The organism is Carboxylicivirga linearis (genome assembly GCF_018271995.1).
In the GTDB taxonomy this organism is placed as follows: Bacteria; Bacteroidota; Bacteroidia; order Bacteroidales; family Marinilabiliaceae; genus Carboxylicivirga; species Carboxylicivirga linearis.
Map to the genome: position 1 here is coordinate 173015 of NZ_JAGUCO010000004.1, position 57671 is coordinate 230685.

At 35.6% G+C, this 57671-nt stretch carries 41 protein-coding genes (2 of these 41 running past the window's edge); 20 read left to right on the forward strand and 21 right to left on the reverse strand.

Translation table 11 applies throughout. The annotated features are described in order from the left end of the window. The 11 genes from KEM10_RS08280 to KEM10_RS08330 form a co-directional block, all read right to left on the reverse strand. Nucleotides 1-516: the 5' portion of a beta-ketoacyl-[acyl-carrier-protein] synthase family protein gene (locus tag KEM10_RS08280; RefSeq protein WP_212215518.1), read on the reverse strand. 345 nt of this gene lie to the left of the window's left edge; only the first 516 of its 861 coding nucleotides appear in the window; it begins with the start codon at nucleotides 514-516; its stop codon lies off the left edge, out of view. Continuing rightward, nucleotides 506-1243 (reverse strand): 3-oxoacyl-ACP synthase III family protein, encoded by a 738-nt coding sequence (locus KEM10_RS24730; RefSeq protein WP_317196650.1) that lies wholly within the window; start codon nucleotides 1241-1243, stop codon nucleotides 506-508. The genes KEM10_RS08280 and KEM10_RS24730 overlap by 11 nt, the downstream gene beginning before the upstream one ends. Further along, nucleotides 1244-1555, reverse strand: coding sequence for a beta-ketoacyl-[acyl-carrier-protein] synthase family protein (locus tag KEM10_RS08290; RefSeq protein WP_212215520.1), 312 nt, complete (start codon nucleotides 1553-1555; stop codon nucleotides 1244-1246). Beyond that, entirely contained in the window at nucleotides 1536-2408 is an 873-nt protein-coding gene (locus KEM10_RS08295; protein WP_212215521.1) for an alpha/beta fold hydrolase, read from the reverse strand. The genes KEM10_RS08290 and KEM10_RS08295 overlap by 20 nt, the downstream gene beginning before the upstream one ends. 170 nt (nucleotides 2409-2578) lie before the next feature. Then, nucleotides 2579-5863 carry a sensor histidine kinase gene (locus KEM10_RS08300; protein ID WP_212215522.1) on the reverse strand — a complete coding sequence of 1095 codons (3285 nt, stop codon included), beginning with the start codon at nucleotides 5861-5863 and terminating at the stop codon, nucleotides 2579-2581. 321 nt (nucleotides 5864-6184) lie between these two features. After that, nucleotides 6185-8185, reverse strand: a complete 2001-nt coding sequence (locus tag KEM10_RS08305; RefSeq protein ID WP_212215523.1) for an IPT/TIG domain-containing protein — start codon at nucleotides 8183-8185, stop codon at nucleotides 6185-6187. A gap of 34 nt (nucleotides 8186-8219) precedes the next feature. Beyond that, nucleotides 8220-8915, reverse strand: a complete 696-nt coding sequence (locus tag KEM10_RS08310; protein WP_212215524.1) for a hypothetical protein — start codon at nucleotides 8913-8915, stop codon at nucleotides 8220-8222. Between the two features lie 2 nt (nucleotides 8916-8917). Next, nucleotides 8918-11326: an IPT/TIG domain-containing protein gene (locus KEM10_RS08315; RefSeq protein WP_212215525.1), complete on the reverse strand. Its 2409-nt coding sequence runs from the start codon at nucleotides 11324-11326 to the stop codon at nucleotides 8918-8920. A 9-nt stretch (nucleotides 11327-11335) separates the two neighbouring features. Continuing rightward, nucleotides 11336-13312 (reverse strand): IPT/TIG domain-containing protein, encoded by a 1977-nt coding sequence (locus KEM10_RS08320; protein ID WP_212215526.1) that lies wholly within the window; start codon nucleotides 13310-13312, stop codon nucleotides 11336-11338. Nucleotides 13313-13314: 2 nt separating this feature from the next. Then, a complete protein-coding gene (locus KEM10_RS08325; RefSeq protein ID WP_212215527.1) occupies nucleotides 13315-14535 on the reverse strand; it encodes a hypothetical protein in 1221 nt (406 codons plus the stop codon). Nucleotides 14536-14540: 5 nt separating this feature from the next. Continuing rightward, nucleotides 14541-15512 carry a WD40 repeat domain-containing protein gene (locus KEM10_RS08330; RefSeq protein WP_212215528.1) on the reverse strand — a complete coding sequence of 324 codons (972 nt, stop codon included), beginning with the start codon at nucleotides 15510-15512 and terminating at the stop codon, nucleotides 14541-14543. Nucleotides 15513-15680: 168 nt separating this feature from the next. Between KEM10_RS08330 and KEM10_RS08335 the strand changes: the two genes are divergently transcribed. From KEM10_RS08335 to KEM10_RS08345, 3 genes are all read left to right on the forward strand, one after another. Continuing rightward, complete coding sequence (locus KEM10_RS08335) at nucleotides 15681-16787, forward strand: helix-turn-helix domain-containing protein (protein ID WP_212215529.1); 1107 nt, start codon at nucleotides 15681-15683, stop codon at nucleotides 16785-16787. Nucleotides 16788-16998: 211 nt separating this feature from the next. After that, on the forward strand, nucleotides 16999-19338 hold the full coding sequence (locus KEM10_RS08340; RefSeq protein WP_212215530.1) for a TonB-dependent receptor: 2340 nt from the start codon (nucleotides 16999-17001) through the stop codon (nucleotides 19336-19338). Nucleotides 19339-19653: 315 nt separating this feature from the next. Continuing rightward, complete coding sequence (locus KEM10_RS08345) at nucleotides 19654-23142, forward strand: discoidin domain-containing protein (RefSeq protein ID WP_212215531.1); 3489 nt, start codon at nucleotides 19654-19656, stop codon at nucleotides 23140-23142. 40 nt (nucleotides 23143-23182) lie between these two features. Here KEM10_RS08345 and KEM10_RS08350 read toward each other — a convergent pair whose 3' ends face one another. Next, nucleotides 23183-25111, reverse strand: coding sequence for a hypothetical protein (locus KEM10_RS08350; RefSeq protein ID WP_212215532.1), 1929 nt, complete (start codon nucleotides 25109-25111; stop codon nucleotides 23183-23185). Between the two features lie 537 nt (nucleotides 25112-25648). Next, complete coding sequence (locus tag KEM10_RS08355; protein ID WP_212215533.1) at nucleotides 25649-26305, reverse strand: DUF6261 family protein; 657 nt, start codon at nucleotides 26303-26305, stop codon at nucleotides 25649-25651. A 284-nt stretch (nucleotides 26306-26589) separates the two neighbouring features. Here KEM10_RS08355 and KEM10_RS08360 point away from each other — a divergent pair, with 284 nt between their 5' ends. Continuing rightward, a complete protein-coding gene (locus KEM10_RS08360) occupies nucleotides 26590-26772 on the forward strand; it encodes a hypothetical protein (RefSeq protein ID WP_212215534.1) in 183 nt (60 codons plus the stop codon). A gap of 35 nt (nucleotides 26773-26807) precedes the next feature. On the opposite strand, the gene KEM10_RS08365 is transcribed toward KEM10_RS08360, so the two are convergent. The 3 genes from KEM10_RS08365 to KEM10_RS08375 are packed head-to-tail and all read right to left on the reverse strand — an operon-like array spanning nucleotide 26808 to nucleotide 31961. Further along, nucleotides 26808-29903: a glycoside hydrolase family 2 TIM barrel-domain containing protein gene (locus tag KEM10_RS08365; RefSeq protein ID WP_212215535.1), complete on the reverse strand. Its 3096-nt coding sequence runs from the start codon at nucleotides 29901-29903 to the stop codon at nucleotides 26808-26810. Between the two features lie 30 nt (nucleotides 29904-29933). Then, nucleotides 29934-30977 (reverse strand): glycoside hydrolase family 43 protein, encoded by a 1044-nt coding sequence (locus KEM10_RS08370; RefSeq protein WP_212215536.1) that lies wholly within the window; start codon nucleotides 30975-30977, stop codon nucleotides 29934-29936. 6 nt (nucleotides 30978-30983) lie between these two features. Beyond that, entirely contained in the window at nucleotides 30984-31961 is a 978-nt protein-coding gene (locus tag KEM10_RS08375) for a glycoside hydrolase family 43 protein (RefSeq protein WP_212215537.1), read from the reverse strand. 780 nt (nucleotides 31962-32741) lie between these two features. On the opposite strand from KEM10_RS08375, the gene KEM10_RS08380 reads away from it, so the two are divergent. The 10 genes from KEM10_RS08380 (at nucleotide 32742) to KEM10_RS08425 (ending at nucleotide 47353) form a co-directional block, all read left to right on the forward strand. Further along, nucleotides 32742-35867 (forward strand): SusC/RagA family TonB-linked outer membrane protein, encoded by a 3126-nt coding sequence (locus tag KEM10_RS08380; protein ID WP_212215538.1) that lies wholly within the window; start codon nucleotides 32742-32744, stop codon nucleotides 35865-35867. Between the two features lie 12 nt (nucleotides 35868-35879). Continuing rightward, on the forward strand, nucleotides 35880-37589 hold the full coding sequence (locus tag KEM10_RS08385; RefSeq protein ID WP_212215539.1) for a RagB/SusD family nutrient uptake outer membrane protein: 1710 nt from the start codon (nucleotides 35880-35882) through the stop codon (nucleotides 37587-37589). A gap of 31 nt (nucleotides 37590-37620) precedes the next feature. After that, nucleotides 37621-38457, forward strand: a complete 837-nt coding sequence (locus KEM10_RS08390) for a hypothetical protein (protein WP_212215540.1) — start codon at nucleotides 37621-37623, stop codon at nucleotides 38455-38457. Between the two features lie 80 nt (nucleotides 38458-38537). Then, nucleotides 38538-39104, forward strand: coding sequence for a DUF4369 domain-containing protein (locus tag KEM10_RS08395; protein ID WP_212215541.1), 567 nt, complete (start codon nucleotides 38538-38540; stop codon nucleotides 39102-39104). A 55-nt stretch (nucleotides 39105-39159) separates the two neighbouring features. Further along, the gene (locus KEM10_RS08400; RefSeq protein ID WP_212215542.1) at nucleotides 39160-40905 is read left to right on the forward strand and encodes a DUF6057 family protein; all 1746 of its coding nucleotides are present in this window, start codon (nucleotides 39160-39162) and stop codon (nucleotides 40903-40905) included. Continuing rightward, the gene (locus tag KEM10_RS08405; protein ID WP_212215543.1) at nucleotides 40902-42356 is read left to right on the forward strand and encodes a TolB family protein; all 1455 of its coding nucleotides are present in this window, start codon (nucleotides 40902-40904) and stop codon (nucleotides 42354-42356) included. Before KEM10_RS08400 ends, KEM10_RS08405 begins: the two co-directional genes overlap by 4 nt. A 15-nt stretch (nucleotides 42357-42371) precedes the next feature. Continuing rightward, nucleotides 42372-44126 (forward strand): DUF6057 family protein, encoded by a 1755-nt coding sequence (locus KEM10_RS08410; RefSeq protein ID WP_212215544.1) that lies wholly within the window; start codon nucleotides 42372-42374, stop codon nucleotides 44124-44126. A 10-nt stretch (nucleotides 44127-44136) separates the two neighbouring features. Then, on the forward strand, nucleotides 44137-45591 hold the full coding sequence (locus tag KEM10_RS08415; RefSeq protein ID WP_212215545.1) for a TolB family protein: 1455 nt from the start codon (nucleotides 44137-44139) through the stop codon (nucleotides 45589-45591). A gap of 10 nt (nucleotides 45592-45601) precedes the next feature. Next, complete coding sequence (locus KEM10_RS08420; protein ID WP_212215546.1) at nucleotides 45602-46816, forward strand: RidA family protein; 1215 nt, start codon at nucleotides 45602-45604, stop codon at nucleotides 46814-46816. Between the two features lie 9 nt (nucleotides 46817-46825). Then, nucleotides 46826-47353: a nitroreductase family protein gene (locus tag KEM10_RS08425; RefSeq protein WP_212215547.1), complete on the forward strand. Its 528-nt coding sequence runs from the start codon at nucleotides 46826-46828 to the stop codon at nucleotides 47351-47353. Between the two features lie 90 nt (nucleotides 47354-47443). Here KEM10_RS08425 and KEM10_RS08430 read toward each other — a convergent pair whose 3' ends face one another. Together KEM10_RS08430 and KEM10_RS08435 are read right to left on the reverse strand one after the other, a co-directional pair. Next, nucleotides 47444-47839 (reverse strand): NifB/NifX family molybdenum-iron cluster-binding protein, encoded by a 396-nt coding sequence (locus tag KEM10_RS08430; protein WP_212215548.1) that lies wholly within the window; start codon nucleotides 47837-47839, stop codon nucleotides 47444-47446. 25 nt (nucleotides 47840-47864) lie between these two features. Next, nucleotides 47865-48299, reverse strand: a complete 435-nt coding sequence (locus tag KEM10_RS08435; RefSeq protein WP_212215549.1) for an ArsC/Spx/MgsR family protein — start codon at nucleotides 48297-48299, stop codon at nucleotides 47865-47867. Between the two features lie 226 nt (nucleotides 48300-48525). On the opposite strand from KEM10_RS08435, the gene KEM10_RS08440 reads away from it, so the two are divergent. Further along, nucleotides 48526-48996, forward strand: a complete 471-nt coding sequence (locus tag KEM10_RS08440) for a hypothetical protein (RefSeq protein ID WP_212215550.1) — start codon at nucleotides 48526-48528, stop codon at nucleotides 48994-48996. Between the two features lie 67 nt (nucleotides 48997-49063). Here the strand turns inward: KEM10_RS08440 and KEM10_RS08445 are convergent, their stop codons facing one another. Beyond that, a complete protein-coding gene (locus KEM10_RS08445; protein WP_212215551.1) occupies nucleotides 49064-49663 on the reverse strand; it encodes a hypothetical protein in 600 nt (199 codons plus the stop codon). A gap of 399 nt (nucleotides 49664-50062) precedes the next feature. Beyond that, nucleotides 50063-52015 carry a PD40 domain-containing protein gene (locus KEM10_RS08450; RefSeq protein ID WP_212215552.1) on the reverse strand — a complete coding sequence of 651 codons (1953 nt, stop codon included), beginning with the start codon at nucleotides 52013-52015 and terminating at the stop codon, nucleotides 50063-50065. A gap of 245 nt (nucleotides 52016-52260) precedes the next feature. Here KEM10_RS08450 and KEM10_RS08455 point away from each other — a divergent pair, with 245 nt between their 5' ends. The 4 genes from KEM10_RS08455 (at nucleotide 52261) to KEM10_RS08470 (ending at nucleotide 55183) form a co-directional block, all read left to right on the forward strand. Continuing rightward, entirely contained in the window at nucleotides 52261-52644 is a 384-nt protein-coding gene (locus KEM10_RS08455; protein WP_212215553.1) for a hypothetical protein, read from the forward strand. 129 nt (nucleotides 52645-52773) lie between these two features. After that, complete coding sequence (rbfA, locus tag KEM10_RS08460) at nucleotides 52774-53112, forward strand: 30S ribosome-binding factor RbfA (RefSeq protein WP_212215554.1); 339 nt, start codon at nucleotides 52774-52776, stop codon at nucleotides 53110-53112. Between the two features lie 4 nt (nucleotides 53113-53116). Next, complete coding sequence (locus KEM10_RS08465) at nucleotides 53117-53941, forward strand: class I SAM-dependent methyltransferase (RefSeq protein WP_212215555.1); 825 nt, start codon at nucleotides 53117-53119, stop codon at nucleotides 53939-53941. Nucleotides 53942-53944: 3 nt separating this feature from the next. Beyond that, entirely contained in the window at nucleotides 53945-55183 is a 1239-nt protein-coding gene (locus KEM10_RS08470) for an FtsX-like permease family protein (RefSeq protein WP_212215556.1), read from the forward strand. Here the strand turns inward: KEM10_RS08470 and dusB are convergent. After that, nucleotides 55180-56157: a tRNA dihydrouridine synthase DusB gene (gene dusB, locus KEM10_RS08475; protein ID WP_212215557.1), complete on the reverse strand. Its 978-nt coding sequence runs from the start codon at nucleotides 56155-56157 to the stop codon at nucleotides 55180-55182. The two genes, KEM10_RS08470 and dusB, sit on opposite strands and share 4 nt — an antisense overlap. A gap of 111 nt (nucleotides 56158-56268) precedes the next feature. Here dusB and KEM10_RS08480 point away from each other — a divergent pair, with 111 nt between their 5' ends. Continuing rightward, nucleotides 56269-57671, forward strand: the 5' portion of a protein-coding gene (locus KEM10_RS08480) for a tetratricopeptide repeat-containing sensor histidine kinase (RefSeq protein WP_212215558.1). The gene runs 565 nt beyond the window's last position; 1403 of the gene's 1968 nt are visible here — the first part of the coding sequence; it begins with the start codon at nucleotides 56269-56271; its stop codon lies beyond the right edge, outside the window.

A 57671-nucleotide genomic window follows, 5' to 3' on the forward strand; every position in this document is an offset into this window, starting at 1 on the left:
TTTTACTTGTCCATCATTCAAATATCCCCAGGTAGAATATTTATTCATAAACTCAGGATATGTTTTTAAGTAAAATATTGTAAATCCCGAGTCATTCAATGTTGCTGTAAGCAAAAATACAGTTGCCTCATCCGTATCTTTTTTATTATGCATTGATATATTTCCAATCACCAAGGCATATTTTACTTTATTAGCATTAATAAATCCGTCAACCAATTGAAACGCTTGAATTAATCCACACGCCCCCTTTGTTAAATCGAACGTTATAACTGACTGTTTTTCTGTAGCCGACGGAGTATTCTGCTCTAAATAATCGAGAAAGAAAGCTGATAAGGCAGGCTCAACCATATGATTTTCTCTATACACACCTGTACTAATTAGCATATCAGGCCTAATGGAGATTTTATTTAAATATTGCCCCATTTTATCCAATGCTTTTTGGGCACAGAAGATATACCCTTCTTCTTTACTACCATTGCCTGTGAAGCTAACAACCGATGTGATTTCAGTTCCCATAACGATCTACAATAGCATTTAACCTAAATACAACCAATCCCATCACTAATCCCGATGCATGACTGAGAAGCATTATTCTTTCTCCTTTTTGCACCTTCTTTGCCATCAACAGATGATATAAAGCAATAAAATGAGTGGTTGAGGCAGTATTGCCATACAGCTCAAGATTTGATACCACCTTTGGAACCTTCTTTACTTTAAAATGATTAAGTAATCGTTTTGCTCCAATATTAATTGCTTTTTGAGATGTTTGATGTGGAATAAGAATATCTATTTTATCAAACGACAATTGATGTTTCTTCAGGCATACCTCAATAAAATCTGCGGACTCATCCAAGGCTGCTTTGTGAAGTTTTTTCATAAGAGTTTGCATATATGCACCCGGAAACGATGTGCTTAAAGCACCGTAACAGAGATTTTGATACCTGGCATATGTATTTTGCTCCAACACTTCAAAACCTGCATCACTTTCGTTTCTTGAAAGTATAACAGCAGCACCTGCATCACCAACAGTTAAAGAAGCCAATTCCTTGGTATCGAAAGTTGATATTGTTTTGGAGGCATTATGAGCAATTGTAGAAATAAACTCTCCGCTAACTACCATACAGTTTCTAACAATGCCTTGTTTAATGAAATTATCTGCAATCAATACACCCGAAATCATTCCGGCACACGCATTGGTTATATCAAAATAAATGGCATGATCAGCCCCTATTTTTTGTCTGATTTATAGCGATAAAGCAGGCTCATATTGATATTCAAGTTGATGATTAAACTTTGAAATTGAGCAACAAATCACCATTTCAATTTCGTGAGCCTGAAATTCAGAATGGCTTAAGCAATCAAGCGCTGCTTCTGACGATAAGAACAATGCATCTTCCTCTCCCGAACATATGCGACGCTCTATTATCCCGCTCACATCTTCTAATTTGGAGCAAACAGGTAAAACTATTTTTTCAGTGAGCTCCGAGATTGTCTCAATACGATCCGGCAGTTTAACTCCTATACTCTCAATATGACTAGATGATAATGGTTTCATTAACTCTTTTTTTGATGATAGAAGCCATTTCATATCCGGCATCTTCCGGCAGGAAATGTCCACCGTCGATAAGAAAATGCTCATGATCAGAACTCGAGTTTAATCTTTGTTTCAACTCTTCATAAAAAGAAAATGTGATGGGGTCATTTTTACCAAATATGGTTGTTATGGGGAACGATGCCGTTATTAACTGCTTCCAGATTGAATCTGTTATTGATTTTCCTAATGGAAATAGTGCTGGAATTAGTCTCAATGCTTTCCGACTTTGTTGCTTAAACGGTTTATTGTAGTTGCTTATCTCATTAAAAGACAAACGTACTTTTGAAAACAACCACACGACTAATCCGACAGGAATCCAGGGTGAATATTGTGAAAAAACTTTCCATGCCTTTAAAAGCATGGGTAATCGACAATCACCCCAGGGAACAAATCCATTAGAGATCATCAATCCGTTTATTAATTCAGGATTACAAACAGCATAATTTGTTCCTATTATTGCTCCCCAGTCATGTCCAACAATGGTTAACTTTTTAAAATTAAGTCTTTCCAGAAAGGCACCTAACCAACTAGTAAGGTTTTGGAGAGTGTAAAATGCACTATTCAAAGGCCTAAATGTTAAACCAAAACCTGGTACATCAGGGGCAACTACTCTAAATCCTGCACTTATCAGTTCTTGAATAATTTTTCGAAATAAATAGCACCAGGTAGGCACTCCATGAAGTAATAGTATTATTGGTTGTTCACTATTTCCTTCATCAATATAATGAGTCTTGATATTTTGAACACTAACATACTTTGATTGATATGGAAAATCAATCATCCAGCAGTTCAGAATATTTCGTTCCCCATCCATTGATACTCTCTTTGCCCCGATGTATCGGATTATTCTCTCCTTCTTCCATACAATCCCCAGCAAACAAAATTGATTGCATGAATATTAATTAATTTACGAAGAAAAAAGTAAAGAGTCAAAGTATAATATCAACAACAATGATTATAACTTACTAAATGTAAATAAAGTAGTCACTCAACGGCTCTTGGTATAGTAAAAACAAACCTTGTGCCTTTGTCCTGTTCCGAATGAACATTAATTGAACCGTTATTCTTCTCAACTAAATCCTTACATAAGAATAAACCTATGCCAGTTCCGGTTTCGCCCGATGTACCGTAGGTACTTCTTAATCCTTCCTGTTCAAAAACAAAGGGTATTTTTTCCGGAGCAATACCTATTCCATTATCCTCAACCGTAACTTCTACCATTTTACCTTGACCCCTGGCAATTACTTTAATTATACCATTTGTTTTTGTAAACTTGATAGCATTACTAACTAAATTTCTGACCACAGTCTTAAACATATCGATATCGCCAAAAGCCTCCATACTTTCTTCGCACTCAATTCTAAATTGGATGTCTTTTTGTTGAAAAGCCTCATTCAAGTGTGTAATTGAAGTATGAATGGCATTTCTAACCGTAAATTTGTGACGCGATACTTTCACCTCCTTCGTTTGGCCTTTTGCCCACATCAACAAATTCTGGAGTAAATCGAAAATATGGCTGGCTGAAATATTAACGTTACGAGCTAACTTCTTTCGCTCGTGTGCTTCTCCTTCTTCTTCTGCCCCCATTAAAAGCTCTGACATACCCAAAATGGTATTAAAAGGACTGATTAAATCATGAGCTATTATTGAAAACAGCCTGTCTTTAGTTGTATTGAGTTCTTTCAGCCGCTTATTACTACTTACAAGTTCATCGGATTTTTCAGATAATATTCTGGATTGTTGCTCTAGCTGAGCTTGCCTCTCTTCTAGCAACTTGTTTAGATTATCCAGGTATTCCGCCTGAGTTAGTAATTCTTCGTTTGTCTGCCTTAGTTCTCTCGTTTTTTTATGTACTTGTATAGCCAGCAATTTACGCTGACGCCTGATTCGCAACGAATGAATATTTAGAGTAATCCAACCAATAATTACAAACAGAATCATCACCAAAACAATAAATATGGAAGTCCTGTACCATGGAGGCTTCACCTTAAATGATACCTTTGCTACATTCGCACTCCATACCCCATCATTGTTAGCAGCCTTTACTTGAAAAGCATATTTACCTGGCTGTAGATTAGTAAAACTTGCTGTAGTTTGTTTGGTTGGAGATTGCCAGCCATCATGCAAACCATCCAATTTGTACATATACATATTGTCTTCAGGATTATTATACGATAATCCTAAATACTCAAAGGTGATGATTTTATCATCATACTCAATCTCGAAATAATTGGCATAATTAATATGCTTATCAAGAATGGATGATGAATCATTAGGTTGTGTATTCTGATTTAACACGTGCAAATTGGTAAACACTACATCTGGAGGATAAATATTTGTAGTCACTTCATCAGGCATAAAATGAGTGATACCTTTTGTTCCTCCAAAGTATATTCTACCTTCCCAATCTTTATACTGAGATCTGGGAACAAAGCTATTGTTGTTCACTGCCTCCATTCCTTCATACAACTGAATATCACCTAACTCTGGATCAAGTCTGATAATTCCATTATAAGTACTTAGCCATACTGCATTATGTCCATCTTCCTGAATACCACATATTGTTGTTTTAAGCTTTGTACGATCAAAACGTTGAAATGTACCATCTGCAGAATATAGGTTCAGCCCATTATCCGTTCCAACCCATATCCTTCCTTTACTATCTTCAAATAGTACAAAAACATTGTTACTACTAATGGAAGTTGAATCATCAGAATTAAAATAAAAATTTTTGAATTGATCAGTATTCTTTGGCATCATACTCAGTCCCCACACTGTTGCCACCCACAAATCTCCGCTTGACGCACACAAAATATCATTTACATATGGATTAGCTAAACCTGAGTTTTCAGTGTTAAAGTGAATGAAGCGTTTGTTATCTTTATCAAATCTGTCTATCCCTTTACCGTATGTTATTAGCCACAAATCGTTATTTACATCCTCTGTAATTAAACGAATATCATTGCTTGAGATAGAAGATGAATCAGCAGGGTTGTAACGGTAATTGACGAAACGATTTTTTTCCGAATCATATTTTTGCAATCCTCCCTCATAAGTACCTACCCAGGTAACTCCTTCGGTATCGGTATACAAACTAAATACTGTTCCGGCCCCTAAACCATGCGGCTTGTTTTGATCATGCCATTTTTCCTCTTTCTTCCAATGTCCATAATCAAAAATAGTTATCCCCGGACCGCTATTAGCAATCCAAAGACTACCATTAACATCCTTTGTAATAGCGTTAACTCCAACATTGTTCAAATACCATTTATGAGCTTTATTATTAAAAATACTTTGAAATCCGCTTGGAGGTACTCTTAACCCCAAGCCTTCGCCATTATGTCCAACCCATATATTATTTTGATTATCCTGATAAATAATTGCCGGTGATGTTCGTATACTTTGCGGATCCTCACTGTAGAAATAATAACCGTAGAAGCTCTTTGATTCCTTATTATAGAATTTTAATCCAGTATAATCAATCGACCATATTTTTCCTTCAGTAGAAATCATTATGTCAACAATATGATCTGTATCAGGCAACCCGACAGGGTGTTTTGTAAACACCTTTTTATTGATATCATATGATATCAACCCTTGCCCTCTGGACCCTATCCATAAAGTATCATTATTCAATTCTAAATCCTGAATATTTTCAGTTGGCACCCTGGATGGCAATTCATAAGATGAGAAGTTTAATAACTTCCCTGTATTATTCTTGTAATAAGACAATCCTCCATTTGCCATGGATCCAATCCATATATTATCATGAGAATCGAAAATAAATTTACTTATCATTCCTTTTGGAGCATCTATAAAATGCCTAAAAACATTCTCTTTTCTATGGTATTTATATAAGGAAGCATCAACACTAACAAAAATGTCTCCTTCACTATTCTCTGCAATACAACCTATATTAATTGCTTCACCTTTACGATTAGCCCCATCTATATGATATCTGCGAAAGTTATCTTTAAAGTTATTATATGAGTGTAACCCATTTTGAGTGCCTACCCAAAGAGTTGATTTACTATCAATAAAAAGTGTGGTAATATAATAGTGTTGCAGCTGAGTTGTATCTTTTGAATTATCGTAATAGGGTGTGAATACCCTACCATCAAAACGGTTGAGTCCATTAATAGTTCCAACCCAAATATATCCGGTTGAATCTTTTGTAATAGAGGTGATAAAGGTATTTGATAGACCTTGCTTTTGGTTGAAGTACCTGAACTTTAATTCTTCGGGTTGCGCATTACTTTTGTGCACCATTAAACTAATTAACAGCAACAGAAAAATATGCCTATATAATTCCTGTATTCTAATAACTTCTTTTTTTACCCCCTTACCAATATGCTAATAAAAATACAAATAAGTTTTAGTATTCAGTAACATATAATAAAGTTAATACGAAGATCTTAAGAAGAAGTTAGGAAATCACAAATGTTTTTTAGAAAAACCGTATACATGTACCATTCATTTACAATGAATCAATTGATTATTCATAAATAAATTACTTACTTGCTCTTTCAATACACTTTAGTGCAATGGAACGCGAGCCGGTGATGCTGATAATTTGGCAATTATGATCTATTATCTTGATGGATCATATTCCCACATCCAGTTATTCATTCCCAATCCTACATATCCTTTCCCGTTTATACTAAATGCAATGGCATTTCGCTTGTCAATCAAATCAACTGGTTCTATTTCATTCCAAGATTGATATGGTGCATTCCATTTATAAAATGGATTCCAATACCCTATGGAGGCATATACTTGGTTGTTAATAACAAAACCTAACGATCGGTTATTGTCCCCACCTTGTGGAAAATCTTTTATCTTGGTCCACTTATTACTATCCGGATCATATCTATACATATACTTAATATCCGTAGCAAAATTTATACCTAAACCCACGAAAGCTTGAGAACTTGTTGATAAAGCTAGTCCATAAGACATTTCCTCAGGATAATCTGCTACCATAATCCAAGAATCTGCGTTTTCATCATACCTCCAAATATCGCTGAGATATTCGATGATACCACTTCCACCTCCTGTACCTATATAACCCGAGTTATTAACTTTAAAAGCAATAGCAGCTGTGCGCTCTTTACCATCAAAATCTTGAAGCTGCGTCCATGTATTATCCTTAATATTATATTTCCACCAATCTTTATAAAAAACACGATAAGAAGAATTAGAAAGACCTGTTCCAAAGAAAACATTGTCTCCATTAACGAAACCGGCTCCATTAAACCTTTTACTACCGGGAAAATCCTTTAGTCTTTTCCATTTATCTTGAGAAGGATCATATTCGAAAAACACTTTACTGTTATTTAATCCAATATATGCTCTCGAGTTATCAGAAAAACAACTAATATAACTATACAAATAATCTGATGACAATAATTCTTCTGGTGCATTTTTAAGTCTGAACCACTGATCATTTATGATCAGTTCATCATCAAAAGTCCATTCCTGCTCTGCAACTTGAACTGTTAAAGATAAATTTCGAGAAGGATAAATTATTTCATCTTGCGTGGGTAATTTTATCTCAATTTCGTTTGAACTTGCCTTAACTATTTCAACTAGCATTCCTCCAACATATATGAAGTTATTTTCTGCAAGCGGACTAAAATTCTCTCCTGATATCAGAATTGTACTACCTGTTAGAGCAATTTCTGGAGAAAAATGTGATAATTCCACAGGTAGTAATTCAAATTTTTGTGATGCAACTGAAGAGAACCCATTTAACTCAACTCTTACCTCAGAACTCTGTTTATTTAAATCATCTGGCACATTTACAATAATCTCTTCGTCAAAAACCTCCACTATATCAGCCTGAAAATCATCAAAAAAAACTTTTAATGTTTTGGTATTAGATAGTTTTGTGCATTTTATGGTAACCAAAGTTTCAAAATTTCCTGTATTTGGGCTAAAATCAAGTATTTCTGGTGTAATTAATTCAAATTGTTCTTCAGCAATTTCTATATTATTGAAAATGGTTACAGAAACATCAGACTTTACACTACTTAACCATGGAGGGACCATTGCAACAATTGTGTCTTGACTAACTTTTAAAATACGAGCAATTGAGGTATTAAACTTAACTGAATTATTAATTGATACATAACTAAAATTCTGTCCTGTAATAGTTATTGTATCATTTAGGTTACCCTTTTTAGGATAAAAATCCTCAATAATTGGAGCAGAACTTCCTAAACTCACAAACATAACCTGATTACCATAAGTAATGGAGCTTTTAGTTTGCATATAGCTACGCATATAATAAGTCTCTCCTTCTTTTAGAGAAGTTGTTATTTGCTGTCCAAATTCACCTCCATCAAAAGGCTCATACATCACATATTTTTCATCTTCTTTAATAATGGGATTTTCTTCCTTGCTCCAAGTAAAGCCATACTCTTGCACTTCTGAGCTATAGCCATTAATAACATTTGCAGAAAAATAGGCTCCTTCTTCTGAAATTTCATTAACCTGATTCGTTAATAAAAGGGGTAATTCAGATTGTTTTTCTTTATTACAAGATAAGAGAAACAAAAACAGCAAAGATATGGATATCAAGACCTTCATTCCTTAAAAGCTAAATAGTTTGAAATAACTGTTTTTACATGAATATGTGACGATAATTACCCAAGGTTATTATTAAACCACCCATAAAAGAATGCAGATAAGTACTTTCGCTATCATACCCGGTATAGATATTAGAATATTGAAGATGATATGCTAACTTTATTCCAACTCTTTGTGAAAAGCGGAAATTAATCTCAGGACTCAATTTATAGCTAAAACCAGAACTTGAATCTGTACTTTCAAATTTTGCATCAATGACTTCAGCTTCGGTTAACGGAATCACCTCATTATCTACTAACAGCATTCTTTCTCCGGAGTAATAATGAAATTGAGGTGCTGCTGCCAATCCAAAACGCAAACTATTTAATAAACCATTCTCTTTATGAGGAGAATGAATATTTACCTGAGGACCAAAAGAAATAAGCTTCCCTCCATCTGAACTTATTTGAGCAAATCCGGTGTATAAAGTTGGATCTGAGAACTGATAATAACCTAAAACAGCCCCCCCCGAAAGCCATGAATACATCTTGTGCCCATATGATATATCAATATTAAAGCCCGTAAGTCCTACTTCATCAGGGAAAAACATATTATTATTTCCACTTCCTGACAACGTTCCATATCCACCTGTAATTCCAATAATATGCTTGGTTTCCAAAAGTTGAGAAAATGTACTAATTGAATTAACTGTTAGAGTGAGTAATATGATAAAAGTGATTTTATTTTTCATAGTTAGTATTTATAAATAAAATTTTCATTCAGAAGAAATAGGTCATCATTATCATCATTAAATAATACGCTTTCATAATAACCGGGAAGACCATATTCATTTGGAGATGAAAACGTGCGATTGTCTAGATCAAAAAAACTAAAGGTGCGGTTATGATAAATGGCTATACCATTTTTTGAAGGTACAAAGTTTTTTTCCGTCCACATAAAGTCATCAATATCATATTCAATCACTTCATTAACAAGTAATGAGTTTATGTCTCTTATTTCAACATTAGTTTGCTTAAACAAGAATAATTCATAGTTATTAGCATAAGCATATATAGATCTTTCATAATTTGGAATGCTTCCGAAAAATTGAATATCACCACCATTATAATTATAAACTTTTCCATTACGTGTAATATACCATAATTCATTGTCACGTAGAAAAGTGGCATCAACCAACTCCGACATTTCAATTGCTGAAGCCTGCCATTGATCAACCACATCTTCAATAGTGTATATCATACCAAATTCATCAAGAAAAAATACATTGTCTCCAACTCTAACTATATCCATTAATGCAGATTCTATTCCCTCTACCCCTTTAATTGCTTTTGAATCTAGATTCACTAAATAACTATGCCATCCATCTCCTATAAAAAGATTGTCTTTCCATTTTAATCCTTTAGTATTCCAATTAGGGGGCTTCACAAAACCAGCAACACTATCAACATATTCAAAATCATCTTCAAAAGTAAAAGATAGTGCGTTACTTATCTTCTCCCCTCTAAGTTCTAGGTAAATCTCATATTCTCCTTTGCCAATTAACCACAGAGGATTAATCTGATTGTTTTTTAGGTTTTCGACCCTACCATTAAAGTGAAAAACACGATCAGAATCTAAGTGCTTTATCTTAAAATTAGTATTCCCTGACCACATGTTAATTGGAAGATTATCTCCATTTACAACAATTAGTTCATCCTTTCTACTATAACTATTCTTTTCCAAAGAGTTCAATTGGGGTTCCAGAATAGTAAATTCATTGGTTTCTGATCTACCCAAGATTTCGCTTTCATAGTAAAATTGATACAATCCTGGTAACAAATCATATCGTAATGACCATTCTCCCTTATTTCTAGTCATTGTTAAATAATGAGATTCTGTAACAGGTCCTTGCAGATAAACCATGCCAAAAGAACATCCCATAGCATTAACCATTAAAGTACCATTGACAATAGTTTCCATATCTATCATCTCAATATGTGGATTTTTAAAGCTGAATATACTCTCGAAAATTTTATCTCTACTTATTTTTTGTTCTATGTAATAGGCGTTATCCTTTTTCAATTCATAAAATACGTTTGTTAAGCTGAAAATAATTGAATCTTGATATTTGTGGTAATTAGCGACATTCATAAAGTGATTATCCACATAAATCGTCAATGGAAACCTTCTAAAGTCAATGTTATTACCTGTAATCACCATTTTATCTCCATAAAACACTCCGTCCTCTGGCAACCCATATATCTCCTGTTTATTATATTGAAAATCATTATCTACTATTATTTTTTCGCCAGCCTGACTTAATTGGAGAGAATATTCACCACCAGCACCAATGAATGGAACAATAAATGAAAGTTTATCTTTACTACCAGACAATAATTTACATTCATATCCATCAAGCAAAACATTTACATTTTCAGTATTAAACCAATCTCCACTTATTAATACTGTATCCGGGAATTGACCTTCTGTAATACTCACCTTTTCTATTATTGGTGAAAATATTTCAAAGCTTATGGTGTTTTTAGAATCTTGTTCATAAAGACTAACTGAGACCTCACTTTCCTTCTTATTTAATTCAGCAGGAACAATCGCATAAATTGTATCCTCACCCCCCCACACTTTTTTAGATAGAAAATGGTCAAATAGTACTTTATTGTTCTTTCCATACTTATCGAAGTTTTCTCCTGTTATAAGTATGGTATCACCCCAAAAAGCAACCGAAGGTTCTATTTTTGATATAACTGGCGGTTGCGAACCATTTGAATAGAATTCTACTTCATTACCATAAACCAGATGTTTTTCAGTTTTCACAAAACTTCTTACATAATACATTGTATCTGGGATAAGAACATTGTTGTACTTTAAAGAAAAATCTGAGTTACCTAATTCCTGTACATGAAGCAATTCATCCTCTATGGTTGGTTTCATATTCAAAGCCACCACAAACCCTTGCTCTAAAATGGCATCCTCACTATCAAGTAATATGGAAGCAGAAAAGGTAACACCGTTAGTTGTTGAACCATTAATTGCTACTTTCTTGGTCGATAGAACTAGAATATCAGATTTCTGATAGTCTTTTTGACAATTCACAAAGATTAAACTAAATATTGCGAGGAGTAAAGCATTTCTTATCGTGTTCATTTTTTCTAGCTAAGGTTTGAATTCGTTAAAATCTGATAGTGAAGTTGAAAAGTTATGCCCTCCTCCAACAAATGCAACATCGTCTATGGTAAAACAGACAGCCTGTTGTCTACCATCAAGATACTTAACTGCACTCCATCTATTGTAAATTGAGCTATATTTATAACAAATTGCATCGTAGGCACCGGGAATCAGGTATGCATCTTGACCAAGAGCAAATACGCACCTACCACTGTAGAATTGATACTCTTTCTGATTAGACTTTTTAATCCACATATTGGTTAAAGGATTGTATTGCCATAGTTGATCTACTCCACTATTTCCATTCCAAGTCATGATATATCCCTTATTATCTATTACAAAAGATAGATCAGCTCTGGCTGACCAGTTCTCTTCCGGGATGAAATCATCTAATTGTTCCCATTGATCAGAAGTAGGATCATAGCGCCAGAAATTATCAGTTTGCTCACCTGTACAAATATATCCTTTACCATATATAACAAAAGAAGTCATTCTGTTAACCCCTGTTTTAGGAAAATCACTTATACGTTCCCAGGTTTTATTTAATATATCATATTTCCAAAAGTCTTCATTGTCATTCCCACCTCCAACATATGCAAAATGGTCAATAACAAACGATACCATTTTATTCCTGCTATCCACTGGAAAATAACCTTCCTCTTGCCATTCGTTTAATTGAGGTAAATATTTATACATTAGAACTTTGCCTGATTCTGTATTAAAAGCTGTATAACCAAAACCTCCAGAACTAAAATTAAAAACTGCAGATGTATTATACCCGTGATCCGGGATAGAGCCTTTTTTTAACCATAAATCAGCAATATACACCGTTCCATCATAAACATATTCCTGAGTTGCCACAGTAACACTGACAGAAGCATCCCTTGTAATATATATACCATCTGGAATAACAACGTTAAGATAGGTAGCTGATGCCTCAATTACTTCTGCATCCTTACCATCAATTAAAACAACATTCTGCTCAGGTAGCGGATTAAAATTCTGACCTTCTATACCCAGAGTATTTCCAATAAAGACTTTGTCGTCTGAAACACTTTCTATAACGGGTGCTACTAATTGAAATAATTCATTGTAACAATCTTTACTTCCATCAACCATTACGCACACCTGCAATTCATTCTTAGTTACACCTGATGGAACAGTTGTTTTCAGCTTATTAGATGATACTTCAAGAATAGTTGCTGCTGTTTCGTTGAAATAAACTTTTACATTATCAGCATCATGACCACATAGATTTCTTCCGGTAATTATCAATTCATCATTGAAAGTTCCGTTAAGTACACTTATTCCTGAAACTTCGGGACTTCTATAATTAAAATACTCAACTGAACTTATAGTATCATCCTGAGATTCAATTAATATTTTCACCCTCTTTTCGTTCAATTTTGAAGGTACAATCACCTCCATAATACTATCTGAAGACGAAAGAATCTCAGCCTGTAAATTTCCGAAATAAACTTTATAACCTATACCATTTAACCTTTGCCCTTTAATGGATATAGTATCGCCCCATGACCCAACAGAAGGATTAAATGATGTAATTTGAACGGGTTTACTTCCTTTGCTATGAAAACTTACAACATCTCCAAAAACAAGATATTCCTGAGTTTTACTGAATGCTTTTACATAGTATTTCTGGTTTTTATACAAACTACCAGACATTCGGTATTTATACCTTCCGGTTTTACTAATATTTTCCAGTAAAATTTTATTTTTTGAATTGTCCCCCAATACAGCTGTTGTATCCCAGAAGAAACCTTGCTCAATAATTGGGGTATTTCCCGACGATAACACCTCGCCATTAAAAGTAGCTCCTTCGGAATTAATATTAGTTACCCCTAAGGTACTTACCCTTGGATATTCTTTTGAATCAACCACCTCTTTTTGGCAACCCAAATGAAAACAAAGAACATATAGTATTACTATTAAAATTATATAGCGCATAATCAAAATATTACACCCATTGTTATATTAAGAGAACTAATAACGGTTTCTACACCATTCTTTTCAGAATTAATATAATGATTATATCTCAATCTATTAAAAACTGTCAGTGATGTAAAAAGACGGTACTTTAACCCAATGCCTCCCATTAAGCCCTGATATGATTTTTCTAACACATCTAATTGAGCATATTTTGTTGACACAGTGCTACTTATCACATTTTCCACTTCATATTTTACCTCACTATCCAGTAAGTAGTTAATAAAGCCACCTGCGAAAATTTCCGGTCGTACATTTCCTTTGGGATAAGTATACCTTAATTCCATGCCTGTCAATAAATTAAAGGTATGTACATGGTAATAATTATTGACAACTCTATTATTCCAATACTCATCTGAACTGGTTGCGTAGAAATAGTCTTTATTTAACAAACCCGAAAAAGCCAGCGACATTTTCTCGTTTAACTTTGGCAGTTTCATGTTAAGAGTAACACCCAATTGAGCTGAATGACTTGCTGTAAAATCCATTTCATTAAAATAATACCCATCATTAAAAGTTAAACTTGCCAAAGAATAACCAATGCTGGGTTCTACTTCTATTGTAAAAACTGGCAACTCTTTTTCATAAATAATACATACTTCATCATCACATTTATAATCATGATATTTTTTTGTAATATTTATAAGTGATTTATGCGAAAGATTAGTTTTATTAATATCACTTTTCAATTCAGGGCAATCTTGAAATATATAGGTTAACATACCTCTATACCTTTGGTCATCGTATATATATGATGTTCCATTTCTTTTTATATTAACTTCATTGTTCTCAAGTTCCAACAAAGATCCTTCACCGTCATCAACGTAGTAGGCTGAAAAATTATGATTCTTATAATAGTAAAGGTTACGAATTCCACTTAGAAGAAACTCTACAAAAACAGTATCTTCCACACTCTCACTTTCAATATATTTCGAGATATAAAATTTGCCTTCATCAAATCGATATCCAAATATATCTTTTGCAAGATACTCTGTAACCATTTCACTTTCTTGCTTCTTAAAGGAACAAACCTTCATATTTCTAATATCGCCTCTATAGTCAACCATTCCATGTACAGTATCTAACGAATGTGTGATAATACAGCCTGGTCTAAAATCAGATTGCCCTAACAAATTGATTTTGGCACAAACAAGTATTAAAACAAAAAATAATAAACGTCGCATAATTTTTAAAAAGAACTTTTATATTTCATATCAACAAGAGGTACTATCTGTATCCCAACTTCATGCACACAACAAACAATTTTTAATTGCGTCCCTTTGTCTTTAATTATTTCTGCTTGAGTTATGGGACCTTTTAGTTTCATTTCGTAGCTAGCAAAATTAGTATACACTAGCAGCTTATGATTTAGGCCTCCCATTGCAACTACTCCCCCACCTTGCTTCACATCTATAGATAAGATCCAATTACTCCAAACGTTTTGACTTCTTAAAAAAGTTAATCCACCATCCTTATCAACTTTCCATTCCCACAAAACACCTTCGTCGCCAACAGCAAACAGCCTATTCTTCGTTTCATCCACTACCAGATCTCTTATCCATTTTTTGCTAACCTTGGTGCGTGTTAACCAATTAAAAGCTGGCCCCTTAAAAAATTCTACAACACCTTCTCCACTGGCAATAAGAGCCAAATCAAGCTTTTCAGAATATTGAATGGCTGTTATCGATTCTTCACAATTGTAAAATAACCTAGGCTCATCTTGTCCATTAATATTTAACTCATATACTTTTCCATTAGAACATCCTATTAACATTCTGGATTTGTATATAATTGGCGATAAACTGGTTATTCCGGAAGAGTCTACTTCCTTTTTATAAACTAAATTTTTTGTTTGTTTTGAAAAAACCAACAGGTCACCCTCTTTAGTTCCAGCAAATAAATATTCAGATTCGTTATTGCTAATTAGAGCTACAACTTTAGAGTTTAAAGAATATTGATAAGTATCTATAATCTCATTTTTTTTAATATCCCAAAATTGCAGGTGATCTCCGGCAGGATAACAAATAACCGCTTCATCTATAATAAAAAAAGTGGAAACACCTGAATCATAATCAGGAAGAGTAGTTAATTCAGTCTTTTGTGAGAGTATATTTAGTGACGAATACACACTAAAGAACACAATAGTAAAGCATAATTTCATATTAATTCGGACTAGGTAACATTTCAAATTTAACAAAAATAATATAATTCTACACCATAAGTGTTAGTCGTTTTTTTATCAGTATAAATAAATTATAACCTATAATTCATTGATTATGATGACAGCATTAAAATACCTATTTTTCTACCTTAAACAGATTTTGGAAAGATGGTTGGCGAAGCTGTAAATACTCTTTTGGTTGTTTTATTGGTTGGATCCCTAACTCTTCTGGGATTTATTCATATTTCTAATCCTTGGAAAATTAACCAAAAAGGGAATTACTACTTCGGTATCTTTTTGCTTTTCTGGGCTTCCTTTTGGGTGGATGAAATGGTAGACATTACTGCTAATCATTTATTAAGTCAAGATTTAAGTACTATCATCAGAAGCATACAAATATTAATAACCCCATTATTGTATTTTACCATTATCTTCTATTCAAATCCTTTTTACAAATACAAATTTAAAGACCTTATCCATCTAGTTTTACCTTTACTTTACACTGTTGCTCTTTCTATACAACTGCAAAATAACGGATCAACAAGTTGGCTTAATTATTTTATTATTGGTATTATTTCTTTTCAGGCTTTGTTTTATACAACCTTATCGTATATCAAAATCAGAAACCACAAAAAGAAAATACAAAAATTCACCTCTAATAATCAAGGAAGAGATCTCGTTTGGTTAGAGTATATTATTATCCAAATTTTTATAACCAGCATTGTAGTAGTGGTTGTTAATCTTTTTTTCGATTCCGACAAACCAGGAATTCTGGTTAACGGAATTAACGTGGCAGCCATTTATTTGATCTCTTATTTTTCATTACGCCAAAAAGAAATTTTCCCAATTAAAGAAGGGCGAGAAAAAGAGCTGGAGTATCTCAACAAAGATGAGAATGAGTCTGAACCCACTAAGCGCAAATTAATACCCGACAAGGAATTGGCATTTGCCAAGAATCAACTGGAAGTGATTATGCAAAAAGAAAAACCACACCTTGACAGCGACCTTAACCTGGTTAAACTGGCTGATATGCTGGAGATCACACCTCATCAATTGTCGTACACCATCAACAATGGTTTTAATCAAAACTTCTTTCAGTTTGTGAACCAACATCGTGTTGAAAAAGCCAAAGAACTTCTAAAAGACCAGTCGCACGATTATACTATTTTAGCCATTGCTTTCGAATCGGGCTTTAATTCTAAAACGTCATTTAATACCACATTTAAAAAACTTACCGGACAAACACCAACTGAGTTTAAAAAGACGGCAATCTGAATTATTGTAGAACTGTTGAATCGTTGAGTTGCCTATTTGTTGAATCGTTAAATTGAATAGCATCTCAGTTCAACAACTAAACGGTTAAACAATTCAACAATTTTACCGTTCGAACTCCCAAAAACAGGTTCGCATTCATAAATTGGAACGACTGAACTTGTTATAGCATCTACTTTCGCTCACGAAAAACAAAAAGTAATTGGATTTTATCATGAAAAAAGGATTAGTATTAATTGCCGTTCTTACTTTTATTATGAACGGCATTTGGGGGCAGGAATTGAGCCAATCAATTAAAGGAAGAGTTTTAGATGCAGATACACATCAGCCTTTACCCGGAGTAAATGTTATTTTAATTGGCTCCACCCCTCCTATTGGAACGGTTACTGATTTCAATGGTAATTACGAGTTGCCTGATATTCCATTAGGTCGTCAACGTGTTCAGTTTAGTTTTATGGGATATGATCCAACTATTTTTAACGAGTTGGAAATTCGATCAGGAAGAGCATTTGTATTAAATGTAAACATGAAAGAGAGCTTTCAGCAACTAAATGAAGTAACTGTTAAACCAGAGTTTAGAAAAGATAAGGCGCAAAACAATATGGCAGCTTTATCGGCCCGATCGTTTAGTGTGGAAGAAGCAAGCAGGTATGCGGGAGGATGGAACGACCCGGCACGATTAGCCAGTTCGTTTGCTGGTGTAACCATGTCGGAAGGTGTTAACGACAATGCCATTGTTATACGTGGAAATGCCCCCAAAGGAATTTTATGGAAGTTAGAGGATGTGGAGATTCCAGCTCCCAACCATTTGAATGGGGTTAACAACGGAGGAGGTATCGAAACGGTTTTTAGTGTCAACATGCTTGATAATTCTGATTTCTACACCGGAGCTTTCCCGGCTGAATACGGAAATGCCATGTCGGGGGTATTTGATATGAAGTTCCGCAACGGAAGCAACGAAAAACTACAATCCACCTTTCAGGTGGGTTCGCAAGGTATCGACATCAGTGCTGAAGGGCCGTTTAAAAAAGACGGAGATGCCACCTTTTTGTTTAACTATCGCTACTCAACCATGGGATTAATTGGTGAGTTTGTGGATGGCAACTTTGGCATGCCCAATTACCAGGATTTAAGTTTTAAGGTGCATCTTCCAATACAACAAGCAGGTGATTTCTCAATATGGGGAATTGGCGGAATCAGCAGCGTTGCTTTCGATCCGGATGAGGATGTCAACACCTGGACCAACACTTTTGACAACAACCAATATTCAACGGGTTCAGACATTGCAGCTACGGGCATCTCACATCAAATTAATACCGGATCTAAAACCTATCTGAAATCATCGGTGGCGCTTAGCTACGATAAATTTAGTATGGAGAGTAATCAGTGGCAACGCGATGGCAGCATTATTCCAATGGCAAATCATAACGAAGACAACACGCGGTTACTTTTAAGCAGCTACATCAATCATAAATTCGGGAACCGCCATACCAACCGAACCGGAGTTCGTTATACCAACACTCATTACAGCATAATGGTAAACGGAAATCCTGATCCTACAGAAGGTTCGGATTTAATACACATTGCTGATCAATCAGGAAATATTGGTCAGGCACAGTTCTTCACTCAAAGCAAATGGCGTATTGCTTCCACTTTTGATGTGATTGGAGGTATAACAGCTTCGTACTTTGATATGAACGATGAAATAATTGTTGAACCACGCATCAGCACGGTTTGGCGCTTTCGTCCTCAACACTCCATCAGTCTGGCATACGGAAAACATAGCCGACCTGAACTATTGCGATTTTATGAAGCGACTAATAACGATGGACATCTTTTAAATCCCGATCTGAAGGTAACTAAAACCAATCATTACGTGCTGGGATACGAGTACCGCATCAACTCGAACCTAAAACTGAAAATTGAAGGCTATTATCAACAGTTGTATGATGTACCGGTTATTGAGGGTAGCTCATACTCGTTGCTCAACTACCAGTGGGACGACTACTTTGAAGAAGCATTGGTAAACGATGGAACCGGAACTAACATAGGCGTTGATATAACCCTTGAAAGGTATATGAAACAAGGCTATTATTATATGATTACTGCTTCCATCTTTGATTCGAAATATAAAGGCGGCGACGGCGTTGAACGCAATACCTCTTTCAACCGAAATTACGTTTTTAACCTATTGGGAGGTAAAGAGTGGAGAGTTCGCGAAAACAACAGCTTTGGCGTAAATACTAAAATTGCCTTTATGGGCGGAAACCGATTTACTCCGGCTGATCAGGAAGCATCGCAACAGAATGAGATGGTGATTTTGGATGAGAATCGCGCCTTCGAATGGCAGGAAGATCCGAAGTTGTTTGTCGACTTGTCGGTCAATTACAAAATCAACCGACAAAAAACGGCTCATGTATTAACCCTTCAAGCCAAAAACCTATTGATGCAGAAAGAAATGTTTGGCTGGGCTTACGATTTTGGACAACAAAAAGTAGTGGAACACGGACTGGCCATGGCGTATCCTTATTTTACCTATCGCATAGAGTTCTAATTACAACTCAAAAGTAAAAAGTGTAAAGGATCGGATCTGAACATTACGAATTTAATGACGATTCGATCCTTGGTTATCCAAATCTATTTAGCTCATCAACCAACACCTAAAACACTTATCAATTCAAGCCTTTTCCCCGATTTTTTTTACAGATTCTCAACATGGCAAATTATTTGTTTGCAGATTCTGTATTGTTTTATTTCGAATTTCTCAAAAAGAACTTTGTAAAAATACATTTCCTTTGAATACTGATAATAATACCGGAGATGAAAGTCATTTATAATATTTATATCCGGTTATATTCAATCCAAAGAAATGAAACATAAAAGTGTATTGCTGATTTTGGCCGCTCTAATCATGGCCATAGGTTATATTTTATATAGCCCTAATGAAGAGCTCTTAAGTGAGGAGAATGAAATTGGAAATGAAGAACGGCCAGACAAACCTGTTCTTGAAGGAGAAGAGTTAGCCAGATTTAAAGAATATCTGAGAAGCAGATCATCATCTGGATTAAAATCAAGCACTGCAACCAACGAAAGTACCTATGCCAACGGAAAACTTACTGGCGAATGGAAGACTAAACTATCACAAACCGGCTGGTATGGATATCGTGTAGACAACTCATCTTACGATTCTCTGCGCAATGTCTTTTACGTGGTTAGTTATGCCGGTCACCTTTATAAATTAGAATACGAAAGTGAGGTTAAATGGACATTGCTCAACCACAAAATTGTAATGAATCCATCAGATAACTCAACTGCTAACCCTGTATTTATGGGAACGTTGTTAACTGACAACACCTTTCGCTTAATTCGTAGCAATGATGATCTGAGAAGAATGGAATATTCTGATGATGAAGGACAAACCTGGAATATTGCAACCGGAGCTAATGTAACGCAAAGCTGGTCGAATCAGATATTTGAAATTACATCAAATGGCACAAAAAGAATTGTGCTTCACACCTATGATTCTAACTATCATCATATCTATTTCTCAACAGATAACGGTGCAACCTATACCGAATCAAGCCTTAGCTTTCCTATCTCTACCTACGACATGCGCATAGCTAAACCTTTTTATACCAACGAGGCTTTTATGTGGGTATGGAGAAAAAGTCAAAAAACAATCGACACCTATAAATTCAATCCATCAGCCGGCGACTTTGAACTAAAAACAGCCTCCTCAAGTACACTGGAAGGCACCAACCTTTCCAGTGCTGCTGCTACTTATTATGATGGTCAATATCATTTTTACTTGTCAACCATTAACTCTAATTATACCGTATATTATTCTTCAGATGAAGGAGCTACCTGGGAGCAGAAAAATGCAGGTAGAGACAGGGCTTTTGAAGTAATTTGCCCCGATAAACCCAATATGCTCATCAGTGGTTTTGAAGATATGAAACTATCTACCGATTACGGAGCTACATGGAATGGATTTGGATATAAACTGGGATGGGACATGCAACACATGCGCACCTACGAAAAAGCTGGCGGCACTCCTATTACACTGGTAGGTTTAGATTTTGGATGCTATATCTCAGAAACTCCTGAAGATAAAGAATCCTATACCTGGTGTAATAATGGTGCGTGTTATGCCATGCATTATGATGCAGCTTCCAGTCAGAATTTTAACTCCATTTACATGGCCAATCAAGATCGGGGAGCTACAGCTTATAAAGATACAGGAATGGTTGTTAGTACCATGGATATTGATGGAACAGATGTATTGCGCACCTGTTTCTCTAAGCGCGAAACTTCAGCCTGGACATGGTTTTATTATGGTCGCATCAAACATCAATATAATTTTGCTACAGACAAAAACGGAGGTTCAGCTGTGTTAGACGGATTAGGAAACTGGTGGGCTGCTCCTATTATTGCTTCGCCTGACCCGAATGAAGACGCTATTTATGCAGCCTATGGTAGCAACCTTCAGAAATTCACTTATGATGAAGCAAGTGGAACCATCACTCAGAGTGCCCACCCATATGATTTCAATGCTAAATACGGATCAGAAATAGGAAGCTTTGGTTATTCTGAACTGAACCGCGATTTATGGTATGTTGCCTTAAACAATGGATTATTTATACACTCAACTGATGGAGGTGAAAACTGGACCTCTACGTCTTATTATGGAACAAAACCAAAGTCGAACGATCAATACTATAACTATCCTAAGAATCAGGCAGTGATTAAAGCTTCACAGATTGATACCAATAAAGTATACTTTGCAGGCGTTGGAAATTACTTCCTTGTTTCAGAAAATAATGGAAAAACATTTTCATCTAAAATCAATGGTTTAAGTATAAGTAGGATTCGTGATTTTGCACTTTCACCCGACGAACAATTTATATTTGCAGCTTGTGGATATGGAGGAGCCTGGGTGTACTCGATACAAGATAATCGTTGGTTTCAAATGATGGACGATCCCATTCCGAGTGTTGACTTTACTAATGTTGAATTTATCAAACGCACTAATTGTGTACGATTTGCCACTTACGGAAGCGGAATTATTGAATTTCATTTAAATAATCAATTCTATCCGGTAAATGCACCTGATCAACTTAATAGTTCAATCAACAAGCAAAATTACATTGAACTAAAATGGACAGATAATGCAGATAACGAAGACGGTTTTTATATTGAGCGTGCCAGTGAAGGAGAAATGTATTTTACTTGTATCGATACTATTGCGACAGATCAAAGCACCTACATCGATACCACCATGCAATACGAAACCACCTACTATTATCGCGTAAAAGCGGTTAAGGACGATATTGCTTCGGCGGAATCGAACCTTGCCATTATAAAAACACTTAAAAAAGGTTATATCAGTCCGGCAAATATTGCTTTAATTGACTTTAGCAGCGAAGAAATAAATAGCGAATATTCACCTGCCATATATGCCTTTGATGGAGATGAAAATACCTATTGGCATACTCAATATAGTGGAACAGCCCCGGGGTATCCGCATTATTTGACGGTTGATTTTGGAGAAGAAATGAGTTTGGTTGGTTTCCGCTATTTACCAAGGCAAGATGGAATGGATATCGGTACTATTGCTGATTATGCTATTTATGTAAGTAATGATGTTAATACATGGGGAGATGCTATTGCAACAGGAAGAATGAGTGCCAACACCAATTTAAAAGAGGTAATGTTCGAAAATAAAGTATCAGGCAGATACGTTAAATTCGAGGCTCTTTCTGAAATAAGCGGATCAAAATATGCCAGTGCTGCTGAAGTAATTTTGCTGAACCAAACAGTGCCACCAGATAGTCCATACGGTCTTAAAGCTACTCTATATCAAGAAACATCCGTATTTATTACCTGGAACGATGCATCATTAAACTCAGAAGGTTATATTATTGAACAATGGGAGAATGATACATTTGTACCAATTGATACAATCAACCCAACTATTAAGGTATTTCTGATTTCTGATTTGGAGCCTCTAACAGACTATCGATTCCGATTGAGAAGCTACAACGAGGGAGGTACTTCTGGTGCATCCAACGAAGTGGCAGTTACAACAGGGGGTAGTACGGGTATTTCACAAGAAGAAACAACCATTAAAACCTATCCAAATCCATTCAACAACCAATTAAATATTGAATTACCTATTATAAACTCTGAAGCTACACTTAGATTAAGCGACCTTAATGGTAAGATCATTATCGAAAGAAAAGTAGCCGCCGAAACAAATAATCTTCATCTAAACACCAGTCATGTTAGCACGGGTATATACCTATTAATTATAAATTACAAAGACCAACAGATAGTGCAAAAAGTAATAAAAGAATAACAACTAAATCTGCTAAATAGTAAAAAGCTCCCAAAAACAACTAGTTGGATTTGGGAGCTTTTTTATTGCTTTTCGTTGATAATAATGGAGATTCATTCGACAAACATTTGCAATAAAGTGATCTGTAATATGGATGATCCAGCAAAAAGAAGGCTATACCTCCATCCGTACTTGACTGAAACATCTTAAGCAATTCACCCGGATTAGTTTCAGCCACAATCTTCACCAACAGTTGATAATTAGTGTCTAAGTAATAATCCTTTTTATATAATGTCATCCATACAAATGCCTCCAACATCTGCTGATTATATTGACCATTAAAAACAATTTTATGTAACAGCTTTCTACCATATTCAGAATAATACATCAATGAACAAAATGCAGCCACTTCTGTCAGATCTTTCTCATCTTTGAATTTATGTCGTGCCAAATTGTAAACATTATTCATATAGTACGACTTCAACTTATACTGTCCGTTAATATGAGCTTGTGAAGCAGCCTTGATATAAAAGTTCATCAATAACCTGGAAGAATAATAGACAGGAACTTTATAACGTCTTAATCTTTTAATTTCTCTTTCAAGTTTCAATTGCTCTGTCTTATCAACACCAATTCGTCCATGAATTAACAACTGGTGGATATACCAATAATTTACCTCGGGATCACGAGGTTGTATCTCCATTAATTCAACCAACTCAGAGAGTGAACAGTCTGATATTTCCCGTTCATATAAATGTAATAACCAAAGGTGTTTTTTCTCTAATGCTTCGGACTTCCTTCCTGTATAAAATTGTAATATATCAATAGGAGGAACAGAGTATTTGTCTACTATTATTCGATTCCACATTTCGTGTAAGATTATCTCTGCTGATTCATACTTTTTATTTGCAGTGGCTTTGTTAAAATTATCCACTAACTCTTCATCTGACAATAACATAACAGGATGTTTTGTAGAGCAAAAGAGTTTTATTTTGGAAGAACGTTGGGCATCGAGTCTCTTTTGCCAGTGTTTATGTTTTAATGAATCGGTAAAAAAAGTTTTTATCTCCTTCTGAGTTAATCGATCGAAATAAATAATGCCTTCCTCCTTATATTGATGCCTAAACAATTCCCAATTTTCAGCCCATTGTAAATTTACTTTAGATGTGTCCAATCCAAACTCATGCAAAAACGATATTATATTTTCGCCTCTTCTTCTAGCTAAAACAAGGTTAGATGATTTGTCTCCATCTACTGATGCATATGATCGTATAACAGCAGAATCAACAGACGTAGCTGTTCCCATCTTAAAAATAAAATCAGAATCTATTTTTCGCCAATATAAGGTATCAGACGATGCATTAAAAGGCACATTAACCTCTAGCGTATCATACTCAACAAAAGCTTTATGCCTAAACGAATTAAGAAAATGTTTGATTTTATCTTTGCTATCTATGGTATATGTTTCATTAAAGAAAGGCGCATACCCCCATGGATGCGCATAACTATTATAATTCCTCCCTTTACCTTCAATAGTAAACATCAGGTTAAAATCATTCTTATAGGCAAGTAACTCTTCAGGTAAATCAATCAAAAAGTATGCATTATCAGTATTTTGCCCTATTCTACTTTTACTTTTTCGTATATTACGAAAGAGAATATTTTCAACTTCTGTTTTCTTCAAATATCCTATACTATTATTATTAAATGAGCAAGGATTATACGTTTCAGATAGAATTTTTAGTTTAAATCCAGATTTACGAGGTCGCATGGCTCTTCTAAACCATTTATCATCATTAGTGACCAAATAAATTTTATCACCTAATAACTGAAGATTGGCTCCCAGTTCTATGGGTTTTTCCTTCAGCCGTTCCTCCATTTTAATCAATCTTTTATCAATAGAATTTTGATGCCACCGATCTAAAAACTGTGCATCAATAGCCCAACTATGGATAAAACAAAATAGAGTTACAAAAAATCCGATTCGCATTTGCAAACTTAGGTTAGAATTGACTAAGCCTAAATTAATAAAGATTATAGAGAGAGCAATAGCCACACATTTTTAATAATAACATCCAGTGTACTCTATAATTTCAGATACTAGTATTAAAAAGCTCCCGTTATTAGAATTCCTCCCTTCAGTTATTCCGCGCAAACCTGCTCAGCCTTCCGCAGGCATGAAATGCCCCGAGCAGATCTGCTCAACCTTTCGCAAAGCTGACAAAGGGAGTTTCGACGTGGAAATAGCTCATAGCAATTAAAATAAAGCCCGCTCAGGTGTAAGCGGGCAATATCAGTAACCAATAAACTGGTTTAGTTGATCGATTTTACAACGTTCTCAATTTATTTGAATGATAACCTGATTGCTTCGTCTGAAAAGATTGTAGGAGCCAATAACATGACATACCTATTATTTAATAGCTTCACAAAGTTTTACCGACTAAGAGATGAACGATGCAATTTTGGCAGTATCAATAAAGCTGATAATTTACTAAATCATTATAGAAAGTTATATTGCAAAACACCTTTAGTCTAGAGATTCAACTAATTCTTCAATCCTTGAGTAGGCATGCTTAAGAGATTTGTTTTCTGTTATCTCAGCATATGCAAATAAAAAAATATAAAGATTTTCCAGAGAATCAATTAGTTTAGTCACCACTGAATAAGTTTGCACTAACTGCAGGGTATCATCATCCTCTTCACTATTTTGTATTTCAATTTGCTTATACATTTCATTGGCTTCTTCAATTAATGGAATCCACCTATAAATGGCTGTTTCATTAAGAACCTTTTTGTCCAGATTATGCAATTCATTTAATATCATCTCAATTGCAGATGTTGCCTCCCATATGGGTAACCTTGAGATTGAAGATCCAAATTTCTTAACAATCCCCAAGGCTTTTTTTATCACCATCAACTGTGAATTTGAATGAGGAAAAAACAATTCAGCTTTAACATCGTGCATCAACCCGGTAATTAAACGATTCCGTTTCTTTTCTAATTCATTTTTACCTTTGTTTTGACCATAGCCTTTTCTTATCTCGTTTTTAAATGAATCGAGATTACTTTTTACCTTAAATAAAGCAGGTTGTATTGTAGTAATGGGTTGGCAAATTCGTATTGTCTCTTCTGCAAGATATTGTAACTGTCTGTTTTCTATACAGGGAAGACATAATATTTTCATGAGTTTGGAGTTTAGTTAAAATCGTAAATTAAAATTAGGTAAATAAAATAACACAATAATTGCCCTTTGTCAAGCTTTACATAGGTTTTAATAAAATAAACTAGATTAAAATAATTCTAATAGTTTGATAATTACTATTCTCAGAAACTGTAATAAAAGCTACTTTTGCATCGCATTTGTAAAAACAATGTTAGTATGCTCGAAATAATTGCATTAGTCTTTTTAAGTAAAAAATAAGAAAGATAGTAAACGAAAAAGGTCTAAACGCCAGACGATATATCACCATGCTAATTTTACTATGGTTTTCGCTCGAACTGCTGTTTATCGCCTTTGGATTAAAAATGTTTGGAGATCCTATTTCTGCCATTCCGGTAGGTATGATTGGCGCAGCCATTGGAGGTTACTTGGGATATAAATTGGCAATTAATGCAGAGGCTGAGGTAAAAAATAACGCCCCTCTCGAATAACTCAAGAAGGGCGTTTTCCAGTTAGGAAGCTTATATTATTTTAAAACTGGCGTAATTAAGAATGTAAATTCATAATCCTGGTAAGGAATACGGTATTGTTTCAGCGGAAGAGCTCTCCAACTGTTTACACAACCTAATCCCAACTGCATTTTATCGATACAGATATTTACGCTTCCCGATTTTTCTATTTCCGGCATATGGCGTTGGTCTTTATCCCAACCATCATCCAATGCGTCAACTGTATAGAATAATGCTGAAGTAGAGAATAAATCATCGGAAATAAATTCAAGACCCACACCTGCCATATTTAACTGTTTCCAGTAACGAATATCACTTTTGGTTCCGGTTTCCTGTGGACGGATATACGGATAGGTTTGCTCACAAACGCTTTGTTTGTATAATCCAACAAACTCAGAATATTTACGATCGACATAATTCTCAACCGGTCCGCGGCCATAGTATTCAATTCGGTCAAAATCACCCGGCATTTGCATTTTCATACCAAAACGGAACATCTCCGATACTTCTTCTTCGCTATTGGCTTTTAATTTTTGAGACACCTTAATGGCTCCTTCATTATTAATCCAATACTCCAACGTAAGACCAGCTTTTACACTCGGCATTTCATATTCCGCCACTACTTTAACCATTCCATCTTCCATTGAAGAGTCAAACGATTTTAAGTTCAATCGTGGATTATGCCATGCACGATATTTACGTTGCAATTGTGCTCCGTAATCATTATCGGTTGGTGCTCTCCAGAAATTAGGCTTTAACTCCGCGCCGTCTTCCATCAAAGAAGTATTATTCACCTCATATCGACTTACAAATCCTGAATGACGGTTAATATCGATACGGAAATTGTCACCCTTCACAATCAAATAATTGTAATCGTTATCAACTTTTTCAGGCTGACTAACTTTTTGATTACTTTCTGTTTTATTTGCGATTACAACAGGTGCACTCTCCCATTCTTTAACTGTTAACTGCTCTTTAGCTAAAGTATAACCGGCAGATAATGATTGTTCAGCTTTTTTGAGTTTGTATGATACATTTACAAAAAGCTCTTTTGCGTTTTGCAGACATTCCGGAATTTCTAATCCTAAGTCGATGGATGAGCTTGCCTGTGGTGCCACATCCAACTGATTAACAAAACCGGTTGAAACTACTTTACCCTCAGCAACCAATTCCCATTGCAAATAGAAGTTGGATAAATCGCGGAAAAAATATTCGTTACTAACTTCTATTTTACCAGCTTTTACATCCACATCTTTTGTCCAGATAGATTGATAGAAATAGCCTACTTCATAAAAATGAGGATTTGGAACACGATCAGGACTAACCAAACCGTTATTTAGGAAGTTATTATCACTTCCATCATAAGCATTAAAGTCGCCACCATAAGCATATATCTCCTGACCATCTTTGTTGGTCCAACGAATTGACTGATCAACAAAATCCCAGATAAATCCACCTTGATACAAAGGATATTTACGAATCAGATCCCAATACTCTTTAAATCCACCCATTGAGTTACCCATTGCATGGGCATACTCACACTGAATAAGAGGTTTAGTTTGTTCTTTCTGAGAATACTCTTCACTTCGCTCATAGCCAAGGTACATCGGACAGTAGATATCTGTAAACTCATTACCATGTCCTTGTTCATACTGCACCGGACGTGATTTGTCATAGTTTTTAATCCACGTATAACAAGCTTCAAAATTAGGTCCGAAACCTGCCTCATTACCTAACGACCAAATAATAACTGAAGGATGATTGAAGTTACGCTGAACATTACGTTGATTACGTTCCAGGTGTGCCAAATCATACACCGGGTTTTTAGCCAAAGTTCTGTCACCATAACCCATACCATGCGATTCAACATTAGCTTCGGCAACCACATAAATACCATATTCATCACACAAGCTATACCACAATGCATCATCAGGATAGTGGCAAGTACGTACAGCATTCACATTGAATTTCTTCATCAACTGAATATCCTGAATCATGCGCTCTTTCGAAACCACATAACCACCATCCGGATCCAGTTCATGACGGTTCACTCCTTTAATTAGTATGGGTTGTCCATTAACATGAAGTTGAGAATTTTTCATCTCTACTTTTCTGAAACCAACTTTTAAAGGAACCACTTCTTGTACTTTACCACCTTTTTTTAGCGTAGCCGTTAAAGTATATAAATAAGGATTTTCAGCCGACCACTTATTCGCTTTTGCCAACTCAATTGTAGCCTTTCTTGTACCTGATCCACTCACTGATTTTTCAGCTACTACTTCTCCTTTTTTATCAGTTAAAACCAAATCAACTACTGCGCTGGATGATAAATCAACAGATACATCCAGTTTGCCATCGGCATAATCGTTAACTAAATCAGGAGTAACATGGATGTCTTTGATGTGTGTTTTTTCGCGAGCATACAAGTAGCAATCGCGACCAACACCCGAAAAACGCCAAAAATCCTGATCCTCTAAATAGCTACCATCGCACCAGCGGAATACCTGGAAGGCAATCAAGTTTTTACCGGCCTTCAAATATTTAGTCAAATCAAATTCAGCTTCCAGCTTGCTATCTTCGCTGTAGCCAACATATTTGCCGTTAACCCAAAGCGAGATATTAGAAGTAACCGATCCAAAATGAGCCACTATTTTTTTACCCGACCAATCTTTAGGAACAACTATTTCTTTACGATAAGTTCCTACGTGATTGTTTTCTTCCGGAACAGTTGGCGGATTATGCTCAAACTGATTACGCCATGGATATCCGGCATTCACATAAATGGGATCGCCATATCCGTTTAACTCCCAGTTACCCGGTACCGGAATAGTTCCCCAGCTATTATCGTCATAGCTGGTTTTATAAAAATCGGTAGGACGCAACCAGGCATCTTTCACCCAGTTAAATTTCCAGATTCCGTTTAGGCTCATAAAATTAGCCGAAGCTTCTTTCTCTCCATTCTTTGCAGCTTCTTCCGATTCAAATGCGAAATACGAAGCATGCATTGGCTGACGATTCACTTGATTTTTCTTTGGGTTTTGCCAAAGATCTTTTTGTGCAAATGTTGACAGACTTAAGCAGGTTAATGCAAAAAGCATTAAACTATTTTTCATACTATTCTATTAAAGGTTTATCATTAAATACTAAAATTTCATTTCCGATCCCCAATGCTGAGCCAACTCATTAGCTTCCGAGGCTGTTAAATGAATAACAGCGCCATGCTTTGGAGATGAGAAGTTGGTAGCTTTCATCACCCCTTCATTCAGGTGGCCAAGGTCTTTAAATGTTACAAAATCGGTGGTTTCGCAAAAGCCGAAGTTATGAGGCCTGATACCATAGCAATCATACATCAGAACATAAGTATCGCTATTCAGACGCTTCCATACATTGGGTGCTTCACAAGCTCGATCTTCGAAATCAACCCATTCAGCCTGATAAACATAGCCTTCATGCAGGCGATCCGAAACTGCTTGTTTGATACCGGGTCCTCCCTTGTCGTGAGGTGTGTAAAACATATGGTATTGATCACCCACCTTTGTTATATCAGCATCTATGTAGCTGATATCCTTTGGATATTCGAATAACAATTCCGGTTTCGTTTCCAGCTTTGTAAAATCATCATCGGTATAAGAATAGTACAAACGGTTATGTCCGTTTTGGGTGCGCATGGTAAAGTATACCATCATCTTCCCTTTTACATCATCATAGGTAGTTTCTGGAGCCCAGGCACATCCAATCTGTTCTAATCCTGGAAAAGCAGTATCAACTCTAACATTTGATTTAGTCCAGTGAATCAGATCATCTGATTTCATCAATACTAAAGCCCGGTTATTTCCCCAGCCGAATGAATCATCTCGCTCCCATTGAGTTTCTCTCAAACCTTGCTCCTTACCAAAAATATGAAGATCGGTCATAGCCAGATAAAATGAATTATCGGGTCCACGATAGATATGCGGATCACGTATACCACGCTGCAAAGCAAGCGTATCGCCATTTATTATTGGTTTTGAATCATTCAATGCCGTAAAAGTATAGCCATCATTACTCAAGGCCATATACAGGCTATGCGTATCATCTTTAAAATACACCATTAAATAGGCTGATAACTTTTCATCTGAATGATCTTTTTTTCCTAACGAACAGGAAAGCATAAAAGCAGCTATCAATAAATAAAAAAGATTTTTCATGATGACTTACTTTACAGGCTCAACTCCCTCAGTTGTCATTACAATACGCTTGATAGTACCGTCTCTATTGTAATACAATTTATCAATACATACAGAACGACTATAACTAGAACCATCTGTTTGAATACCTCCGTTGTGATAAATGAAATACCAATCCCCCTTAAACTCAACAATCGACTGATGATTGGTATTACTGTTACCGGCAATTTCGTTTAAAATACCTTTGTATTCATAAGGTCCTTCAATATTATCGGCCATTGCATAGGCAATTTTCTCAGGAAAACCGGTAGCATACGTCAGGTAGTATTTCTTTTTGTATTTATGAATCCATGGAGCCTCAGTAAATTCAAATCCTTCAAAATCAATTTTCTTTACTGGACCATCCAACTCAATCATATTATCTTTTAACTTGGCATAGTAGCAAACACCATTACCCCAGAATAACCAAGCCTGACCGTCATCATCAATAAAAGCAGCAGGATCAATACATGTCCATGAGTGTTTGGATGCAAAACAATCTTCGCGTTTTACCAATTGGGTTCCCAAAACATCTTTATAAGGTCCTTCCGGACGATCAGATACAGCTACGCCAATACCCGATGTATTTGTACTGATGTACCAATAGTATTTTCCATCTTTTTCAACGGTATGTGCAGCATACGCCTGTCCTCTTTCATCCCACGAAAAATCTTTGGCACGCAAAGGCGTTGGATACTCAGTCCAGTTTTTTAAATCTGTAGTAGAGAACACACACCAGTCTTTCAGGTTGTATCCTTTTTGGCCTCCTTTAAAATCATGACCGGTAAACAACCACAATGTATCACCCAATACAAGTGCTGCAGGATCGGCTGTGTATTTATGTGTAAAAATAGGATTGCCTTGAGTAGTAAAATGATAAATACTATCCATTTCTTCCTGGGCTTGAACCGAAATCAAACCCAACAAACATACTGCTGATAAAAAGGCTTTTTTCAAAATTGTCATTTGTGTTTTATTTATATTTATTCCAGATTTTTATATCAACATGAGAAGCAAATTATTCCTTCCCATTCATTCAGACCTGTCAAATATCAAAGATCAGCATATTGCAATAAGATTATTATAACTTTTTTAACTATAAATGCCATTTTTTTTAAAGTTATAATTAAAACAGCAGTGTAAGTTGGTGAGATGATTCTGTCACCTTAATTTGACGAGTATTGAATTAATTTTTTTCTGCAATTAACACATTACTTACATTGACTTAATTATGCAGCATGTATCCACCCACAGTAAATTAGGTTTAATCCTGCTATTACAACTATACAGGAAGTTTTCTTGAGTAAAAAAAAATTGTATCAGTTAACATCTATCATTTTAACAATTAGAAACACACATTTTATTTCAAAAATCCAAACAAGCACGTACTCCTTCAAATTCATTGCCAATCACTTTCACTACTTCCTTCCAATTATAAACTCCTTCTTCAACCTGATTAAATAAAGACCAATATGTATTTATTTGTTAATTTTTAATTAAATAATATAAAGAAAGGATAAAATAGTATTAGTCCCTTAAATATGAATCAGGTACATTTGCCTTAGTTAGTGTATATTAAACACTTTACAAGAGTGAAAGCTTAATATTTTTATTTTATAATATTGTTTTTTAGTCTTTTACAACATTTTTTTATTAAACGTACATATTACAATAGTTTTAATTTTAACATCAATCCCAAATGAAGTAAATCTTAAAAACTTCCTTAAATAACTTAAGTTTAAGTATATGAAAAAAAGAGTATTATTTCTAATTATTGGCCTGTGTATGGGTATAGCCTCATATGCACAGGTAAATGTAACTGGTAAAGTAACAGATACACAAGGTTCCCCAATACCGGGTGTAACAGTATCTGAGAAAGGAACCAGTAACGGAATAATTACCGATATAGATGGTAACTATTCCCTGTCTGTAAACAACTCAGAATCGATCATTGCCTTCTCCTTCATCGGGATGGACACGCAAGAGATCGTTGTGGGAAATCAATCAACAATTAATGTTGTGCTTGAAGAAGAGCTAACCGACCTTGATGAAGTAGTAGTAATTGGTTACGGTGTTCAGAAGAAAAAACTGACCACTGGAGCTAACCTTTCTGTTGATGGTGATGATTTGCAAAAATTAAACACAGTATCAGCTCTCGAAGCTATGCAAAGTCAAGCACCGGGCATGAACATAACCCAAAGTTCAGGTATGCCTGGTGAGGGTTTTAAAGTAAACATTCGAGGATTAGGAACAACCGGTAATGCTTCACCTTTATATGTTATTGATGGTGTTGCAGGTTTGGACATTAACACACTTAACCCTGCTGACATTGAATCGATAGACGTTTTAAAAGATGCGGCTTCTGCTGCCATTTACGGTGCTCGTGCTGCCAATGGTGTAATATTAGTAACGACCAAGAAAGGTAAAGCCGGAAAAGTTCAGGTTAGTTATGATGGATACTATGGTGTTCAGAATGCTCAAAAAATACCGCCTCTATTGAATGCATCAGAGTATATGACAATCATGAACGAAATTCGTTATAATGAAGGCTTAGACGAATACGATTGGGCAACTTTGATACCTGGTATCTATGAGGATGTTCAAAACGGATGGGAAGGAACTAATTGGTTAAAAGAAATAGAGAATGCCAATGCTCCTACACAGAATCATGCAATCAATATTACTGGTGGATCTGAAATGTCGAACTATTCATTAGGATTTTCATACACTAGTCAGGAAGGTATTTACGGTGCCCCTGTTGAACCGAATTTCGAACGTTATACAACTCGTATCAATTCAGATCATGTTATCTATAACAATGATAAATGGGACGTAATTAAAGTTGGAGAAACTATGCTATTCAACTTTAACCAACGTAATGGTATTGGTATTGGAAATATCTATTGGAACGACATTCACAACATGCTGGTTGCAAATCCTTTAATGCCAGTTTACGGAAGTGACGGTGATTATTATAACCAAGATGATGCTGAAGCTGATGGTTTAGATCAATATAGCTCATCGTTGAGCAACCCTATTGGAGATATGGTTTACAACAGAGGGCAAAACCTTTCAAAGAATTATTCTTTGCAAACAAGTGCTTATCTTGAAATTCAACCAATTCAAGGATTAACGTTAAGAAGTAGATTCGGGTATCAAATGAACTCAAGTAGCTATCGCTCATACGTTCCGGCTTATTCCCTTTCGCAGGTTAACTTTAAAGTTAACGATGAAGTTTCACAAAGCATGAGTGTTGGCCACAGATGGACTTTAGATAATACTATTTCTTACGATGCTCGCATTGGAGAACACTCTTTCGACATTGTGGCTGGTCAGTCAGTTGAAAGATGGGGCTTAGGTGAAAGCATGGGAGCAAATAATATCAATTCTGTATTTAATGACTTTGAACATGCATGGTTAGATAACACACAAGGTATCACACCTGGTGAAACATCTGTTTCAGGTTCTCCTTGGGGAGAAGGAGGAATTTCTTCATTCTTTGGTCGTATTAATTATAACTACAAGGAAACATACATGCTTTCGTTAGTTATGAGAGCTGATGCATCAACTAACTTTGCCAAAGGAAAACGCTGGGGATACTTCCCTTCTGTTTCTGCGGGATGGGTGATGACCAACGAATCATTTATGAGCGGAATGGACTCATGGTTAAATTTCTTTAAATGGAGAGCCAGTTGGGGACAAAACGGAAATCAGTCCATAGCACCTTTCCAATATTTAGCTACTGTTGCCTTTGACTTATCAAATGCCTACTCATTTGGGAATACCAAAACAGACCAAACAACAGGTGGATATGCTGATATACTTCCAAACCCTGATGTAACATGGGAAACTTCAGAACAGCTTGACCTAGGTTTTGATGCACGCTTTATCAACTCACGTCTTGGAGTTGCTTTCGACTACTACATTAAAACGACAAGAGATTGGCTGGTAATGGCTCCTATTCTAGCAACATACGGTACCGGAGCACCTGACATCAACGGTGGTGATGTTGAAAACAAAGGTATTGAAGTTGCTTTAAACTGGAACGACAACATAGGTGATTTCACTTACGGAGTTAACTTCAACATTGCCAAAAACAAGAATGAAGTAACTCGTTTGGATAATGCCGAAGGAATTATCAGAGGTGATGCCAATGTATTAAGTCAGGGAACACCTCATATGTATCGTGCCGAAGTAGGAAAACCAATGGGTTATTTCTACGGATACAAAACTGCAGGTGTATTCCAAAACCAGGAACAGATTAACAATGCCGGACCTACTCTTCAATCTGATCCGGAGCCAGGTGACTTAATATTTGTTGACACCAACGGCGATGGTGTTATTGATGAAAATGACAAAACTGAAATAGGTAATCCAAACCCAGACTTCAGAATTGGCTTTAGCTTTAACCTTGGCTATAAAGGATTTGACTTATCCGTTGCTACCAATGGAGCATTCGGTCATCAAATTGCTAAATCATATCGTTCATTTGCTGATTCTTATCAACAAAACTTTACAACAGATATTTTCGAAAGATGGCATGGTGAAGGAACATCTAACAGATTACCTAAGCTTTCATCAGGTAGTAACAGCAATTGGCAGGAAATATCAGATATCTATATTGAAGATGCTGATTTCTTAAAAATTCAGAATGTTACTGTTGGATACGACTTTAAAAAGCTGCTTCCATCAATGCCATTCTCAAAAGCACGTTTATATTTTGCTGCTCAAAACCTATATACCTTCACAAATTACACAGGTATGGATCCAGAAGTTGGATACGGTGTTGAAGACGGATGGGCTTCAGGTATTGATTTAGGTTTCTATCCAAGTGCTAGAACATATATGGTAGGTGTAAATCTTAATTTTTAATGGATTAATACAATGAAAAAAATAATATATTTATTCACACTCGCACTTATTTTTACTAGTTGCGAAGATTTTCTGGATACAAAGGATCTTACGAGGAAGAATACATCCAATTTCCCGGAAACAGTTGAAGATGCAGAACAGATGTTGGCAGCTATATACAACAACCTGAACTTATCGTCACAGGATCCGCAGTTCTCATACTTTTATGCTGCAAGCTTAGCCTCTGATGACCAATTTGGTGGTGGCGGTGAAAACGACCGTCTGATGCAAGCCCTGGATTTATTGATGAATTACAACAACAGTATGCTTGAACCTTACTGGACAGCAAGATACAAAGGAATATACAGAGCAAACACTGCCATAGAAACTATTGACAACTGTTCTGGATGGGATAATGAAGATCAACGTAATCAAATGAAAGGTGAAGCTTATTTTATGCGTGCCTTTTTCTATGACGAGCTAGCTTCTTTCTTTGGGCAAGTTCCATTAGTAATAACTACTGAAGCTCAAAACCTTCCTAAAGCAAGTGCTGATGAGTTATATGCACAAATAGCATCTGACTTAAAAATGGCAATTGAGTTAATGCCGAATAAACCATACACTAGTGTGGAAGCTGGTCATGTAACAAAATGGACCGCAGAAGCATTAATGGCAAGAGTATTCTTATTCTATACAGGATTCTACAATAAATCAGAGCTACCATTGGTAGAAGGAGGCTCTGTAAGTAAAGCAGATGTTGTAGCATGGTTGGAAGATTGCATTGATAACAGTGGACATAACCTGGTTGGTGATTTCCGCGAATTATGGGCTTACACAAACAAGTATACAGTTGATGATTACTCTTACACAGCAAATGAAGATCTTACATGGGCTGAAAATGATTTAGAAGTAAATCCCGAATCAATGTTTGCCATTAAATATTCAAACTTTGCAGACTGGGGTACCACCATTGGTTATTCAAACCAATATATGTTACATTTTGGTTTAAGAGGTGGTCAACCATATGAAAATACATTCCCATTTGGTCAAGGATGGGGAGCTGGTCCTGTTAACCCAACACTTTGGAATGACTGGGTAGCCGCTGAACCTAATGATGTTCGACGTGTGGCTTCAATAATTGATTTACCTAATGAATTACCAAACTATGCTAAAGGTGGATGGACTGACATGGTGCAGGAAACAGACTACTGGCAAAAGAAATATACTCCTGTAACTGCATATAATGAAGACGGTTCTATTGCATCTTCTTATAGTGTATTAATGCACGGAACAACGGACAACATGCAACTTGACAACACTAAAGACATAGTGTTAATAAGGTTAGCAGATGTTTATCTTATGCATTCTGAATTGACTGAAACAAATACCTACATGAACATGGTTCGTAACAGAGCTGGTCTTGACCCAATTGATTACTCTTTAGAAAACATTCAGAAAGAAAGAAGATGGGAATTGGCATTTGAGGGAACACGCTGGAATGACATTCGTCGCTGGGGCATTGCACCGGACGTACTGCAAGCCCAAATCGGAATTGATTGCTACTTTAAGGGAACACCTGATGTAACTAAGTCAATTGGAGGCGGATACAAAGCCAGATATGAAGCTACTAATGGCGGTTTCTTCCCAATTCCGGAGAATCAGATTAGCCTTTCTGATGGTATATTAACTCAAAATGATGGATGGGGTACCGGTTCAGGCGCTGAATATTCTGGTTGGAATTAATTGAAATACTGATTAATTAAAAACGAAAATGATGAAAAAATCAATAATATACTCTCTGCTTTTAGCAGCATTAGCCTTTGTTGCTTGTGATCCTATTGAAGACAGGGATGCTATCGGAGGAGCAATTACAGCTGCAGACCTCGACATTTCTGCTAGTCCCTTAGTTATTAATGGTGTTAATACCAACAAGGTTATTTTAAAAAACTACAGCCCGGTGTTACCTAGTTGGAACTATGGGGTTGGTGTTACCACTAAAAATGTTGACACTGTATTAATGGTAGTTGAAGGAACATCAACAATTAGCTTTACAGGTTTAAATCCTAATGGTGTAAAAATCACTAAAGAAATTGATGTTGATGTTGAAGACCTTTATTTTCCTGTACCTCCTCAGTGGGGTTACCTATGCGGAAGTGGAGAAAAAGAATGGGTTTGGGATGAAAACCATGTTGATGGAGTATTTGGTAACGGTGGTTACCTAGGTAATACTTCTCCAGGCTGGTGGAAAGTTTATATCGCTGATATTGAAGGACAGGCCGAAGGAGAAGGTGACGGTGCTTCAATGGTTTTTTCAACCAACGGAGCCACTTTAACCAAAAAATATAACACCGGAGGAACAGCTCAAGGTACCTTTAGCTTTGATATGAGTCAAACTACCGACGATGGTAATGGAGGAATTTGGGCAGAAGGTATGCTTTATACTAAAGGTGTTACTGTGTTATGCGGTAAATCAATAAATGAAGGTGGTATTGATGTATACAATTATGATATTTTGTCCTTAGATGACAATAATATGGCACTCTCTTATCATGCAGAAGGTACAGGTGCATGGGGAGAAGCATGGTTCTGGATGTTCAGAGCCGCAGATTAATTAAAACTCGGTTTTAGATTACGAGAGGACATTCATTTGTCCTCTCTTTTCTATATTTTGCTACTTCAAAATTTAACGATATGAATTGGAGATGGATTTTAATACTTTTAGTAGCACCCCTAACCTTTTGCTCAACCAACAAAACAAACTATGTTATTAAAGGATCACTTCATAGTGAAGCCTACAATGGTGAATTTATCTATTTAGTTCCTTTCAATAATCCTACTGTCGAAAGAGTTGATTCTGTCATGGTATATGATGGAACTTTTACGTTTAAAGGGAAGGTTGATCAACCTGAAGTTTATATTGTTCGGACACGGCCTAAATTACGTTTACAATTACAGGAGTTATTAATAGTGAAAGAACCTGGAGATATCACAATTAAATTTGGCCCTGATAGCTCAGCTTCAGGAACAAATTCTAACGATTCTCTTCAAAAATGGAAAGAATTTAAAACGGGAATTGACAACTCACACAAACAGTTTTTAAAACAATACAAATCTGATTTTATTAGCAAAGAAACACTAACCAATAAGTTAGACTCATTGCATAAAACGGCTTTAGATTACAATCATTCATTCATTAAGGAAAACAGTAACAATGTTGCAGGCCAATTTGTGCAATCACTTGCCGGTATGAAATCTTAATTTTTATACATTGACAAAAATTTTCTTTTAATCAACATCCACTAAAAGGGGAATAGTGAAAATAACAACATTATCAATTAGTAATAACAAGGCAATCAGCGCAAGTCTGTTTCTGGTTCCGGGATTACTAATTTTTCTTTTTTACCTGTTTGCTTTTCCTTACCATTTGTTTTTAAAAGAACAAATCAGACTTTTTGTATTTTCTCCAGATTACCTTTTATCATATCTGAATAAACCAGCTAGTTTAGCAGTATTTATTGGGGATTTCCTGACACAGTTTTTTTATCTGAAAGGCGCTGGCTCTTTGCTAATAACTACCTTCTTTTATATTCATTGGTGGTTGTTTTATAAAGTACTAAAAGAATTCTTCTCTAAAAACTACCTGCTGTTAGTCATTGCATTCGTTCCAGCACTTATTGAAGTGCTAATGCACTACCACATCGATTATTCTTTAGCAAATTCAGCATCTATAACCATTGGATGCCTTTTATATGTTGCAACAACATCCATCAAAAAAGAAACTATTAAGCACTTCATCGTTCCATTTATTATAATAATCGGATATTGGGCAATTGGAGGAATGGTTGTTTTTTACATTTTTCTAACCCTGATCCGATCAATCAGAATTCAACCATTCAAGCTTATATATTCGTTAATTCACATTGTATTATTTATTGCAATCCCCTTATTGACAAGACCATATTATCTTATACCGATCAAAGAAGCATATTTGTATCCTTTCAATAATTTTACATACGCTCTTCCATTAATTACACTTTCATTTGTAATTGTTACATCAGTATTAACTAAAAAATTCACCCCAGGGTCAAGGTTTTCATTGGTGGTTTCGATATTGGTAATGTTTACATTTATTTTAGTCGATCCGCCTAATTTTAATCGCGAAAAGGTTCTATCTCTTTCATGTGAAGGTTATTTTGGAAGATGGGATAAAGTACTCAACTTATCTTCTTCTTATAAGTTAAACAATAAATTAGCCAGCTATTACACCAATATCGCCTTATCAAAATATGAGTCTCTTCCAGAAAAACTATTGGAATTTTATCAACCATTTACAGAGAGTTTATTTTTGCCATTAGGAAGAAATTCAGGTTGGTTAAATATCTTATCAAGCAACGATGCATATTATCAGATCGGTGATATGAATCTAACTCAACACTCTGCACATTTGGGTTTAATCTTTTCACCCTACAATAGAAGTTCACGTATGGTAAAACGTTTGGCCGAAACAAATATGGTAATAGGAGAAGAGGAGGCCGCAATGAAATATTTGCATATGCTTGAAAAAACACTGTTTCATCATAAATGGGCACAGAAACGTATCGACATGATCCAAAATCCAGAATTATTAAGTAATGACATTCTGGAAAAACAATCCTTCTTACCCCAATCCGACACTCTTCGTAAGGGTGAAGATAATGTGACAGGCTTAAGACTTTTAGTAGAATCTAATCCCAAAAATCGATCCGCATTAGATTATCTTTTATGTCATCATCTACTGAGTAAAAATTTAAATTCATTCAAAACAGATTTTGAAAAATATTTTAGGTTTAATCGACAATTACCAAGGCTGTATGGAGAGGCTCTATTGATTATTCTGTATCAACAGAAAGCCACAAAAGAAGAAATAAGCAAATTCTTTATACAGTCATCGTTAATGAACGAATTTATTAAATACACAGATGAATACAGCCTGGCCAATGGCCAAAGAACAGGCCTTTCTAATCGTTTTAAAAATTCTTATTGGTTTTATTATCATTTTGCCCAACAACGTCAGAAATGAAATTTAAGTACCTAATCATATTATCCTTAAATCTGCTGGTTGCCTGCCAGCAAGCCATTGATATTGATAAAAAGCTGAATCTTCTTCCAACCATTAACCCTGATTATATAAATGTAACAATACCCCGAAATATTGCTCCTTTGAACTTTATGATTAAAGATGATATAAATGGCGTACAAGTTATTCTGCAAGGAGAGCAAAACCAGTTAATTGCTAACGGTAAAAATGACATTCGTTTTAATCTTAACAAATGGAAGAAACTGATCGATAAAGAAAAGACTCTTAAAGTAACAGTAAGCGTTAAAAAGAATAACGAATGGATTCAATATCGATCTTTTCATTGGAAGATTGTAGAAGATGAAATTGATCCATACCTGAGTTACCGTTTAATAGAACCTGGTTATGAAGTTTGGAACAAAATTCAGTTAGCCGAACGATGCATTGAGAATTTTGAAGAGAATATTTTTGCCGATAACAACCTAACTGAAGGATCGTGTATGAACTGCCATATCTATAATCAACAAAACCCGTCCCAATCAATGTTTCATATACGAGGTAAACACGGTGGAACCATATTAAATAACAAGGGCAAATTGCGTAAGTTGAAAACAAAAACAGATAAAATGATATCGAAAGCAGTTTATGGTGGTTTTCATCCGGGAGGACGGTATGCGGTATTTTCGACCAATTATATTATACCGGAATTTCATGCAGAAGGTAGCAAAAAACTAGAGGTTTATGATACAGCTTCTGATTTGGCCATTTTAGATTTCGAGACGAACCAATCAATAACCACTCCACTCCTTACCGATTCAACTAATTTTGATACATTCCCGGTCTTTTCTGCTGATGGAAAACATATTTACTACTGCGCAGCAAAATCTGTATCAGTCCCCGATAGCATACAAAAGTTAAAATACAGCATTTGCAGCATTTCGTTTAACGATGTTAACGGAGAAGTTGGTAGCGTAGCAGATACAATTTGGAATGCCCGATTGACAGAACACTCTGCCTGTCATTTAAAAACATCACCTGACGGCAAATATTTGTTGTTTACGGAGGCTGATTATGGCACTTTTCCTATCTGGCATCGCGAAGCTGACTTACGATTAATTGACCTGAAAACAGGTAAAGTTGATTCGCTTAAAAATGTAAATGCAGATTATTCCGATAGCTACCATAGTTGGTCGTCAAACAGTAGGTGGTTTGTTTTTGCAAGTAAAAGAGACAACGGCATCTACGGGAAACCTTATTTTTGTTATATCGATAAAAACGGCAAAGCTCATAAGCCCTTTGTGTTACCGCAAAAGAATCCGGCATTTTATGATTTTTCATTTAAATCATTCAATATTCCAGAGTTATCTATAGGTCCACTACCTTTTGATGCAATGGATATTGAAAAAGTTTATTGGAAACAGGAAGCTGAATCATTTAGCGACAAAGGCATTTAAAACTAAAACACAAAAATGAAAAATATCTCTACCAACATAATAGCATCCATCATATTCGGAATAATAGTATATCTGTTCTTCACTTTAATGTATCCATATCATTTACATTATCAGGAACAATATCAGTTATTCTTAATCACAGGAGATTATTTTCTTTCGTACCTGCAAATGCCGGGTGGCTTCAGTGATTATATGGGAGGTTTTATTACACAATTTTATTTCTATCCTTCTGTTGGTTCTATTTTTATTGCGATACTTTTAGTTTCGCTGCAACAACTTACCTGGAAAATCTCACAACGATTTAATAAAACTCCTTTATACTACCCACTAACCTTTATTCCTTCTCTATTTTATTGGGCATTGTTATGTAACGAAAATTATCTTCCAGGAGGATTGGTTGCTCTGGTTATAGTGATGATGTTTATATACTTCACAACACAAATTAAAGATGGCATTTTAAAATCTGTCCTCAGCCTTTTATTTGTTCCTGTTTTGTACTGGTTAGCCGGAGGGGCTGTTGTTTTTTATGTTTTATTTTCTGCTTTGATGATTCTCTTTCTTTCAACACGAAGAACAACTCAAAATATCTTTATTGTTGTAATGCAAGTTGCTTTAGTAATATCTTTACCTTATCTCGCAAAAGTAATTTTGATACAATATCCGATAATTAAAATGTGGATTGGTGTTAACTATTACAGTTTTCCCAACACTTTTCCTTTTTATGTTGGAGGCATTATATTGCTAAGCATCTCTCTTCCGATTATCATGAACACTTTACCGGAAATCAAATCAAAACCACAATTAATATTGGCTATTCAATACCTCATTATTATTTCAGCTGGTATATTTATTATAAACAAATCTTCCGATTTTGATAAAGAAGAAGTGATGGCTTACGATTTTTATTCCCGAATGCGCCAGTGGGATAAGGTTATTGCAATGGCAGATCAAAAAGCCCCTTCAAGTCCTTTATCTGTTTCATGCTTAAACTTAGCGTTAGCTAAAAAAGGTTTGCTTGCCGAACAAATGTTTAACTATTATCAGAACGGAACCGGCGGACTATTGCCTAACTTCAAAAAAGATTTCACAATACCAATGGTTACTGGTGAAATATATTATCAGCTGGGATTTATCAACACAGCCCAACGCTATACTTTTGAAGCCATGGAAGCTCTTCCTCTATATCAGAAAAGTGCTAGAAGCATCAAACGTCTGGCTGAAACAAACCTGATTAATGGCAATCAGGCTTTAGCATCAAAATACTTGAAGTTGCTTCAAAAAACCCAATTCTACAAAAAATGGGCGACTGCTATGTATAAGGCTATGGAAGAACCTCAGATTTTAATGCGCCATTCTGAATATGGACAGCTAATGACACATAAAATACAAAACGATTTTTTCTTTAGCGAAGGTGAAAAAGACATGATGTTAGGGCAGCTTTTTACAGCTAACAAAAAAAACAGACTAGTTTATGAATATCTGATGGCATACTGTCTGCTAAACAAAGACCTGAATCATTTTATGCAATATTTGTCATTAGGGCAATCAATTGGTTATAAACAAATGCCTCAAAGTTTTCAGGAGGCATTTATCTATGGCTGGAAGATGACTCCCCAAAAAGATCAAAAACCCATTCCTTCTTTTATCTCGAATAAAAAAATACAGAGTGCCAACACTTTTCTTTCGATGATGAATTTACCCAATGCAAAAGAAGCATTGAAGAAAGATTATGGAAACACCTATTGGTATTATCTGCAATTCAGAAATTAAAACTTTAGAAATGAAGCATCTGTTAATCATTATATCAACATTGGTTTTATTGAGCGCCTGCAATGAAACCTTTAAAGTTAAAAAGACCTATTCCACAGTTCCTGATCTATTTCCTGATTACATTGGAGTTACTATTCCGTGTAATATTGCACCCTTAAATTTTAAGGTTAACGAAGATTACTCAAAAATAGATGTTGTATTGGAAACAAAGAATGAATCCATCCATGTACAACATAATGATTTTGCCAATTTTCCTATCGATCCGTGGAGAGAACTTTTAAATGCAAATAAAGGTGATAGCATTCAAGTTAAAGTATCGATCAAAAAAGAAAACGACTGGTACGCCTATCAACCTTTCAGCATTTATGTTAGTGATGATGCCATTGATGATTATCTTGCCTATCGACTCATTGCTCCAGGCTATGAAGTGTATAGTAAAATGGGTATTTATCAACGATCTCTTCAGGATTTTAAACAAGATGCTATTTACGAAAATACATTAGTACAAGGCAGCTGCGTAAATTGCCACTCGTTTAGAATGGGTTCTGCAAAAGATATGAGTATGCACATCAGGGGCAAACAAGGTGGAACTGTTTTACTTACCGACAATAAAATGGAAGTGCTTAAAACCAAAACCGTTGAAACCCTTTCAAAGTTTGTTTATCCATACTGGCATCCATCAGGCAATTATATGGCATATACTTTAAACGATACCCATCAGGTTTTTCACTCATCGAGCAATAAACGTGTAGAGGTATTTGATAATGCATCTGATGTAATTGTTTATGACATAGCCAAAAATGAAATCATAAAATGTGATGCATTAATGTCAGACTCCGTATTTGAGACTTTCCCGTCATTCTCTCCCGATGGTAAAACATTGTATTTCTGCTCGGCTAAAACAGAAATAATGCCAGTGGAATACACTAAAGTTAAATACAATTTATGTAGCATCAGTTTTGATCCTCAAAATGGAACCTTTGGGACTAAAGTTGATACTTTATTTAAAGCTTCCAACATTGGAAAAAGCGTCACATTTCCTCGTCCATCACCCGACGGAAAATACGTGATGTTTACCTTGGTTGATTATGGAAACTTTTCTATCTGGCATAAGGAAGCTGATTTATTCTTATTAGATACCGAAACAAATAAAGTTACAGCCATTGATGCTGCTAACAGCGATGATACAGAAAGTTATCATTCCTGGTCGTCAGATAGTAGATGGTTTGTGTTTAGCAGCCGCAGGTTAAATGGTTTGTACACTCGACCATATATTGCACATCTTAATGCTGACGGTATAGTTGGAAAGCCTTTTTTATTGCCTCAGAAAGATATCAACCATTACGATGATTTATTATTTTCATATAATATTCCTGAGTTTATAACAGAAAAGGTTAATATTGACATTCCAAAATTAGAAGCTCAATTGAAAGGGGAAGGAAAACAAGTAAGGGTACGAAATTAGGAAAACGAATATGACTGGGAACGTGATAAAACGAGTTTATAAAGTTATTCAACCACTTGAGAGGGGTGATTTACACCGAGAATGGCAGAGTTGCATTAACCAAATTAGTCAACTAAAATTGAATCACATCTTTAAAATCACTGTTTTTGTTGATGAAAAAAACTGGAAAAATGCTCTGAATGAGTTGCCTTCTAAATTAAAAGCTGTTTTCCCGAATACATGTCCTGCTTTCACCTTTTTGTCTCAAACACCCGGCTCCAATAAAATTACTATGGAAGTTGGTCTGGTAAATAACGATAAGGTTTCTATCAGCCATAAGATGTATCACAACACATCTTTCTCGCTTATTGAATATGAAGGCAATACCGAGTTATGGGCATCCGGGCTTGGATTAACATCAGACATTAATGACATAACCTCATCTGCGACTCAGGCATTCGAAGAGTTAATAAGCCTGCTTGCTTCAGAAGGGTTTAGTTTGAATGATGTGGTTCGTCAATGGAATTATATTCCCAAGATTTTAGGTTTTGAAATGAAGGACGGAAAAGAATGGCAACATTACCAACTTTTCAACGAGGTACGCAGACACTATTATAATACTCATCGTACCGTCGAAGGGTATCCTGCCGCAACAGGCATTGGTGTTGCAAAAGGAAGTGTGTCGATTGATATATGTGCCATCAAAACAAAAGACGCTGATAACATATACTCCATCAATAATCCAGAGCAGGTAAACGCCTATCAATACAAACAAGATGTTCTGATTGGGGAATTGGTTGATGGCACCAGAACCAAACAAGCTCCTCAGTTCGAACGGGCAAAACTCATCTCACAACCAAAGTCCGGAACGTTATTTATCTCGGGCACTGCTTCTATTAAAGGACAATACACTATTGGCATTGATAATATAGACGAGCAGACAAATACTACACTTGGTCTTATGCAGAAACTTTCGGCAACTGCTCAGCACACCAATGAGTATTCAACAAATAATTCCATCTGCTACTCTTATGCCAGAGTGTACATAAAAAATACAGAGGATTTCAAAGCAGTTCAGTCCATCTGTAAGGATGAGCTTCAAAACATTCCGATAAATTTTGTTCAGGCAGACGTTTGCAGAGATAATCTATTGGTTGAAATTGAAGCAGAGATGAATATGAAGCCACAAAAAGACATGCCTTACAATAGCCCTGTAGACGCTTGTCATCATTCTTTGCAACAATAACCATTAAATATGAAAACGATTGATTTAGTGCAACAAAGAAGAAGTTGCAGGATTTATTCAGAACAAAAAATAGAACTTGAAAAGATTGATCAATTAAAGAAGATTGCTTTATGGTCGCCTACTTCAAAAAATAACCGCCCGTGGGAATTTGTCTTTATTGATGATAAGTCCTTGCTAGAAGAACTTTCGGCGTGCAAACCACACGGTGCAGCTTTTTTAAAAAATGCACCGCTAGCAATTGTAATCTTAGCTGACCCGAATAAAAGTGATGTATGGATAGAAGATTGCTCAATAGCTGCATCTTTTCTTCAACTGGGAGCCGAGGACCTGGGATTAGGTAGTTGCTGGATACAAATACGAGAACGAACTCATTCCTCAGGCAGCACAGCCTCTGAGCAGGTTAAAAAATTACTGCATGCACCCGCCAATTTAGAAACAGCCAGCATTATAGCCCTTGGATATAAAGGAAAAGAAAGAAGACCTTATACAGATGAAGACCTGCTAACAGAACGAATTCATTTAAATCAATTTAAGTGAATTCAGTTCACAAAAGGCCATATTTTTCCTGTTATATGGCTTATCCTCTTCCATATCTATGGGTAGATAAATGAAATAAATCCGCCCCTCTTACTTACATGAAGTGCTTGAGCAGGAACTACACGAAGAAGGCTTACAGCTAGCTCCTCCTTCTGTCATTAATTCACCGGCTTGAAAAGTTGGCAGGCTTTTATGAAACATCAATTCAGCATTAAATTTTATTAGTGTACCAATGGCTTTGTAAACCGAAATTCCCATTTCTTTGAATACTTTTAGAGCCATCATTTGTATTTCTGGAGTTATTATTGCCCTGATATCCTCTTTTTTAATCCACTCTGAAAAATCTTTAATCTCAGTTCTATTCACCACTTCCACTTTTTCAGTTTGTGTATCATAGGTACCCATTAACCCACTTTTGGTGAAATCATTTGATAACACTACCTGCGCCTCTCCTGTTAATCCTGCTGCTGGAAATCCAATTTTCATAGTATTAATTTTTAAGGTTATTATTTTACTTTTCGTCACAACTCGATTGTCCTTGAGTTTTTGGACAACTTAGCAATGTAACATCAATCTCTTCTTTCATTAGCTCTTTAGCCAAATCACTGTCAAAACCACATCCGTAACTAGATCCTACTTTTATTAAGGGTCGCTTAATAAGGTAAGGGTCGCTAACCATTGCATTCAATGCTTCTTCTTTAGATAAGGAGAAAGGATCTATTTCGCCTGATTTGATGCGTGGAGCACTTATATTAAACCATTCTTTAAACTGACGCGATTCAAGAAACTTTAGTAAGTCGCTTGCTGTCCATGGTTCTTCCAATAGGTTGTACGAAATAACTTTATATCCTTTATCTTTTAACAATACCTTTTGCTTGGTATTATTAATGCATCCTGGCTTTTCATAAAAATGTACCTCCATATCATCAACATTTTTGTCAATCATTATTCGAAAACTACCTTAACAAACAATAAAACAAGCTATATACCAAAGAAGCTAGATGGCTGATTATATGAGCACCTACTAACAGAATCTGACAATAATGTAGAAAAATATCAACAGGGTCTACAATAGTGAAGTCTACAACAATTTATAGCTGAAATAATAAGCTCAAGACTTCCCTTTTAACCAATATAGTCGTATCTTGTATACAAGGGTTAGAAGGGAAAAGATGAAAAAGTTGGCATGTTTTATATTAACGCTATGGATTCTGTTACCTAACGGGTTAGTAGCCCAATTGAAGGATCACAAACTTATCAATAAAGTTAACCAACCAACTCAATATTCCTTAAATGCACTACCCCTTAATTCTATCTATAACGAAAACATTTTCATTTTCACTTACGAAAGAATTTTTCCTCAATCCGATCGTTTTGGCTTCACTTTAAAAGGAGGAATATTGATTTTTGATCCATTTCTATGGGTAGCTGATGCGGGAATTATTACAGGAGGATCGAAACACTATTTCGAAACAGCCATTGGAGGTATTATCGATCCTGCCTTTGGCGATTTTAGTTTTCTAACCATCAGAGCCAATTACCGATATCAGGCAACAAAAGGATTCGTTTTTAAAATAGGACCAATTGCAGGCCCGCCTGATAATTTCATTCTTCCTCTAGTTTCTTTTGGTTATGCCTTTTGAAAACCACAAAAAAAAGCTACACTAGAATAAAACAAGTGTAGCTTTAAAATTATATATAATTCAACTTTTACTTTACAAAATCGAAATAATAAGCTGTTTGTCCAGAATAAAGAGTAGCTCTGTAATTGTTCCCTTCTTTCAATCTCACAATAGTCTGTTTACGTGAAAACAATTTATCATCTCCTACTGATTTTTCAATGATACGCTTATTAGAATCCATATCCTCAATTACTAAATAAAGAGAATTTTCGTCGCCATTAATATGACTTACTAATAAGTTTTCATCTTCCAAAACAAACATTTTAACCTTATTAGCAACATCATCATTGATTGCCTTTCTGTATTGAATTACATTATTATTCACTACTTCCAATTCAGTAGACATATCGCCATCTTTATTAACCAATCCTACAGTGTAGTTCTTAGCTCCTCCTTCAACAAAATCAAGACGTTGATGAATCCTTACCTGATTTTTAATGTCTTTTTCAATCATCACTTTATCAGTACTTGCATCCTTAATTACTAAATAATCAAACTGATTATCTGTATTAATTGCAGAAACAACAGGCTCATTGTATCTTTTGTTATTAAACACTTTCACATTGTCTGAAGCCTTCATTTGCATTCCTAAAGCAAACACTAACATTCCAACTAAATACTTTTTCATCTCTAAACTTATTTTTAATTATTAAATTTTTTCTAACTGGTTATTACAGTTTATTTATTGGTTATCAACTCACCGCTATAACATCAATAAATTTTATGCCATAAGCCCATAGTTAAATGATTCTTAACAGGCGTTAACAAGTATTTTATAAGTTCAAAAGGATTTATAATCAACACGTTTACTAAAGTAAATCAGCAACACAGAAGTTCTGTCTATTAAATTACAATTTGGGGATTACAATTCAACTTGTTAAAATCTCTTTTAGAAATATTAACTAATTGATTTTGAATAGATATTAATGAGCTAAAATTTATATGGAAAGAAAAAACCTGCTTCATTCATTTGAAACAGGTTTAGATTACATGAAAATAACGGCCGATCTTATCTTCATGCTAAACTCTAGTTTAGTTTCAATGTTTCCAGTTCTTTTATCGGACGCACAAAAGAATCATCAAATCGACCCATATTTAATAGATCCTTTCTGGCTTTGACAGATTCTTCCTTATTATTATAGACTCCATATACATAACGAGTATATCCATCAGCGCATTTATATGATTGAATATCATCTTTTTTCAACCCTTTAAAATATAGAAATGCAAATACAGGCTTCCGTTTTAAAGCAAGAATCTGAACCGTATAGTAATCCACCTTTTTCACATTCTGCATCTCTTTGATAATCTGTTCCTCAATCTGTTTTGCATCTTTTTCAAAGTTCTTACTCTCTATCATCTGAACCAAAGGAGGCTCCATCCTGATATCTTCAAATGAATAAACCGGAATTTCTTTTTCGTATGCCATCTGAGGTGTAACATCTAAAACCGAAGATCTAACCTCTTCTTCACCCTTCTTTTCTTTAATGTCATATTCTTGTCCGGCTTCCAGAAACATCAAATACTTACCTGATTCTTCATCGGGCCTATAATCACCTACTAATTCATTATCTGATTGACGGGTAACCATAATTCTAACCGATCCTTCATTCAGCAAAGATTTATCCTGAACCTCGCCCTCGATAACAGCCAACTCGCCTTCAAAAGCATCATCAAATTCTACTTTATAAATATCCGAACCACCATAATTATCATTAAATCGGGCTGAGGCATAGTAAGCTTTGCTTTTATCCAGAGTAGGGTAAAAGAAAAAGTCATCATCAGGTGTGTTTATTGGATAGCCAAGATTTACAGGCTCTTCCCATGTACTATCTGGCCTCATTTGAGTAAAGAAAACATCCATTCGCCCCATACTGCTATGACCTTCAGAAGCAAAATACAGTGTTTTCCCATCCGGATGAATCATTGCTGTTTCTTCGTCATATTTGGTATTTACATTAGGTCCCAGGTTACGCACCTTCCCCCAATTACCATCATCCGTTTTTTTGACCATATAAATATCGGTACCTCCCCATCCACCTTCTCTATTACTCACAAAAAACAAGGTACTTTTATCTGCCGATAAGGAGGCATGTGTTTCATCGGCTGGTGTATTAATCGGATATGGCAGCTTTTCTGGCTCAAGCCATTCTTCGTTTTTGTATTTACTTACATATATACTTTTACCCTCATCGTCATTTCGGTAGATAAACAACTCTTTACCGTCAGCCGATAAGGACAAAGCTGATTCATGCTCTGATTTTCTGAAGAAATGGGTCAAGGAAGATGCTTTCTGCCATTCCCCATCAAAATACGCAGTATAAATTTTTTCGGGATACTGACCGTCTTCATGCTTTGCTAGTTTAGCATCTGACCGACGAGAAGTAAAAATTACCAAATCATCAAAAACAGTGACTAATGGGCTATGATCATCGTATTTACTATTAATTTTCTCACCCAAATTAGTAATTGTAATATCAATAGGATTCTGAAGGTACACTTTAGCATTCTCACACATACTTTTTTCTTTACTTATCAAGTCAAGTAAATCTACCTGTGTGTCATCAATGTTTTTTTCGATATATGAATAAATATCAAGTGCCTTATCGGTTTCCATTATTACTTGATAACACTTTGCGAGTGTGAGCTGCAAATCAATACCCATATTAGAAAATGCATCCTCATTTTCTAACTGAGCAAACCCCTTTTCTAGATAAATCAATGCTGAATCTGCACTATTATTGAGATTCAGGTAACAGATACCCAAATGTAAATACCCTTCAATAAAACCCGGAGAGTCATCTATTATATCTTTAAATATCTCAATAGCTTTACTAAAATTACCTACTTCTTCGTACTGAAAAGCCTTATTTAACTCTCTGTTTTTAACGCTTTTATCAGAGCCTGACTGCCCATGGGCAAATAAATTAATTACCCCCAATAAAACGATAGATATACTATATCTCCACCCCCTAAACATAAAGAATTCTAATCTTTAGCATACTTACAAATAAAGTCAATTTTTTATAATCATCTCAATTTCAGACTAAAAATAACAATAAAGTATCTAACAAGTTTTAAACAATTAAACACAAGGGATTGTTTGGCCCTGATTTTCTGACTATTACACACATCCCTACTTTTTCGACTCATTTATTTAAAGTTTAACCAAAGGAATAACTCTGTAAAAATCGTCTAATAATCAAATCTCTAAATTTAAAATACATGAAAAAATTGATTTTTGCCGCGGTGATATCCCTCCTGGTTTCAGTTACTGCAATATCACAAAACAGCAGGCCTAATTCAGAAGAATTTGTTAAAAGACAAACTGAACAAATGGTTAAAGATTTAGATCTTAACGAAAAACAAACAAAGCAGGTGTCTGATCTTAATACAAAATTTGCAGAGCAAATGAAGAAGGCTCGTGATGAGAATCAAGGCAACAGGGATAAGATGCGAGCATCGATGAAGAAAATGAGGGATGACAGAAACGCAGAGTTAAAAAAAATTCTAACTGACGAACAGTATAAAAAGCACCTTGAACTTCAGGAACAAAGAATGAAAGAACGTGGCAGACGTGGTGGTGGCGGACCTCGTCAAAATAGATAAAAAAAAGGATTTAGTTCATAAATTTGGTTTTAGTTAACTGAACCTGCAACTACTTTAGTTGCAGGTTTCTTTATATAAAATGAATAATCCATCGAAAAATCTTAATTTCGCAGCTGTAAATACATAGCAATGGATTCAACGAGACAAAAGAAGATATCGCGCTTGCTGCAAAAAGAAATTAGCGAGCTCTTTCAAAAAGAAGTACGAGAACTAGTTATGGGCGTAATGGTAACTGTAACCGTTGTGCGCATCTCTCCCGATTTAGGACAGGCAAAAGTTTATTTAAGTATTTTCCCATCAAATAATATTGATGAAGTATTTAATAAAATTGTGGATAATGCACATCAAATTCGATTTGCATTAGGCAAAAGAGTGGGAAAACAAATGCGTATCATTCCTGAATTAAAATTCTTCAAGGACGATAGCCTTGACTATTTAGATAACATCGATCGCCTGTTAAAAGATTAAAACCATGCAGTACGACCCAATAAAACGTTCTTTAGGTAAAATTTTTAACCAAACACCTGCTCTACGAATTTTATTTTATCGCTTACTCGATCTGCTTTTACTTCGATCGTGGTACATTCGCCGTGAGTTAAAAATAAAAGCATCTCAATCTGCCGAACAACTTAATGTACTTGATGCTGGTAGCGGATTTGGTCAATACGACTATTTTATGTCAACATTAGGTAAAAAATGGAATATTACCGGGGTAGACGTTAAAAAAGAGCAAATTGAAGATTGCAATCAGTTTTTCAAAAAGATAGGCCGAGGCAACAGGGTTAAATTTGAGATTGGAGACTTGACTAAATTCGTTAAGCCCGACACTTACGATTTGATTCTTTCGGTTGATGTGATGGAGCATATATTGGAAGATGAGTTGGTTTTTGAAAACTTTTTTAAATCGATGAAAAAAGACGGAACCTTACTCATATCAACACCTTCAGATCAGGGCGGTTCAGATACTCATCACGACCACGAGGAAGATGGGGTACATGGATTTATTGATGAGCATGTTAGAGATGGTTATAACGCCAACGACATTCGTGAAAAACTCGAAAGGGCTGGTTTTAGTCAGATTGAAACACACTATACATATGGCAAACCAGGAAGTCTGTCATGGAAGTTATCAATGAAATTTCCTATCCTGATGCTGAATGCAAGTAAAGTATTTTTCATACTCTTACCTTTCTATTACATCCTTACCTATCCACTGGCTTTTATTCTAAATATGATTGATACAGCCTCGGAGCATAAAAAAGGAACAGGATTAATGGTTGTTGCCCATAAAAAATAGATAATGAACTTAGCCTTTAGCATTGCCCGTCGCTATTTATTTGCCAAGAAATCACAAAACGTTATTAATGTTATTTCATTAATATCAATGGTTGGTGTACTTACGGCAAGTATGGCTTTATTGGTTGTGCTATCGGTATTTAATGGCTTGCATGACTTTGTTGGTAACTTATATGGCAATTTCGATCCCGACCTAAAGGTGGTGCCCTCCGAAGGCAAAGTTATCTCGCTTGACTCTATCAACCTTGAGGATATTAAAAATATTGACGGTATTGAGCTTGTATCCGAAACATTAGAGAATCAAGCTTTATTGAAGTTTGACAAACGAAGAGCACCAGCAATGGTATTGGGTGTTGATAGTACTTTTAATAAAATCAGCAGCATTGATTCTATAATTGTTGATGGTGAATTTAAGCTTCATCACAAAAACAGTAATTTGGGAGTTATTGGAGGTTTGTTAGCCGACCAGTTAGCACTCCGACTTAATTTTGTTACCCCACTGGTAATGTATGTTCCTAAGCGAACCGGAAGCATAAACATGATGGCACCTCAAAATGCCTTCCGAAAGGAATACATCAATCCCAGCGGTATTTTTATGGTTCAACAACCAGAATACGACAGTCAATATTTAATAATTGGAATTGATCAGGCTCGTCGCTTATTTGAATATGACTCAAATATTATTTCGAGTTTATATGTTAAAGTAACAAATCCTGACCTAACAGATAAGGTTAAAAAGGAAATTGAAAAAATATCAGGCAGCAAGCTTAAGCCTCTTAACAGAGAAGAGCAACATCAGGCCTTTTATAAGGTTATGCGAGTTGAAAAGCTAATGGCCTATTTAATTTTGTCATTTATATTAGCCATTGCTGCTTTTAATGTTATTGGCACCATGTCAATGCTTATCTTCGAAAAGAAAGAAAGTATTTTTACGTTGAAAAGCATGGGTGGCGATAGAAAATTGATTACCCGCATCTTCCTCGTTGAAGGCTTACTTATTTCTCTTCTAGGCGTTATTATCGGCCTTGTATTAGGCATCGTACTTGTGCTCCTTCAACAACATGTTGGCTTAATTAAGTTTTCCGGTGGAGGCTCCTTCCTGGTTGATGCTTATCCGGTGCAACTTGTATGGAGTGATGTATTTCTGGTACTAGTTACTGTATGCATAATTGGATATCTGGCAGCATGGTATCCGGTTAAGGTAATAGTAAAAAGATATTATTCCGAAACCGGAATGCCTTAATCGGAATAACGTTCTACAATTTCATCCAGCACAGCTAATACCTCTGGCACATGTTTCCGGGTAAGTAACTTTATTCGCAATTCCCGTATATCTGGTAAATCAGTAAATACCTTAGCCAAATGACGTCTGGCATGAAGTATACCTGCTTTTTCATCAATATAATCTACCGACCGACGTACTAACTCCTTTAACAACTCAGCTTGCTGCGGAACTGACAAAGGCGGTAACAGCTCTCCTGTATTTAAATAATGTTTGACCTCTTTAAAGATCCAGGGTTTTCCTATAGCAGGCCTCCCAATCATCAATGCATCTACACCGTAACGATCTATTAATTCGCGGGCTTTCTCTGGGCCGGTTATATCTCCGTTTCCAATAATAGGAATATGCATCCGCGGATTATTCTTTACCTTGCCTATTAATGTCCAATCTGCCTTACCTGAATACATTTGCTCACGGGTTCTCCCATGAATGGTTAAGGCAGCAATACCCATATCCTGCAATTGTTCGGCCAACGTTTCGATCACCAAACTATTATCGTCCCATCCTAAACGGGTTTTTACAGTTACCGGTACATTAACTGCATCCACAATGGATTTTGTTATTTCCAGTAAAGTAGGAATATCGCGTAATAAGCCTGATCCACTTCCTTTGGTAGCAATTTTCTTAACCGGGCATCCAAAGTTTATGTCAATTACCTCCGGATTAGCCTCTTCTGCCATGATGGCTGCTTCACGCATTAGATCAACATCTCCACCATACAGCTGAATCCCAACCGGGCGCTCTTTTTCTGCAATTTCTAACTTCCGAACGGTCCTATTCACCTTCCTTACCAAGGCCTTTGCCGACACAAATTCGGTGTACATCATATCCGCACCTAAATCCTTACAAAGCGACCTAAACGAAGGATCTGTTACACTCTCCATAGGGGCCAGCAATAAAGGATGTTTCCCTAAATCAAGACTACCAATTTTCACACTTCAAAATTTGCCCAAATATACAATAAACTTACAAGGGTAATACACTGTTAATTACTTGCCTAAAATGTGAATAACTTATTATTTTAATTCTTTTAACCAATTTGTTTTTTGATTACATTGCTACCTGATATGCAGTATGTAAGATTAGCCATCGCCCTGTCTGTTTTCATTTTGGTGCTTTGTAATTGTTCACTTCCGGTTTCACCTGAAGTGGAGGCCGTAAATGAAACAGGTACTGTTACGCCCGATTCATTGGTAGTTGCTCAACTTATTCAAAAGTCACTTGAGTCCTATAATCCTAAATTAAATAACCTGAATGAATACGACAGCTTTCTAAAAGAGGCTGAAGAACTAGCCATCAACAAACAGCTTAAATATCAACTTTTTAATATTTATAATATAATTGGCAAAAGATTTAGAAATAAATCGCTTTATGCCAAGGCTATGAGTTTTCATGAAAATGCACTGGAGATAGCTGAAGAACTGCAGGATCCATTCTTACTTTCGGAAATATACAATCAAATGGGGACTGTTTACCGACGGGTAGATGAAAACAGCAAAGCACTTGATATGCATATGCAATCGTTAACCATTGCTGAAAACAACAAAGATTCATTTCATATAAGCACAGCTATCAATGGCATAGGTAATGTAAGTTTTAATCTCAACCGTAATCTTGCTGCTATTGAATACTTCCATCGATCATTGGATCTTTCTAAAAAGATGAACAATCTTTTAGGTATGGCCATCAATACAAATAATATTGGAGATGCTTACCAGAAGTTAAACAATACGGATTCAGCACTTTATTATCACTTCGAATCGTTGGAATATAATTCCAGAATAAACAGTAAGGTGGGGCAGGCTATTTGCTACAATAGTATTGGTCGTGTTTATACTAATAAAAAACAATACCGACTGGCTTTGGAATATTTATTCAAAGCACTGGAGGCAAATACCGAATCCGGAGACTTGATGAATGTTGCCATCAGCTACAGTAATATTGGCAAAACATACCTCGACGATGATCATCCGGATGCTGCCATTCTTTATTTAAATAAAGCACTTAGAAGCGCCCAGCAAATTGGTTCGAAATACACTGCCGAAGAAGCTGCCAATAACCTTTCGCAAGCCTATGAGAAAAAAGGTCAGATAAAAAAGGCATTAGAATATCACAAGCTCAGCACAGCATACAGAGATAGCACCATCAATGAAAAAAACATTTTTCATATGACGATGGCCGAAGATAACTACCTTGAAAACACCCGAAAGCTAAAGGTCGAAGAACTAAGCAAACAAACACTGCTTCAAAAAAATAAAATAGATAAGCAGAAATATCACATAATGATTGTAATAATAGTAGCTATTGTGGTGTTTATTATTACTCTTTTGTTCGCCTTTCAAATTCGTTTACGAAACAGATATAAAACCTTAAAGTTCCAGCAAAGATTGCTAAGAACACAAATGAACCCCCATTTTATATTTAATGCTCTTAGTGCCATACAGGTTTT

Coding starts and splice junctions, on each gene's coding strand:
- KEM10_RS08420 (WP_212215546.1), top strand. CDS start 45,602: ATGACTGGGAACGTGATAAAACGAGTTTATAAAGTTATTCAACCACTT.
- KEM10_RS08410 (WP_212215544.1), top strand. CDS start 42,372: ATGAAAAATATCTCTACCAACATAATAGCATCCATCATATTCGGAATA.
- KEM10_RS08435 (WP_212215549.1), bottom strand. CDS start 48,299: ATGATTGACAAAAATGTTGATGATATGGAGGTACATTTTTATGAAAAG.
- KEM10_RS08345 (WP_212215531.1), top strand. CDS start 19,654: ATGAAACATAAAAGTGTATTGCTGATTTTGGCCGCTCTAATCATGGCC.
- KEM10_RS08385 (WP_212215539.1), top strand. CDS start 35,880: ATGAAAAAAATAATATATTTATTCACACTCGCACTTATTTTTACTAGT.
- KEM10_RS08310 (WP_212215524.1), bottom strand. CDS start 8,915: ATGAAAAATAAAATCACTTTTATCATATTACTCACTCTAACAGTTAAT.
- KEM10_RS08320 (WP_212215526.1), bottom strand. CDS start 13,312: ATGCGCTATATAATTTTAATAGTAATACTATATGTTCTTTGTTTTCAT.
- KEM10_RS08325 (WP_212215527.1), bottom strand. CDS start 14,535: ATGCGACGTTTATTATTTTTTGTTTTAATACTTGTTTGTGCCAAAATC.
- KEM10_RS08300 (WP_212215522.1), bottom strand. CDS start 5,863: ATGGTGCACAAAAGTAATGCGCAACCCGAAGAATTAAAGTTCAGGTAC.
- KEM10_RS08290 (WP_212215520.1), bottom strand. CDS start 1,555: ATGAAACCATTATCATCTAGTCATATTGAGAGTATAGGAGTTAAACTG.
- KEM10_RS08350 (WP_212215532.1), bottom strand. CDS start 25,111: ATGCGAATCGGATTTTTTGTAACTCTATTTTGTTTTATCCATAGTTGG.
- KEM10_RS08355 (WP_212215533.1), bottom strand. CDS start 26,305: ATGAAAATATTATGTCTTCCCTGTATAGAAAACAGACAGTTACAATAT.
- KEM10_RS08440 (WP_212215550.1), top strand. CDS start 48,526: ATGAAAAAGTTGGCATGTTTTATATTAACGCTATGGATTCTGTTACCT.
- KEM10_RS08375 (WP_212215537.1), bottom strand. CDS start 31,961: ATGACAATTTTGAAAAAAGCCTTTTTATCAGCAGTATGTTTGTTGGGT.
- KEM10_RS08330 (WP_212215528.1), bottom strand. CDS start 15,512: ATGAAATTATGCTTTACTATTGTGTTCTTTAGTGTGTATTCGTCACTA.
- KEM10_RS08455 (WP_212215553.1), top strand. CDS start 52,261: ATGAAAAAATTGATTTTTGCCGCGGTGATATCCCTCCTGGTTTCAGTT.
- rbfA (WP_212215554.1), top strand. CDS start 52,774: ATGGATTCAACGAGACAAAAGAAGATATCGCGCTTGCTGCAAAAAGAA.
- KEM10_RS08425 (WP_212215547.1), top strand. CDS start 46,826: ATGAAAACGATTGATTTAGTGCAACAAAGAAGAAGTTGCAGGATTTAT.
- KEM10_RS08445 (WP_212215551.1), bottom strand. CDS start 49,663: ATGAAAAAGTATTTAGTTGGAATGTTAGTGTTTGCTTTAGGAATGCAA.
- KEM10_RS08470 (WP_212215556.1), top strand. CDS start 53,945: ATGAACTTAGCCTTTAGCATTGCCCGTCGCTATTTATTTGCCAAGAAA.
- KEM10_RS08430 (WP_212215548.1), bottom strand. CDS start 47,839: ATGAAAATTGGATTTCCAGCAGCAGGATTAACAGGAGAGGCGCAGGTA.
- KEM10_RS08370 (WP_212215536.1), bottom strand. CDS start 30,977: ATGAAAAATCTTTTTTATTTATTGATAGCTGCTTTTATGCTTTCCTGT.
- KEM10_RS08465 (WP_212215555.1), top strand. CDS start 53,117: ATGCAGTACGACCCAATAAAACGTTCTTTAGGTAAAATTTTTAACCAA.
- KEM10_RS08315 (WP_212215525.1), bottom strand. CDS start 11,326: ATGAACACGATAAGAAATGCTTTACTCCTCGCAATATTTAGTTTAATC.
- KEM10_RS08450 (WP_212215552.1), bottom strand. CDS start 52,015: ATGTTTAGGGGGTGGAGATATAGTATATCTATCGTTTTATTGGGGGTA.
- KEM10_RS08335 (WP_212215529.1), top strand. CDS start 15,681: ATGGTTGGCGAAGCTGTAAATACTCTTTTGGTTGTTTTATTGGTTGGA.
- KEM10_RS08380 (WP_212215538.1), top strand. CDS start 32,742: ATGAAAAAAAGAGTATTATTTCTAATTATTGGCCTGTGTATGGGTATA.
- KEM10_RS08395 (WP_212215541.1), top strand. CDS start 38,538: ATGAATTGGAGATGGATTTTAATACTTTTAGTAGCACCCCTAACCTTT.
- KEM10_RS08365 (WP_212215535.1), bottom strand. CDS start 29,903: ATGAAAAATAGTTTAATGCTTTTTGCATTAACCTGCTTAAGTCTGTCA.
- KEM10_RS08360 (WP_212215534.1), top strand. CDS start 26,590: ATGCTAATTTTACTATGGTTTTCGCTCGAACTGCTGTTTATCGCCTTT.
- KEM10_RS08340 (WP_212215530.1), top strand. CDS start 16,999: ATGAAAAAAGGATTAGTATTAATTGCCGTTCTTACTTTTATTATGAAC.
- KEM10_RS08390 (WP_212215540.1), top strand. CDS start 37,621: ATGAAAAAATCAATAATATACTCTCTGCTTTTAGCAGCATTAGCCTTT.
- KEM10_RS08305 (WP_212215523.1), bottom strand. CDS start 8,185: ATGAAGGTCTTGATATCCATATCTTTGCTGTTTTTGTTTCTCTTATCT.
- KEM10_RS08405 (WP_212215543.1), top strand. CDS start 40,902: ATGAAATTTAAGTACCTAATCATATTATCCTTAAATCTGCTGGTTGCC.
- KEM10_RS08415 (WP_212215545.1), top strand. CDS start 44,137: ATGAAGCATCTGTTAATCATTATATCAACATTGGTTTTATTGAGCGCC.
- KEM10_RS08295 (WP_212215521.1), bottom strand. CDS start 2,408: ATGGATGGGGAACGAAATATTCTGAACTGCTGGATGATTGATTTTCCA.